The 57,671-nt window shown below is 49.5% G+C and carries 52 protein-coding genes and 5 tRNA genes (1 of these 57 running past the window's edge); 37 read left to right on the top strand and 20 right to left on the bottom strand.

What is annotated here, in order from left to right:
• Window positions 1-550 carry the 5' portion of a pseudouridine synthase gene (locus K384_RS06790; RefSeq protein WP_038030698.1) on the bottom strand. It extends 107 nt beyond the left edge of the window, so only the first 550 of its 657 coding nucleotides appear in the window; its start codon is at window positions 548-550; the stop codon falls past the left edge of the window.
• A complete protein-coding gene (locus K384_RS06785; protein WP_051633218.1) occupies window positions 540-1,046 on the bottom strand; it encodes a DUF2452 domain-containing protein in 507 nt (168 codons plus the stop codon). The genes K384_RS06790 and K384_RS06785 overlap by 11 nt, the downstream gene beginning before the upstream one ends.
• A 171-nt stretch (window positions 1,047-1,217) precedes the next feature.
• Between K384_RS06785 and K384_RS06780 the strand changes: the two genes are divergently transcribed.
• A complete protein-coding gene (locus K384_RS06780; protein ID WP_038030697.1) occupies window positions 1,218-3,473 on the top strand; it encodes a tetratricopeptide repeat protein in 2,256 nt (751 codons plus the stop codon).
• 84 nt (window positions 3,474-3,557) lie between these two features.
• Here the strand turns inward: K384_RS06780 and mnmA are convergent, their stop codons facing one another.
• The 3 genes from mnmA to K384_RS06765 form a co-directional block, all read right to left on the bottom strand.
• On the bottom strand, window positions 3,558-4,733 hold the full coding sequence (gene mnmA / locus K384_RS06775; protein WP_038030696.1) for a tRNA 2-thiouridine(34) synthase MnmA: 1,176 nt from the start codon (window positions 4,731-4,733) through the stop codon (window positions 3,558-3,560).
• A 158-nt stretch (window positions 4,734-4,891) separates the two neighbouring features.
• Window positions 4,892-7,396 (bottom strand): ATP-dependent Clp protease ATP-binding subunit, encoded by a 2,505-nt coding sequence (locus K384_RS06770; RefSeq protein WP_038030695.1) that lies wholly within the window; start codon window positions 7,394-7,396, stop codon window positions 4,892-4,894.
• A 61-nt stretch (window positions 7,397-7,457) separates the two neighbouring features.
• Entirely contained in the window at window positions 7,458-8,108 is a 651-nt protein-coding gene (locus tag K384_RS06765) for a WbqC family protein (RefSeq protein WP_038030693.1), read from the bottom strand.
• A gap of 149 nt (window positions 8,109-8,257) precedes the next feature.
• Between K384_RS06765 and K384_RS06760 the strand changes: the two genes are divergently transcribed.
• The 4 genes from K384_RS06760 (at window position 8,258) to K384_RS06745 (ending at window position 11,942) form a co-directional block, all read left to right on the top strand.
• Window positions 8,258-9,379, top strand: a complete 1,122-nt coding sequence (locus K384_RS06760; protein WP_038030691.1) for a hypothetical protein — start codon at window positions 8,258-8,260, stop codon at window positions 9,377-9,379.
• A 109-nt stretch (window positions 9,380-9,488) separates the two neighbouring features.
• Window positions 9,489-10,607 carry an imelysin family protein gene (locus K384_RS06755; RefSeq protein WP_038030690.1) on the top strand — a complete coding sequence of 373 codons (1,119 nt, stop codon included), beginning with the start codon at window positions 9,489-9,491 and terminating at the stop codon, window positions 10,605-10,607.
• A gap of 144 nt (window positions 10,608-10,751) precedes the next feature.
• A complete protein-coding gene (locus K384_RS06750; protein ID WP_038030688.1) occupies window positions 10,752-11,354 on the top strand; it encodes a cytochrome c oxidase subunit 3 in 603 nt (200 codons plus the stop codon).
• A gap of 102 nt (window positions 11,355-11,456) precedes the next feature.
• Window positions 11,457-11,942, top strand: coding sequence for a Dps family protein (locus K384_RS06745; RefSeq protein WP_038030686.1), 486 nt, complete (start codon window positions 11,457-11,459; stop codon window positions 11,940-11,942).
• Window positions 11,943-12,067: 125 nt separating this feature from the next.
• Here the strand turns inward: K384_RS06745 and K384_RS06740 are convergent.
• Window positions 12,068-12,141, bottom strand: a tRNA-Ile gene (locus K384_RS06740).
• A 216-nt stretch (window positions 12,142-12,357) separates the two neighbouring features.
• Here K384_RS06740 and K384_RS06735 point away from each other — a divergent pair.
• From K384_RS06735 to lpxK, 3 genes are read left to right on the top strand one after another with little or no spacing between them, the layout of a single operon-like run.
• A complete protein-coding gene (locus K384_RS06735) occupies window positions 12,358-13,002 on the top strand; it encodes an HAD family hydrolase (RefSeq protein WP_071837462.1) in 645 nt (214 codons plus the stop codon).
• Complete coding sequence (locus tag K384_RS06730) at window positions 12,983-14,173, top strand: site-2 protease family protein (protein WP_038030683.1); 1,191 nt, start codon at window positions 12,983-12,985, stop codon at window positions 14,171-14,173. The genes K384_RS06735 and K384_RS06730 overlap by 20 nt, the downstream gene beginning before the upstream one ends.
• 1 nt (window position 14,174) lies before the next feature.
• Window positions 14,175-15,233, top strand: coding sequence for a tetraacyldisaccharide 4'-kinase (gene lpxK / locus K384_RS06725; protein WP_051633203.1), 1,059 nt, complete (start codon window positions 14,175-14,177; stop codon window positions 15,231-15,233).
• Here the strand turns inward: lpxK and K384_RS06720 are convergent.
• The gene (locus K384_RS06720) at window positions 15,216-15,545 is read right to left on the bottom strand and encodes a helix-turn-helix domain-containing protein (protein ID WP_051633202.1); all 330 of its coding nucleotides are present in this window, start codon (window positions 15,543-15,545) and stop codon (window positions 15,216-15,218) included. The genes lpxK and K384_RS06720 overlap by 18 nt on opposite strands.
• A 233-nt stretch (window positions 15,546-15,778) precedes the next feature.
• Here K384_RS06720 and K384_RS13340 point away from each other — a divergent pair, with 233 nt between their 5' ends.
• The gene (locus tag K384_RS13340) at window positions 15,779-16,819 is read left to right on the top strand and encodes a sensor histidine kinase (protein ID WP_051633201.1); all 1,041 of its coding nucleotides are present in this window, start codon (window positions 15,779-15,781) and stop codon (window positions 16,817-16,819) included.
• A gap of 82 nt (window positions 16,820-16,901) precedes the next feature.
• Here K384_RS13340 and K384_RS06710 read toward each other — a convergent pair whose 3' ends face one another.
• A complete protein-coding gene (locus K384_RS06710) occupies window positions 16,902-18,167 on the bottom strand; it encodes a S8 family peptidase (protein WP_038030681.1) in 1,266 nt (421 codons plus the stop codon).
• A gap of 153 nt (window positions 18,168-18,320) precedes the next feature.
• Entirely contained in the window at window positions 18,321-19,541 is a 1,221-nt protein-coding gene (locus tag K384_RS06705) for a BaiN/RdsA family NAD(P)/FAD-dependent oxidoreductase (protein WP_038030680.1), read from the bottom strand.
• Between the two features lie 106 nt (window positions 19,542-19,647).
• Here K384_RS06705 and K384_RS06700 point away from each other — a divergent pair, with 106 nt between their 5' ends.
• The 4 genes from K384_RS06700 to purL all read left to right on the top strand — a co-directional run bounded on the left by K384_RS06700 (window position 19,648) and on the right by purL (window position 24,552).
• On the top strand, window positions 19,648-20,682 hold the full coding sequence (locus tag K384_RS06700; RefSeq protein WP_038030678.1) for a lysylphosphatidylglycerol synthase transmembrane domain-containing protein: 1,035 nt from the start codon (window positions 19,648-19,650) through the stop codon (window positions 20,680-20,682).
• Between the two features lie 24 nt (window positions 20,683-20,706).
• On the top strand, window positions 20,707-21,243 hold the full coding sequence (locus tag K384_RS06695; protein WP_038030676.1) for an O-acetyl-ADP-ribose deacetylase: 537 nt from the start codon (window positions 20,707-20,709) through the stop codon (window positions 21,241-21,243).
• A gap of 85 nt (window positions 21,244-21,328) precedes the next feature.
• Complete coding sequence (ctlX, locus tag K384_RS06690; RefSeq protein ID WP_038030675.1) at window positions 21,329-22,243, top strand: citrulline utilization hydrolase CtlX; 915 nt, start codon at window positions 21,329-21,331, stop codon at window positions 22,241-22,243.
• A gap of 83 nt (window positions 22,244-22,326) precedes the next feature.
• Window positions 22,327-24,552: a phosphoribosylformylglycinamidine synthase subunit PurL gene (purL, locus tag K384_RS06685; protein WP_051633200.1), complete on the top strand. Its 2,226-nt coding sequence runs from the start codon at window positions 22,327-22,329 to the stop codon at window positions 24,550-24,552.
• A 239-nt stretch (window positions 24,553-24,791) separates the two neighbouring features.
• Here purL and K384_RS06680 read toward each other — a convergent pair.
• Window positions 24,792-24,865, bottom strand: a tRNA-Cys gene (locus K384_RS06680).
• 195 nt (window positions 24,866-25,060) lie between these two features.
• On the opposite strand from K384_RS06680, the gene K384_RS06675 reads away from it, so the two are divergent.
• From K384_RS06675 to K384_RS06665, 3 genes are all read left to right on the top strand, one after another.
• Window positions 25,061-25,134, top strand: a tRNA-Asp gene (locus tag K384_RS06675).
• Between the two features lie 269 nt (window positions 25,135-25,403).
• Window positions 25,404-25,479 (top strand) — tRNA-Gly (locus K384_RS06670).
• Between the two features lie 66 nt (window positions 25,480-25,545).
• Window positions 25,546-25,618 (top strand) — tRNA-Gly (locus K384_RS06665).
• A 79-nt stretch (window positions 25,619-25,697) separates the two neighbouring features.
• Here the strand turns inward: K384_RS06665 and K384_RS06660 are convergent.
• Window positions 25,698-28,217, bottom strand: a complete 2,520-nt coding sequence (locus K384_RS06660) for a bifunctional UDP-N-acetylmuramoyl-tripeptide:D-alanyl-D-alanine ligase/alanine racemase (RefSeq protein ID WP_157630085.1) — start codon at window positions 28,215-28,217, stop codon at window positions 25,698-25,700.
• Between the two features lie 346 nt (window positions 28,218-28,563).
• On the opposite strand from K384_RS06660, the gene K384_RS06655 reads away from it, so the two are divergent.
• The 3 genes from K384_RS06655 to priA are packed head-to-tail and all read left to right on the top strand — an operon-like array spanning window position 28,564 to window position 33,236.
• Window positions 28,564-29,769 (top strand): hypothetical protein, encoded by a 1,206-nt coding sequence (locus K384_RS06655; RefSeq protein WP_038030671.1) that lies wholly within the window; start codon window positions 28,564-28,566, stop codon window positions 29,767-29,769.
• Between the two features lie 11 nt (window positions 29,770-29,780).
• Window positions 29,781-30,707: a PfkB family carbohydrate kinase gene (locus tag K384_RS06650; RefSeq protein ID WP_038030669.1), complete on the top strand. Its 927-nt coding sequence runs from the start codon at window positions 29,781-29,783 to the stop codon at window positions 30,705-30,707.
• A 24-nt stretch (window positions 30,708-30,731) separates the two neighbouring features.
• Window positions 30,732-33,236, top strand: a complete 2,505-nt coding sequence (priA, locus tag K384_RS06645; protein ID WP_038030668.1) for a replication restart helicase PriA — start codon at window positions 30,732-30,734, stop codon at window positions 33,234-33,236.
• 6 nt (window positions 33,237-33,242) lie between these two features.
• Here the strand turns inward: priA and K384_RS06640 are convergent, their stop codons facing one another.
• The 6 genes from K384_RS06640 to K384_RS06615 all read right to left on the bottom strand — a co-directional run bounded on the left by K384_RS06640 (window position 33,243) and on the right by K384_RS06615 (window position 38,676).
• Window positions 33,243-34,424 (bottom strand): formimidoylglutamase, encoded by a 1,182-nt coding sequence (locus K384_RS06640; protein WP_051633199.1) that lies wholly within the window; start codon window positions 34,422-34,424, stop codon window positions 33,243-33,245.
• 96 nt (window positions 34,425-34,520) lie between these two features.
• Window positions 34,521-35,834 carry an NADH:ubiquinone reductase (Na(+)-transporting) subunit F gene (nqrF, locus tag K384_RS06635; protein WP_038030666.1) on the bottom strand — a complete coding sequence of 438 codons (1,314 nt, stop codon included), beginning with the start codon at window positions 35,832-35,834 and terminating at the stop codon, window positions 34,521-34,523.
• A 96-nt stretch (window positions 35,835-35,930) separates the two neighbouring features.
• Window positions 35,931-36,845 carry a WD40 repeat domain-containing protein gene (locus tag K384_RS06630; protein ID WP_038030665.1) on the bottom strand — a complete coding sequence of 305 codons (915 nt, stop codon included), beginning with the start codon at window positions 36,843-36,845 and terminating at the stop codon, window positions 35,931-35,933.
• Between the two features lie 18 nt (window positions 36,846-36,863).
• The gene (locus K384_RS06625) at window positions 36,864-37,385 is read right to left on the bottom strand and encodes a hypothetical protein (RefSeq protein ID WP_051633198.1); all 522 of its coding nucleotides are present in this window, start codon (window positions 37,383-37,385) and stop codon (window positions 36,864-36,866) included.
• A 56-nt stretch (window positions 37,386-37,441) separates the two neighbouring features.
• A complete protein-coding gene (locus K384_RS06620; RefSeq protein ID WP_051633197.1) occupies window positions 37,442-37,981 on the bottom strand; it encodes a YceI family protein in 540 nt (179 codons plus the stop codon).
• Window positions 37,982-37,986: 5 nt separating this feature from the next.
• The gene (locus tag K384_RS06615; RefSeq protein ID WP_038030664.1) at window positions 37,987-38,676 is read right to left on the bottom strand and encodes a hypothetical protein; all 690 of its coding nucleotides are present in this window, start codon (window positions 38,674-38,676) and stop codon (window positions 37,987-37,989) included.
• Between the two features lie 112 nt (window positions 38,677-38,788).
• On the opposite strand from K384_RS06615, the gene purN reads away from it, so the two are divergent.
• The 15 genes from purN (at window position 38,789) to K384_RS06540 (ending at window position 52,796) form a co-directional block, all read left to right on the top strand.
• Window positions 38,789-39,385, top strand: a complete 597-nt coding sequence (gene purN, locus K384_RS06610) for a phosphoribosylglycinamide formyltransferase (RefSeq protein WP_038030662.1) — start codon at window positions 38,789-38,791, stop codon at window positions 39,383-39,385.
• Between the two features lie 48 nt (window positions 39,386-39,433).
• Entirely contained in the window at window positions 39,434-40,972 is a 1,539-nt protein-coding gene (gene purH / locus K384_RS06605) for a bifunctional phosphoribosylaminoimidazolecarboxamide formyltransferase/IMP cyclohydrolase (protein WP_038030660.1), read from the top strand.
• Between the two features lie 163 nt (window positions 40,973-41,135).
• Entirely contained in the window at window positions 41,136-42,164 is a 1,029-nt protein-coding gene (locus K384_RS06600) for a rod shape-determining protein (protein ID WP_038030839.1), read from the top strand.
• A 46-nt stretch (window positions 42,165-42,210) separates the two neighbouring features.
• On the top strand, window positions 42,211-43,047 hold the full coding sequence (gene mreC / locus K384_RS06595) for a rod shape-determining protein MreC (RefSeq protein WP_038030658.1): 837 nt from the start codon (window positions 42,211-42,213) through the stop codon (window positions 43,045-43,047).
• A 6-nt stretch (window positions 43,048-43,053) separates the two neighbouring features.
• Window positions 43,054-43,572, top strand: coding sequence for a hypothetical protein (locus K384_RS06590; RefSeq protein ID WP_038030655.1), 519 nt, complete (start codon window positions 43,054-43,056; stop codon window positions 43,570-43,572).
• Between the two features lie 3 nt (window positions 43,573-43,575).
• Window positions 43,576-45,396: a penicillin-binding transpeptidase domain-containing protein gene (locus tag K384_RS06585; protein ID WP_051633196.1), complete on the top strand. Its 1,821-nt coding sequence runs from the start codon at window positions 43,576-43,578 to the stop codon at window positions 45,394-45,396.
• A 2-nt stretch (window positions 45,397-45,398) separates the two neighbouring features.
• A complete protein-coding gene (gene rodA / locus K384_RS06580; protein ID WP_038030654.1) occupies window positions 45,399-46,691 on the top strand; it encodes a rod shape-determining protein RodA in 1,293 nt (430 codons plus the stop codon).
• Window positions 46,688-47,767 carry an endonuclease/exonuclease/phosphatase family protein gene (locus K384_RS06575; protein ID WP_051633195.1) on the top strand — a complete coding sequence of 360 codons (1,080 nt, stop codon included), beginning with the start codon at window positions 46,688-46,690 and terminating at the stop codon, window positions 47,765-47,767. Before rodA ends, K384_RS06575 begins: the two co-directional genes overlap by 4 nt.
• Window positions 47,764-48,489, top strand: coding sequence for a protein phosphatase 2C domain-containing protein (locus tag K384_RS06570; RefSeq protein WP_038030652.1), 726 nt, complete (start codon window positions 47,764-47,766; stop codon window positions 48,487-48,489). The genes K384_RS06575 and K384_RS06570 overlap by 4 nt, the downstream gene beginning before the upstream one ends.
• 35 nt (window positions 48,490-48,524) lie before the next feature.
• Entirely contained in the window at window positions 48,525-49,598 is a 1,074-nt protein-coding gene (locus K384_RS06565; protein ID WP_038030650.1) for an aminotransferase class V-fold PLP-dependent enzyme, read from the top strand.
• Window positions 49,599-49,635: 37 nt separating this feature from the next.
• Window positions 49,636-50,229, top strand: a complete 594-nt coding sequence (locus tag K384_RS06560) for a MarC family protein (RefSeq protein ID WP_038030648.1) — start codon at window positions 49,636-49,638, stop codon at window positions 50,227-50,229.
• Window positions 50,230-50,249: 20 nt separating this feature from the next.
• Window positions 50,250-50,717, top strand: coding sequence for a ribonuclease HI (gene rnhA, locus K384_RS06555; RefSeq protein ID WP_038030833.1), 468 nt, complete (start codon window positions 50,250-50,252; stop codon window positions 50,715-50,717).
• 21 nt (window positions 50,718-50,738) lie between these two features.
• Window positions 50,739-51,806, top strand: coding sequence for a hemolysin family protein (locus K384_RS06550; RefSeq protein ID WP_038030645.1), 1,068 nt, complete (start codon window positions 50,739-50,741; stop codon window positions 51,804-51,806).
• A 14-nt stretch (window positions 51,807-51,820) separates the two neighbouring features.
• Window positions 51,821-52,348, top strand: a complete 528-nt coding sequence (locus K384_RS06545) for a hypothetical protein (RefSeq protein ID WP_038030643.1) — start codon at window positions 51,821-51,823, stop codon at window positions 52,346-52,348.
• Window positions 52,320-52,796: a GNAT family N-acetyltransferase gene (locus tag K384_RS06540; RefSeq protein WP_157630083.1), complete on the top strand. Its 477-nt coding sequence runs from the start codon at window positions 52,320-52,322 to the stop codon at window positions 52,794-52,796. The genes K384_RS06545 and K384_RS06540 overlap by 29 nt, the downstream gene beginning before the upstream one ends.
• 492 nt (window positions 52,797-53,288) lie before the next feature.
• Here the strand turns inward: K384_RS06540 and kbl are convergent, their stop codons facing one another.
• Both kbl and K384_RS06530 read right to left on the bottom strand, forming a co-directional pair.
• Window positions 53,289-54,488, bottom strand: coding sequence for a glycine C-acetyltransferase (gene kbl, locus K384_RS06535; RefSeq protein WP_038030641.1), 1,200 nt, complete (start codon window positions 54,486-54,488; stop codon window positions 53,289-53,291).
• Window positions 54,489-54,502: 14 nt separating this feature from the next.
• Complete coding sequence (locus tag K384_RS06530) at window positions 54,503-54,715, bottom strand: hypothetical protein (RefSeq protein ID WP_038030639.1); 213 nt, start codon at window positions 54,713-54,715, stop codon at window positions 54,503-54,505.
• Between the two features lie 78 nt (window positions 54,716-54,793).
• Between K384_RS06530 and K384_RS06525 the strand changes: the two genes are divergently transcribed.
• Together K384_RS06525 and K384_RS06520 are read left to right on the top strand one after the other, a co-directional pair.
• Window positions 54,794-55,765, top strand: a complete 972-nt coding sequence (locus K384_RS06525) for an NAD-dependent epimerase/dehydratase family protein (RefSeq protein WP_038030638.1) — start codon at window positions 54,794-54,796, stop codon at window positions 55,763-55,765.
• 135 nt (window positions 55,766-55,900) lie between these two features.
• The gene (locus K384_RS06520; RefSeq protein WP_169737624.1) at window positions 55,901-56,509 is read left to right on the top strand and encodes a DUF2179 domain-containing protein; all 609 of its coding nucleotides are present in this window, start codon (window positions 55,901-55,903) and stop codon (window positions 56,507-56,509) included.
• 177 nt (window positions 56,510-56,686) lie between these two features.
• Here the strand turns inward: K384_RS06520 and K384_RS06515 are convergent, their stop codons facing one another.
• Window positions 56,687-57,340, bottom strand: coding sequence for an MBL fold metallo-hydrolase (locus tag K384_RS06515; RefSeq protein ID WP_038030636.1), 654 nt, complete (start codon window positions 57,338-57,340; stop codon window positions 56,687-56,689).
• Here K384_RS06515 and K384_RS13735 point away from each other — a divergent pair.
• Window positions 57,322-57,519 (top strand): hypothetical protein, encoded by a 198-nt coding sequence (locus K384_RS13735; protein WP_157630082.1) that lies wholly within the window; start codon window positions 57,322-57,324, stop codon window positions 57,517-57,519. The two genes, K384_RS06515 and K384_RS13735, sit on opposite strands and share 19 nt — an antisense overlap.
• The last annotated feature ends 152 nt before the right edge of the window (window positions 57,520-57,671 follow it).

Genomic DNA, 57,671 nt, shown 5'->3' with positions numbered 1-57,671 from the left:
TCATTTGCAGACAGGACAAAGACAAGCTGCCGACGGCTGCCCGCACCAAGCGAAGCGTAGGGAAGCCCACGGCGGCGGTCATACGGCGCACTTGCCGGTTTTTGCCTTCATGCAAGCCAATAGACAACCACGAAGTAGGCACCGACTTGCGAAAGCGTATGGGGGGCACACGTTCGGGCAAGTCCGGTGCTTCGATGCGCGCCACACGGGCAGGCAGCGTTTGATAAGGCTTGCCTTTCAAGCGAATGCTTACCCCCTGTTTTAACTGCTCAATAGCTTCGTCCGTTACGATGCCTTCCACCTGTACCCAATACGTTTTCTCTACCTTGAAGCGGGGCGAGAGCAAACGGCTCTTCAAAAAGTTGTCGTTGGTAAGCAACAGCAGTCCTTCGCTGTCTTTATCCAGGCGTCCGACCGGGTAAACATCCGGCGGAAAGTCATACAGGCATGCCAGGGTGAGATCTCCCTCCTGCTCGGCTGTGAATTGGCTAAGTACCCCGTATGGCTTGTACACCACAAAATAATAGAACTGCCCCCGGCTATTCTTCATCCGCTTCAATGTCTTTTATTACCTCTTCGAAGTCATCGGTTGCCTTCAGGACTTCCCAAGTGTGATCTGAAAGCAAGCGTGCCGTGGCGCAGTAGGCTTCGTAAGGGATGCTTTTGCCCCACTCTTCCGGCGCAATCAAGGATAAAACATATTGCTCACCGCTGCGACGGTACAGATGATATTCCTTGCCTACGATGGGCTCGAAGCCCATTTCTGCAGTATAAATCAATTCCGATATACGTTTGCGCACTTGCAAGGCTTTGGCTTGGCGCAACAGCACTTCTACCTGCTCATAGATTTGCTGCATCTGCCGTTCGGTTTGGTCATACATAGCCGCCAAGGCACGCCCTTTCAGCTTGCCTTTGTCTTCGGGCTTGATGACCACCCCACCCCGTGTATGGGCATAAGGCAAGGTACCCGGTCTGTCTGTGATATGGTCGGGATTGATGGGATTGACAAACTCCTCCCCTTCTGTTTTTTTCTTTTGCTTTGCCATGAAAGCCACTCCTTTATTCAACATTCAAAACAGCTGTAAAGATACAATGGTTTAGCTACAAACAGAGAAAAGTACGGGCATTTGCCTGCTGCAAGCTTGTAAAAACCACCACCCAAGTTTAACTTTAGTTAAGTTGCCGCTGATAATCAAAGCATTAAAACTCTTTACGCCATGAAAAAAAGCCTGCTGTATATGTGGCTGCTCGTGATTTGCAGCCCCCAAGTCTTTGCCCAAAAGGCATATGAGGAATTTATCGACAAAGCATATGCCCATGCAACAGAAGAGCGCTACGATTCTGCCGTTTTTTACATGGAGCAGGCACTGCCCCTGCTCAAACAAGATACCGATGCCTCGCCGGAGGTGCTCATTGAAGCCTACCACAAACTCGGGGAATTTTACTACCTGCTAAAAGAGTACGAAAAAGCCATTGAGGTCTTAGAGGAAGGCTTGCAAGCATGCCATCAACACCTCGGGGAGTACACAATCGATTGCGCCGTACTGAGTGAAAATACCGGCTATTTGTATTGCAACCTTTTGTTGTATGAGTCGGCATTGCCCCCATTGCTGCACAGCCTTGACTCGTATGCACGGCTCTATGGCAAAAGCAATTATGAGTACCTGAGCACAAGCCTCTATACCATACAAGGCGCGCTGAAGTCCGGCAATTTCGACTTGGCGAAGACTCTGGTGCAAGAAGCAGATTCTCTACTGCAAGGCATTACCATGGAGTCATGGAATAGCGAGCCCGAAGTGCTCTATAAACTGCAAATTAACCAACAGATAGCGCAGGCCATATTGTATGAAGCAGAAGGGCAGTATGAGCGGGCACAGGAAATATATCCTAAATTGGCAAGCCGGGTGTATAATTTGTATCAATCCCCCTATGAATATGCTTTGTCTATTAAAACAGACTATACCCTTGCCAGGGACCGGACGGGGCGCTACATAGCCTCGCCGGCGGTGGCGCCTGCCAATCTTGTCTCTTGGCATTTAATGGCTGCGCTGATACAACAAGATTTCCCCGCCAATCCCCCCGTCGCCCTGGGCGAGGTGTACTTAAACCTGAGTGAGTGGTATGCCAGTGAAGATATCAACAACGCAACACAAGCCGCCTTGTACGAAGAAAAAGCAGTTGTTGTTTTTCGCGCCAACCCACCCAGTCACTCTTACGCTTACTTTCTTGCCCGCAAAGGCTCCAATTACCGGAAACAAGGGAACTATGAACTTGCACTAAAATACACGCAACAAGCTTTAAAGGTATCCGAAGCAAGCATGCCCTTGGACCGCCCCAACCCAAAAGAAATCCAAAAAGCCGAAATGAAAGTGCTGGAAACGGGGATTCCATTGATGGGCAAAAACGCCAGATACTTTCTTCGGAAAAAAGAAAACTTCAGCTCCTACGAGGGCTTCTATTATAAAACGCACCTCGACATACTCATGGAACTTTACCATACCGGCATAGAAGCGGGAAATAATGATATAGCCCTGCACAGCATAAAAGAAGCGACTCGTTTCACTGCAAAATATTATGGCAAACAACATCCCAAATACGCCGACTGCTTATATGAGCAAAGTGTCTTGCTTTACTTCCTTCTGAATCAGCAGAAGAAAAAAGCCATCCGGCTTGCCAAACAAGCACTCAAGGTCTATGAAAGAGCCTACAACCTCAGCCCGGAGGCACCAAGGTTTGTTTCCGATAATGACTACTTGAACGTATTGAGACAGCTTGCCATTTACATGCATAATGAAGAGCGGCAACAGGCAATGATAGAATACCGGAAACGTATTTTGGACTTTTATGAGCAACACCAAGAGCAAAGCGGCTGGAACAACAATATAGCAATACCGGAAAGCTACTTGGAATTGGCAAAGGTTTACCTCGAAAACGGCGAGCTGCCAGCCGCCAAAGAGTACGCCCTGAATGTCATAGAATACCTCAATAAACACCCTTTAAAAGGTGAAGACACCCCCACCCCGGACTATTACTATGTCACCCCATACCTTCTGTTGGGCAACATACACACTCAAGAGCAGGACTATGAAGCAAGCTTCCGGTGCTATCAAAAGGCAATTACACTTTTAGACTCGCTCAACACTCCGGAATCGAAATATGTGGAAGTGCTGTTGAAAGCAGGCGAAAATTTTCTGGCATGGGGCAAGCTTGACGAAGCCGGACGCTGTTATGCTTCCGCCTATCAAATCATTGAAGAAGAAATAGGAACCGGCAGCTACGACTATGCGAACTACTGTTATCATATGGGCTTATGGCACCAAGCAAAGGGCGAATACCGCAAATCAGAAGAGTTTTTGCAAAAGGCAAAAAAGCTCACAAAGCAGTTAAATGTCAAAGATATTCATGAGTTGCAACGAAAAATAGAAGAAGCGATGGGCACCAACCGGCGCCTGTCGAGCGCCTCTCAAAACTAAAAGCAAAGAGGGATTTGCTGCCGCTTCCTCACTCATTCAGGAGGAGCGGCAGCATCCTAAAAACAAAGTTCATTCAGGCAGGTTTTACGCATGGATGACTCCGGAACCCAGCAGCTCATTGCCTTCATACCATGCCACAAACTGCCCGGGCGTGATACCACGCACCGGTTTTTCGAAAGTAACATACAAGCCCTCTTCGCGCATGTGCAGCTGTGCGGGCATCAAAGGCTGGCGATAGCGAATGCGCGCCATATAGCTTCGCGACTCGCCCGGCTGCATGCGCAAGTCTTCACGCAGCCAATGCACCTCATCGGCGCGTACAAATAAGCCTTTGCGGTGCAAACCCGGATGGTCGTCGCCTTGCCCTACATATACGATGTTCTTTTCCGTATCAACAGAGAGTACAAACAAAGGCTTTTCCTTTCCGCCTATACCCAAACCCTTGCGCTGCCCTACGGTGAAGTAGTGGGCGCCTATGTGCTCACCTACAGGCTCGCCCATCTCTTCTGAGAAGACATAAGGGGCACAAAGGACATCAAGCGCAGTTGCTTGTCCGTTGGTGGCAAACGCAGGGGCACCGGCCGGAATTTCTATCACCTTACCTTTTTTAGGTTGAAGTTTTTGCTGAAGGAACTCCGGCAGTTTTATTTTTCCGACAAAGCACAAGCCCTGCGAGTCTTTTTTCTTGGCAGTTACGAACCCTTCCCGTTCGGCAATGGCGCGCACTTCTTTCTTTTGCAGATGCCCAATGGGAAACAAAGCCTTACTTAGCTGTTCCTGATCGAGCTGACACAAGAAGTAGCTTTGGTCCTTGTTGGGATCGGCCCCCGCCAGCAGGCGATAGATGGTTTTTCCGTCTTTTTCGATGCTATCTTTTTGACAATAGTGCCCTGTTGCCACAAAATCGGCGCCCAGCCGCATGGCGGCTTGAAGAAAAACATCGAACTTGATTTCCCGGTTACACAACACATCGGGATTGGGCGTGCGCCCCCGCTCATACTCGGCAAACATATAATCCACGATGCGCTTTTTATACTCGGCACTCAGGTCTATCACATGGAAAGGAATGCCCAAAGCTTCGGCAACCAACAAAGCGTCGTTGCTGTCTTCTACCCAAGGGCACTCGTCGTGCAGGGTTACGCTCTCGTCATGCCAGTTGCGCATGAACATACCAATGACTTCATGCCCTTCTTGCGCAAGCAAGTAAGCCGCCACACTGGAATCTACACCGCCCGACATGCCCACTACGATTCTTGCCATAGTTCTTTCTGATGATGGTTTATGGTGGTTCTACAATGCAAAAATACCATTTTAAAACGTCCTGTATAAAATAACTGTTCCCGTTGCTTAGCCGGGCAGAAAAAAAAAATAGGGCTGCCTCTTGGAAGCAGCCCTATGGTTCATACTTAATCAATACCTTATGAATCGGCTTTTTCTTGTTTGCGGATAGAGAGCTCCAATTCGTCTCCTTCTCCTTTATAGTCTGCCACTAAGGTATCGCCTTCTTCTATTTCGCCTTTCAGTATTTCCTCAGCAATAGGATCTTCCAGGTATTTCTGAATGGCTCGTTTCAACGGGCGTGCCCCATATTGCGGGTCGTAGCCTTTTTCGCTGAGGAAGTCTTTGGCAGCTTCGGTAAGCTCTATGTGGTATCCCAGCTCTTCGATACGCTTGAAGACATCCTTCAATACAATATCGATGATTTGATGGATGTGCTCTCTTTCCAAAGAGTTGAACACAATCACATCATCCAGGCGGTTCAAGAACTCAGGCGAGAAGGCTTTCTTCAAGGCACTTTGAATGGTGGACTTCATGATTTCGTCCATGCTTTCGGCTTTTGCCTTGGTAGTAAAGCCAATGCCTGTACCGAAATCTTTCAGGTCACGCACCCCAATGTTGGAAGTCATGATGATGATGGTGTTTTTGAAATCCACACGGCGTCCCAAGCCGTCGGTGAGCACCCCGTCATCGAGTACTTGCAACAAGATGTTAAATACATCGGGGTGTGCTTTTTCGATTTCATCGAGCAGCACTACCGAATAGGGCTTGCGGCGTACCTGTTCGGTCAACTGACCACCTTCTTCATAGCCCACATAGCCGGGAGGCGCACCAATCAAACGGCTTACCGAGAATTTCTCCATGTATTCGCTCATGTCGATGCGGATGAGCGCATCTTCACGGTCGAAGAGATATTCGGCCAAAGCCTTGGCTAATTCGGTTTTACCTACCCCGGTAGGACCCAAGAAGATGAACGAACCGATAGGACGTTTGGGGTCTTTCAAGCCTACACGCGTACGGCGGATGGCACGCACCAGCTTGTCTATAGCCGCATCTTGCCCTACGACTCGTTTTTTCAATTCATCAGCCATATGCAACAACTTCTGGCTTTCGGCTTGTGCCACACGGGTCACCGGGATGCCCGTCATCATCGCTACCACCTCGGCCACATGCTCTTCGGTTACGGTGTAGCGCTTGCGCTTGGCTTCTTCTTCCCAAGCAATCTTGGCTTTTTCAAGCTGCTGAATCAGCTTTTTCTCTTTGTCGCGCAGTTGAGCCGCCTCTTCATATTTTTGGCTTTTCACCACGCGGTTTTTCTCTTCTTTTACCTTTTCTATCTCTTCTTCCAACTTCAAAATGTGCTCGGGCACGTGAATGTTGGTGATATGCACCCGTGCACCTACCTCATCGAGCACGTCAATGGCTTTGTCGGGCAGGAAGCGGTCGGTAATGTAGCGATCCGACAACTTCACACATGCCTCTATTGCCTCGGGCGTATAAATCACGTTGTGATGCTCTTCGTAGTGCTCTTTGATATTGTTCAATATCTGCAAGGTCTCTTCCGGCGTGGGCGGGTCAACCATTACCACTTGGAAACGACGCGCCAAGGCACCGTCTTTTTCAATGTATTGGCGGTATTCATCCAAGGTAGTTGCGCCGATGCATTGGATGTCGCCCCGTGCCAGCGCGGGCTTGAACATGTTCGAAGCGTCGAGCGAACCTGAGGCACCACCGGCACCAACAATGGTATGCAATTCGTCGATGAACAAAATCACATCGGGCGATTTTTCCAGTTCGTTCATGACGGCTTTCATGCGCTCTTCGAACTGGCCACGGTATTTGGTGCCTGCCACCAGCGAAGCCAGGTCCAGTGTTACGATACGCTTATTGAAAAGCACACGCGACACTTTGCGCTGCACGATGCGCAAAGCCAAGCCTTCGGCAATGGCTGTCTTACCTACCCCGGGCTCACCAATAAGCAAGGGGTTGTTCTTTTTGCGGCGGCTGAGTATTTGTGCCACACGCTCTATTTCCTTTTCCCGCCCAATGATGGGGTCCAGCTTGCCTTGCTCGGCCATTTTGGTCAGGTCGCGCCCAAAGTTATCCAATACGGGGGTTTTGGATTTTTCCCCGCCTTTGGACTCGCGCCCTCCGCCAAACATGCGGCCTTCTTCTTCAGGATCATCCGATTCCAAGGATGCCTTGGGTTGATTTTGGTATTCAAGCATTTCTCTTACTATCTCATAAGTGACGTTGAACTGATGCAGCACCTGGCTTGCCAAAGTGTCTTCATCGCGCAAAATAGACAACAGCAGATGCTCGGTGCCTATAATGTTGGTTTTAAAAATTTTGGCTTCGAGATAAGTGATTTTCAACACCTTCTCCGAAGCACGGGTAAAGGGAATATTGGCAATATTCTTCACGTTGTTTACTGCGGTACCACGGGTAGCCCGTTCGATGGTAGCACGCAGCTCGTCCAACGGAACACCCAGTTTTTTCAATATGCTAATGGCTACGCCTTCGCCTTCACGAATCAAACCCAGCAACAGGTGTTCCGTGCCTATATAGTCGTGCCCCAAGCGCAATGCTTCTTCGCGGCTTAGGGAAATGACCTCTTTTACTCGATTTGAAAATTTTGCTTCCATGTGCTTGTCCTCCGGAACAATTTAATGTTGTAATATACGTTTTCACGTCCAATTTATCAAATTAAAAAGCTACTCTTTCGCTGAGCGGTAGCTGCACCCCTTGCCGCAGGTACAACCTGGCGGCGGGTCCCATACAAAAGAGTACATCTAAGATACTTAAATTTGGTACAAATTTAGCACCAAAGTTTTGCGTATAAGGCTCACAAGTGATGTTTAAATGCTGTTTTTTCTTGGGATGAAACACATTTCTCATATCAACGAGTTCTAAATCAGCAACTTGCTGCCCATCATAATAGGCTGTGCTGTATGTAAAACGATTGGGCAGCTGTAAAAGTTTGAGACAAGTTGTCAGAATTTCCTGCTGCAGCTGCAGCAAAGTTGTCATGGGTTTCTCCAAAATTGTCAGTATTTCGGGGGCAAAGTATTCAAAGAAAGGGGCTTTTCTATAGGCTGCCTCTATGGCACGTATATGGTCTTTTTGCCATGCGTGGCGGTTGTCTATTTCTATAGTATGCAAAGGGCGCTTCCACGGTTTACACACCGGCACCGACAAGCTCCACACACCTTTATCGGTCAGTATCTCACAGCGGTTACGGTAAGATTGTTTTTCATAATGAGCATGAATATCCAGCACCACCTCTTCTGCCTGCATGTACAACACCCAAAACGCAACGGACGGAAAATAATGCGGTTCAATAAGGACTCTTTTCATAAAGGCACAATCATCTGATTTACAAAGGCAAATTTCTTCTTTTTGACGCTACCTTGCAAATTTAGCTTCAAGTTATTTGTATTTATTCTAAATAAACATTTACTTTGTGGCGTTATCTAAAACAAGTCTAAATTAAAACAACAATATCTATGAGAAAGGTTCTCCTTGCCGCAAGCATCACAGTTTTGGGATTGAGCGCATGTAATAAAAAGGACGATGAGAAGGCGCCTTTGAACGTGCCCTCTACTTATGAGTCTGCCAATTACGACGCCAATGTGGCTGCCGAAAAAGCCATCTTGGAAGACTTGGATGCCCTGAAAGCAGCCATCAAAGCTGCTTCGGAAAGCAATCCATTAGATGAAGCAAGCTTAAAAGCTATTTATGAAGGAAGTGATTTACAGGCGGCTACCTCTGCTTACTACAACACACAAGTGCTCAACTACTTGAAAGAAGTGGCAGATGCCAGTACAGGGGGCGCCTACGACATGAAAACAGAAGGCAAAGCTCAGAATGGCAAAGGCGGTTTCTTCGGTGGACGTCTGTTTGAAGAAGGTGGTTTGGAATTGATAGAACTGATTGAAAAAGGTCTGTTTGAAGCAGCGCTTTTCAACCATGCTTACAGTATCACCCAAAAAACCGAACTGACTGCTGCCGATATTGACCGTCTGGTAGCCATTTTTGGCGCCCATCCTTCTTTCCCCAATAGCAGTGACGGAAGCAAACACGAGCACCCTGACAGCTATGCTGCCAAGTACGCTGCCAAGCGTGACAAAAACGACGGCAATGGTTTCTATACCAACATTAAAAATGCTTTGTTAACTGCCCAAGCGGCTGTAAAAGCAGGCAAAGCGTATGATGCGGAGTTGCGTGCAGCCCTGAAAGTTTATTTGACCAACTGGGAAAAATCTTGTGCAGCCACTGTCATCAACTACCTGTACAGCGCGCAAAGCAAGCTGACTGCCACCAATCCTTCGGACAGTGACTTGGCAAGTGCCCTTCACTCTTATGCCGAAGCAGTTGGTTTCTTGCACGGATGGCGCCAATTGCCTCAAGATGCACGCACCATTACCGATGCGCAAATTGATGAAATATTGAACATATTGAAAGCACCTGCACAGGGCGAAGCTTCGGCTTACCTCTTTGTAACCGACACCTTTAACCAGGTAGGCAAGCTGACCGAAGCCATCAACAAAGTAAAAGAAGTATATGGCTTCACCGATGCAGACTTGGAAGACTTCAAAAAAGACTGGGTGGCAGAGCAAGGCAGATAGTTTTCTCCGCTCTTTTTCACCGCTTGCCAAAGGCGTGCTTTATAGCATGCCTTTGGTGCATTTTGATTTTACATATCTTTGCCTTAAAGACGAATAAAACGACCTGCTCATGAAAAAGTTTCCCCAACAAATAAGCCTCGCAATCATAGTGCTTGCCTACTTGCTTGGACTTACTGCCTGCAATTCGAAAAAAGAGAACAGTCCGCAGAATTTTGACCGGCGGGGCTTGCTGGAAAATGTGGCCAACAATTTGATAAGCCCTGCTTTTGACAGCCTGCATAGCGAAGCCAAAGCGTTGCAAGCCGCTACACAAAACTTTGTGAATGCGCCCTCGCTTGGCACACTCGAAGCCTTGCAAACGCAATGGATACAAACCTACACCACGTGGCAGTCTGCCAACATGTATAACTTCGAATTTCTGATTGAGCCCAATACACTCGATAAAAGTTTATTCGAAGAAATAGGCGCATTTCCGGTAGATAGTGCACTGATTGAGCAATACATCAGTCAAGGGGATTACAGCTTTGCCAACTTCAACCGGGATACACGTGGCTTTTTGGCAATGGACTACCTGCTCTTTCGCACCGACGGCAACCAACAAGCCATTGTTGATGCTTTTACCAATGACAACAAGCGTGGCTTGTACTTAAAAGCAGTAGCAGACCACCTGCTGGCTAAGATAGAGCAGAGCCGTAACCGATGGCTCGAAGCCAAAGCCTCGTTCATTGCCAACGACGGCACGGATGCCGGCAGTTCCCTTACTCTCCTGTTCAATCAATTCAACCTGGGCTATGAACGCATCAAAAACTTCAAACTGGGCATTCCATTGGGAAAAAGAGCCCCACTAACCTCACCCGCACCTATGTACGTAGAGGCATACTACAGCGGCATATCGCTGGATATGATTCGTGCCAACATGAAAGCCATAGAGAATATTTGGCGGGGCGTAGGCGCCGACGGGCAAGACGGCTTGGGCTTTCAGGACTACCTGCTGGCTGTACCGGGCGGCAAAGAGTTGTCGGACAATACCGAAGCGCAACTGTCAATTATTTATCAAAAGCTGGATGCACTGGACAAGCAAACAAGACTCTCCACACTCATCAACACACAGTATCAAGCTGTAGAAGCGCTCCACAACGAAATGCTCAAGCATACGCGCTATTTCAAAAGTGACATGAGTTCCTTGTTGGGGCTGTATATCACCTACGACAGTGGCGACGGTGATTAAAATGCCTTTTCAGTATTTTCATTTCTTTAAAGGGCAGCCTTCCTCCGGCTTGCCCTTTTCTTTTTAGTTTATTTCGAACCCAATGGCTATTTTTTTGTTCTCTAAAAAGAGAAAGCAAAAAAACGCACAAAAGTGCCGGATTCAATGGAAAACAAACGCTCTTTTGTAGAAAAAATAAGCCAAAGGCGCGAACCACTCAGTTTCATGCTATGGTTGGGACTCATTGGCATTTCCATCATGTTCGTATTTCTTAGCGCCATTTTTTTGAAATACCGCCTTGCCCTGCCGACGCTTCCTTTTGAAGTACCACGCCTGTTGGGCATAAGCACCTTTGTTATTCTTTGCAGCAGCCTTACACTGCAACAGGCATACAAGGCCTTTTTACAAGATGCTTATTTTGCCTATCGCTATCTGCTGGGCACCACCTTTTTGCTGGCAATGGCTTTTGGCGTCTGTCAATGGATCGGCTGGGAAAGTCTTTACCAACAAAACCTTGAACTCATGCGCAGCACGCCCCTGCATAGCCTGTTCTTTGTGATGGTGTTGCTGCATTTGGCACATGTGGGCATAGGTGGCTTGGTCTTGCTTTATTTTTTTGGCATTTCACTGCTTAAACTCAACTACGTGGACGCCTTTATTTACGCCATGAATCCTCCCAACCGCCTTTTTCTGCGCTTATTGGTGGTCTATTGGCATTTTATAGGGGGAATTTGGCTTTACCTTTACATCTTTTTTCAGTTTATGTAAAAAGGTAAAGCAATAAGGAACTTTTCTTATTAAGAAATTTTTACTATATTTGCCATATAAGCAAACAGTTTACATGTTTCACCCTAAAAATCAATTATCACTATGGAAAAAGTATTGGAAAACAATATCGGACTGGCAAACGAAGCAACTACGGCTGTTATTGAAAAACTGAACACACTACTTGCCACTTATCAAGTTTATTACCAAAACCTGCGTGGCTTTCATTGGAACATAGAAGGCGAAAACTTCTTCACTTTACATGCCAAGTTTGAAGAGCTTTACACCGGCGCACAGGCGATGATTGATACCATTGCCGAGCGCATTTTGACATTGGGCGGCACTCCGCTCCACACTTTTGCCGATTATATGGAACATGCCACCATTCAAGCGGCTAAAAATGTGCGCAGTGACAAAGAGTCTGTATCTACGCTCATTGAAAACATACAGGCTTTGGTAGCTCTTGAACGGGAAACACTTAAAGCAGCTGAAGAAGCCGAAGACGAAGGGACCATCGACATGTTGGCCGGCGACATCAAAGCCAAAGAAAAAGACTTGTGGATGCTGCGTGCTTTCCTCAAACGGCAGTAAGCATTTACTTATTCCTTTCGGCTTATGCAGAAGAGAAGCTCACCGGCAGCTTCTCTTTTTTTTCATTCTACAAGGTGCTAAATGGACAAAAAAACAAAAGCCACCCCATGAAAGGTGGCTTTTTGTGGACCCTGCTGGGCTCGAACCAGCGACCCCCTGATTATGAGTCAGGTGCTCTAACCAGCTGAGCTAAGGGTCCGCATCGCACTTCGTTGCGCGATTTCGATTGCAATTTTACGCATTCCTGTCTGAACTTGCAACAATAGCAGCAAAAAAATAATACCATATGCATTTAAAAATCGGTATATCAAGCGTTTAAAGCGCGAAAAAATAGATAAAAGCCGGCACAGCTATATATTAGCAAATACAAGCATTGTTTTAGATATTTGCAAGACACAAATAAAAGAAAACGGACGTGCAACTACCTTCGTATTTACTTTTTGACTTGGGCGGGGTGATTATCAATATTGATTTTGAACGCAGCATGCAAGCTTTCTACCCCCTCTTGCTGCCCGAATACCAACCACAGCTGCAATCGTGGAATGATTTGGCGCAACGCCCTTTCTTTCATGATTACGAATGTGGCCAAATAGATACGCCTACTTTTTATTCGCATCTAAAACAGTATATGCGTCCGGGGGTTTCTATTGAAGAAATAGAAAATGCCTGGATGGCTCTGCTGCTCGACATCCCTGCCGGGCGTGTACGGTTGTTGCAAAGATTGCGCACCGCCGGCTACCGCCTGATGCTGTTGAGCAACACCAATCCTGCGCATATCGAACGTATAGAAGCGATGTTCAACCGGCTTCATGCCACTTCCTTTTACAAGCTGTTCGACGACTTGTTTTTCTCCTATGAAATAGGCTACACCAAGCCGGATAGCCGGGCATTTCAATATGTGCTCGATAAAAGCAAGGCGCAAGCAAATGATATCCTTTTTATTGATGACAGCGCAGCCAATACAGAAGCGGCAGCCCAAGTGGGCATGCATACTTATCTTGTACCACAAAACCAATTGGATATAGCCAAGTTTTCAGCCTATGAAATACAGAAATCGTAAGACAAAAGGAAGCATACATTTGCTTTTGTTTGTACTGACATTTATTACTACCACCATTGCCGGCGCTGAATGGATACATGGCAAGCCGCTCATCGACTGGAGCAAAGGCAGTCTGGCCGAATGGGTCAATAGCCGCACCATTGGCAGCGGCTTGCATTATTCGCTTCCTCTGTTGCTGGCGCTTAGCTTTCATGAGTTCGGGCATTATTTCACCGCTCGGTATTATCATATCCGGGTTACACTCCCTTACTATCTCCCTTTTTGGTTTTTCGACTTCAGCAGCAGTATTGGCACCATGGGTGCTTTTATCCGGATAAAAGAGCGCATGCGAAGCCGCAAGCAGTTCTTCGATGTGGGCATTGCCGGTCCATTGGCCGGTTTTGTCGTGGGCTTGGGCATTTTGTACTATGGCTACACGCACCTCCCCCCCCGCTCTTATGTGCTGGAAATACACCCGGAATATAAGACTATGCCGGGATACCAAGTGTATGGTGACGACTACAGCAAGTATGCCTACCAAGCTGACAGCAGCGGAACGCCCAAGTTGCTGGTGAGCTTACAGAAGCCTTTGTTGTTCATGTTGGCAGAGCACTATTGGGTAGAAGACAATAGCCGCATTCCGGACCCACGAGAAATGATGCATTATCCTTACCTTCTGGCTGCCTACATCGTCATGCTCTTCACGGCACTTAATTTGGTACCCATCGGCCAACTCGACGGCGGCCATATCCTGTATGGGCTGCTAGGACCCAAAGTATTCAACCGCATAGCGCTCATTCTGTTTTATGGCTTTTTGTATTATGCAGGTCTGGGGCTGGTCAGCCCTTATACTCCCTTTCCTCGTTTATTTATTCACTTGGGCTTGTATGTTTATTTCCTGTATTTATGCTTCTACTCAGCTGCGCCCTTGCCAAGTCACAGGCTCACACTGGCCCTGTCGATAGTATTTCTGCAATTTGCTACTCTTTGGCTTTTTCCACAAGCCCAAGGCTATAACGGATGGTTGATTTTCATTTTTATTTTAGGACGCTTTTTGGGGATATACCACCCCACGGCACGCGTAGAAGCCCCCATAGGCACAGGAAGGCAGCTGCTGGGCTGGCTTAGCCTGCTGATTCTGGTATTGTGTTTTTTGCCCGCCCCTTTCCAAATAGAAGTAATTGGTTCATAAGATGACACACCCGCTTGTTTATTGGTTACGCCGCACCGTTGGCTGGTTATTTGTGCCTTTGTATGGCCTCGCAGTATGGCTACGCCATCAATTATATGACCGGCATTTATTGAAAAGCGAAAAAGCACCGGTTCCTACTTTATGTATTGGCAACCTTACGGTGGGTGGCACAGGGAAAACGCCTCATACAGAGTACTTTATAGAAACATTCAGCCGGCAGTACCGGGTAGGGGTGGTAAGCCGGGGATATAAGCGCCAAAGCCGGGGGATAGTAGTAGCCCATGCCGCCACCACGGCCGAAGAGATAGGTGACGAGCCTTATCAAATATGGATGAAATATCAAAAAAAAATAAGCGGATTGAGTGTGGGCAGCCGGCGGGTGCAAGCCATCCGGGCACTGCTCCGGGCACATCCGGAAACCGGGCTCGTCATACTTGACGATGCCTTTCAACATCGCGCCCTTAAAGCCGATGTGTATGTACTTTTGTGTGATTATTATCGTCCCTTTTACAAAGATTATTTGCTTCCGGCAGGCAATCTGCGCGATTTACGCAGTCAAGCCGAAAGGGCTCACCTCGTGGTTGTCAGCAAGTGTCCGGCTCACCTTTCAGTGCAAGAACAAACATACATAAAACAGCAGATAAGGCGCTATGCCCCCGGTAAGCCGGTGTTTTTTTCTACCTATGCTTATGGTCCGGCAAGGGCTATCTGGCAAACAGACCTTCCGTGTGGTCCCCCGGTAGTCCTTCTCTCAGGCATTGCCACGCCCGGGCTTTTCGAAAAAGCAGCAATAGATTGTGGCTTTTTGGTAAAAGAGCATATCGCCTTCCCCGACCATCATCATTACGATGAAGCGGCACTCCGGAAAGTGCTTCACAGCTTAAAAAAGCATGGGGCGACCTCGTTGCTTACCACAGAAAAAGATTTTGCCAAAATCAAGAATCTACCTTTATGGAAACAAGAACTGCAGGGCACCGGCTGCTATTACCTCCCGCTCGAAATACGCTGGCTTGGCGCCTCCCCTGTTGAGCCGGTGCGGCAGCTACTTCAATTGACGTAGCTGTTCTTCCAAATGACGTTTTTCTTGCTCCAGTTTTTCAATCTGCCGGCGATATACTCCTATTTGCTGCTGAATTTCGTCAGACACAAAAGGCGAGTCTTGCTCCCCTGTCAGATCGCAATCAACCAAGTGTGCCCAATACACCCCAAACAGTTCGCCTAAGCGCATCAAAATGCCCAAGTTGGGCTCAGTGACACCTTTTTCATAATTGCCGATGATGCTTTTCTTTTTTCCGATTCGGTTGGCGAGCTCTTCTTGTGTCCAACCTTTTCTTTTTCTCAAAAAGCGAATGTTTTTGCCTAAATAAAACATACGATTTCCCATTTTAATAGTGATGTTACTCCCAAAAATTGCCGAATAGTTTTAAAAGATTGTTTTTTTACTTATTTTCCAATAAATTTGGATACCAGTTATTACCTTTGAGAATAAAACAAATCATTACCAACACTGCATATCTTAGGGTTTATTTAGTATGCAAATGTAAAAAAATATTTGTCAATTAAAAATAGTGCTGAAAGCGCACCATTACGAAACTTATTCACCTTATGCAAAAACGTCTTGATAACATACCTCCCAAACGTTACGAAGTAGATCCCGGCTATGCCTTATGGGTACGCGCACTGCTGGAAAGCGGTGACCAAAAAGATATTGCAGACAGGCTTGGCCTACAGTACGTTTACGTAAAGCAGGTGCTTGGGGGAAACAGAAACAAGCCTATTCGTAGCACCAATGCCATCCGCATTATAGAGGAGGCAGAGAATTTGATTTTACAGAGGCTGGATCTTATATTGAAAGAAAAAAGAGAAATCATAGAGCGCATATTGACGCGCCGTTCTCTGCAACTGAGTTATGCTATGAATGGAGCTGCCAAACACCCCAAAACTGCCGAGGAAAAGCTCGACAACATTTATACGTTGCTTCGAGCCATCAATCACGACATGAAGTCGCCGCTCAATTCATTTGCGGCATTCATTCAACTGGTGGAGCATCTCGACGAAATCAAAGCTTTGGTTCCCCCAAGCATGCTGCATGAAATGCAGCACAACATACAGTACCTGGTAGAGCTGTGGAATGCACTCAATGACTGGCTCACCAAAATGGTGAAGGAAGAGAGTATAGAAAGCGTTTTTTCACTCCACGAGGCCATTACACACAGCATTCAGCTATTAAGCGCAATGGCTGAGCACAAAAATATTCAAATAGAATACCGGGCAAGCCCGGAAGACATAGAACTGCGCTCCGATATACACATTACTAAATTTGTCATCAGAAACTTGCTGCATAACGCCATCAAGTTCACACCGGAAGGTGGGAAGGTATATGTGCAAAGCGGTTTGGCAGCGCCCGGCAAGGCGGCAGTTAGTGTTAAGGATGAAGGCGGCGGCATTTCAGAAGAAGTGCTTCCTACGCTTTTTGATTTAAGTATCAAGAAAAGTACTTATGGTACCAAAAACGAAAAAGGCACGGGGATTGGCCTGGCACTTTGTAAAAAAATGCTCAATGAAATAGGTGGCGATATTGAACTGGTTGAAAGCTCGCCGAAAGGCAGTGTATTCACAGCTTTTTTCCCGCTAAATCATGGATAGTATGAAAGACAGTACTTACATGCAAAATAAAGAACGGGGCGCCCTATGGGTGCCCCGTTTCTGTTCTGAAATAATCTTTTTATTAACGGCGTCCAATAGGATCGGCTTTGCCGTCAGGGTCATTCTTCACGTAGCCGTCGATATACACTTTCCCGTTGTTCACCAACATGATGCCGGCAATATGAGGCGTAGCCATAGAAGTTCCGCTTAAGGTAGCGTATCCACCACCTTTGTAAGTCGAATAGATAGATACGCCGGGCGCACATACATCAATAGGCGGATTGGCATAGTTCGAGAAGCTGGCATAACGATCCTGGCTGTCCATTGCCGATACGGTCAATACCTTACCGCCATTCGAGGAGTTGTAATAGTTCACGCGGGCAGGTGAATAGTAGTTAGAGTTAGCGGCATCGTTGCCGGCTGCCACTGCCACATACACCCCTTTGGAAGCCAAGTTTTTCACAGCATTGTCAATGGAGGTAGAAGCACCACCGCCCAAGCTCATGTTCACTACATCGCCTTGCAATACTACCCCGGCAGTATAGTCCACACCGTTGATGATGGTTGCATTAGAGCTTTGTCCACTGGCACCAAATACACGCACCGACACCACGGTAGCACCGGCAGCCACCCCTACTACACCATAAGAGTTGTTTTTGGCGGCGATGGTACCTGCCACGTGGGTGCCGTGTCCGTTGGCATCATCGGCAGAGCCACCTACAAAAGAGCGGCTGTATTGAGTGTTCACGTTCAAGTCGGGGTGGTCCAAATCAATGCCCGAGTCAATGACGAAAGCCCAACGAGACAGCCCGGTAGATTCTACCGCACCACCTACACGGGTGATTCCCCAAGGTGTGCTTTGTGCCGCATTGGTGCTTTCTTTCACCTCTACGGGCTCCAAGAAAACCGGACGGTCAGGCTCTACGATAGCCACGCGGCTGTCTTGGCGCAAGATGCGCAACTCCTCGGCAGAAAGCTGGTCGGCAAAGCCCAAGAACACATGCCCATACACGTTGTCGAGGGTCGATTTGTCGCGTTGAATGCCCACCTCTGCCAGTAAGCGGCTTACTTCTTCACGCGCCAACTCTTCTACGCGGCGAGCATACTCCAGCTTGCCTTCACGACGGGCAGGCGCTGCCGGAATGCGGCTGCGGAAAGAGGCAGCTGCCTCGTCTTTAAAGACTACAATGTAGCGCCCTTCGTAGGCATCGCCACTCTCCACTACTTGTTGAACATCGGGGGTGGCAGCAGGCGTCATGGTTTCCTCCTGCTGTTTGCAGCCTGTCAAGCAAGAAGCTGCCAAAAATGCAGCCAAGCCGGCCGCGGTGAAAATGTTACGCTTGTTCATAAGAACGTAATTTTTGGTTAAACTTTTAATAAGCATGATGTACCGTAGTACGCTGCAATCTTATAAAAAGTTTCGTTATCAAGCAATATTTTTTTACAAAAATTTTACAAAACCACAAAAACACACAATATATTATAACCTTTATACAAAAAATTAAAGTAAAAAGTCTTTAACCCCTTGTGCAGCCGTGTAGGCGGTCGTCCATGCCGCTTGAAAGTTAAAACCACCGGTGATGCCATCTATGTCGAGTACTTCGCCGGCAAAAAACAGCCCCGGCAGCTTCTTACTCATCATGCTCTTGGCAGATACTTCGCGCAAATCCACTCCTCCACAAGTCACAAACTCTTCTTTAAAAGTCGTTTTTCCAACTATTTCGTACTCATCGGCACAAAGCACATGCAGCAAGGCATTTAACTGCCTGCCCGACAACTCTTTCCATGTAACATCTTGTGATAACTTTGCCCTTTGACACAAATACTCCCAAAGGCGTTTGGGCAGTTGCACCGGTGTGTTTTTCAGTTTTTTCCCGGGAAAAGATGTAATTAGCTCCTGCAACCGGGCTTCGGTAGCAGGATGTGAGGCACCGGTCCAATTGATTCGCACTTTCGTTCGATAATTGACCTCATGCAACAGCCGTGCTCCCCACGCAGACAAGCGCAATACGGCGGGACCACTCACCCCCCAGTGCGTAATCAAGAGCGGTCCTGTTTCCGTCATCTTCCACCGGGGCAGGCTTACCATGGCTACCGGCACACTAATGCCCTGCAGCGCCCTCAAGGACTCATCTCCTATGTTGAAAGAAAACAAAGACGGAACCGGCGGTACAATGGACAAGCCAAGTGTTTCGAGCCATGCATAATGCTTGGGCTTGTTGCCGCCCCCCGTAGTCACTACCACCGCTGCCGCCTGCAGCACTTCCCCGGAAGCAAGCGCAACCGCCCACTGTCCGTCGTTTTGCGGCTTGAGCGTCACCACTTCGGCACGCGTGCGTATCTGCGCGCCTGCTTTTTGTGCCGCCTGCATCAGGCATTGCACAATGGTTTCAGAGCTATCGGAAACAGGGAAAACCCGCCCGTCGGCTTCTGTTTTGAGCACCACTCCACGATGCGAAAACCAATCATAGGCTTCCCGTGCGCCAAATTCGTAGAACAGCTTGCGCAAAAAACGCCCACCCCGGGGATAGTGCCGGTACAGCTGCTCTATGTCATAGCAGGCAGGCAGCACATTGCAGCGCCCGCCTCCCGAAATACGCACCTTACTTAACAGTTTGGGGCTTTTTTCAAGAATGGTCACGGGCAAGCCGGCCTCTGCAATATGGATAGCCGCAAAGAAACCGGCGGCGCCTCCCCCGACAACAAGCACTTGTTTGTCCATCTGTTTTTAAAGGCAAACTTAAGCATTTGTTAAGAGAGACATTGCCCGGCGGCTGCTTTCTGTGAAACTTCGTACCTTTGCAGCCGAGCTGTCAAGCCTTTGCTTTATGAATATTCAGGAAAAAGATATTCTGCACAAACTAAGTCCCAAGCGCACCTTCATTCCTTTATTGATTGGTTTACTTGCAGCAGTGGCTATTTTTTACTGGACGTATGAGCCTTCGCAGTGGCAATATTTTCGCGAGGCTTCCTTGCCGGCCCTGTTGGGCGCCATCATGGTGTTGCTCATACGCGATGGCGGTTACACTGCCCGCATTCGTTATTTGTCTCAGAAAGAACTTAGTTGGCAAGGAAGCCTTTACAGCATCTTGCTTTGGGAATTTGCTTCAGCGGTCACGCCCTCGGTAGTGGGCGGAACAGCCGTTGCCATTTTTATACTCAACCGCGAAGGCATTCGCTTCGGCAAAGCCCTTGCCTATGTATTGCTTACAGCAGTGCTCGACAATGCCTTTTTTATTCTTGCGGCTCCGCTTTCTATCTGGTTTTCCAAGGGTGAAGTGTTTGTAGGCAGCTTCAACGAAACCATGCGCTGGACTTTTCTGCTAAGCTATGCGCTCATAGCCCTATACACTTTCTTCATGGCATTCGGGCTATTGGCGCGTCCACGTTTGGTGAAGTGGCTGCTCATGAAAGCTACCACCTTCCGGTGGTTCAAGCGCTGGCGCAAGGCAGCCTATCAAACAGGCAATGACATTATCCTTGCTTCACGGGAAATCAAAGGAAAACCCTGGCGTTACTGGCTACAAGCAGCCGGCTTCACCCTGTTCATCTGGATTGCCCGCTATGCCACTCTCAACTTTTTAATGGAAACGTTCATTGACTTGTCGTTTCAAGACCATTTGCTTGTTTTCGGCAGACAGGTTGTGCTCTGGATCAGTATGCTCATATCACCCACGCCCGGCAGCACCGGCACTGCCGAGTATTTCTTCACAGAACTATACTCCGAATTTTTGGGCAGCTTCAGTGGCACGGTAGGCATCCTCTGGCGCCTGCTTACCTACTATCCTTATCTGCTCATAGGCATCTTTATTTTGCCCATGTGGTTGCGGCGCACCCAACAGAAACTAAAAACGCACAAGTAGTTTTTTTAAAAAAACGGTAAAGCTATGAAGTTGAAAGACAGAATGGAAGTGATACAAGGCGATATTACACGCCTGAAAGTAGATGCCATTGTCAATGCAGCCAACCCTTCTTTGATGGGCGGTGGTGGCGTGGATGGGGCCATTCACCGCGCCGGCGGTCCTCAAATTTTGGAGGAGTGCAAAGAAATTATAAAAAAGATCGGACGGCTCGACACAGGGAAGGCGGTCATTACCACCGGCGGCAACCTGCCTGCCTCATATGTCATTCACACGGTAGGTCCGGTATGGCACGGAGGCACCCAAGGCGAGGCACAACTGTTGGCGCAAGCCTACACCAACAGCTTGCAGCTGGCTTCCGAACACCACTTGCGCACCGTGGCTTTTCCCAATATCAGTACAGGTGTTTACGGTTACCCCAAGCGCGAAGCTGCACAGGTGGCACTTCAGGCAGTCACAGACTACCTAAGACAGCATACACTACCTGAAAAGGTTATATTCTGCTGCTTCGACGATGAAAATTACCGTCTCTATCAGGAAGCCGTGCAGGCATTAGAAGAGTAAAAAAGAAAGAGGAAATCAGCGGGCGGGGTTGAATCATTGTCAAAAAAAAGCTTATTTAAAGGTTGATAAAAAATGGAAAACACCTATGCAAGCAACCTCTTATGTGATGATGATTCGCCCTGCCCGATTCGGTCCCAACCCACAAACCATCGAGCAGGAAGTGCTTGACATGGATGCCCTGAACTTAGATGCCATCCATGAGCAAGCATTGAAAGAATTCGACGGCCTGGTGCAACTGCTTCGTGAACATGATATCAACGTACTTGTATTTGAAGACGTAAAAGAAGACCCTTCGCCCGACGCCTTATTTCCAAGCGACTGGGTGTCGTTCCACAGCAATGGCAGCGCGGTGCTTTACCCGCTGGAAGCCCCCAACCGGCGCAAAGAGCGTCGAAAAGACATTCTGGAGCATCTCAAGAAGCAATTTATTTTGCGAAATATTATAGACCTCACCCATCACGAAGCCAAAGGGCGCTTCCTTGAGGGCACCGGCAGCATGGCGCTCGACCGCACCCAAAAAGTAGCGTATGCCTGCCTTTCACCTTGTACCCACCCGCAGGTATTGAGCAACTTCGGCAGCCTGCTACAATACCGCACGGTCACGTTCCAAGCGGTAGATGCCCACAAAAAACCGATACGGCACACCGACGCCATCATGAGCATCGGCACCAAATACGTCATTTTTTGCATGGATGCCGTCACTTTGGACTTCGACCGGGAAGTATTGCGCCAAGAATTCAAGAAATCTCAAAAAGAAGTAATAGAGGTGAGTCATGAGCAAGTAGGCAGCTATTGCTGCAATGTGCTGGAGGTTATGAGCAACACCGGCATTTACTACCTGGTCATGTCGTCCCGGGCATATAAAACCTTGACCGACGAACAAAAACACCGCTTGGAGCGCTACGCCAAGATTTTGCACACACCGCTTGACACCATAGAGCAGTATGGCAAAGGCAGCGTCCGTTCCATGCTCACAGAGATTCACCTGCCAACGCTCTAAAGCAATGGTAAGTTTTTAGGGAAAAATGCTGTTTGGTCAAAAGGCTTTCCCTATTTTTGCCAAAACAAAATCAGAAAGACACCATGGCCACCCAAACCGAAGATAAGTTACTCAACATAGCCCTTCAATTAGGTTTGCTCGAGGAAGAGTATCACCGCATTGTAGAGATATTAGGACGCAAGCCCAACTTCACGGAACTGAGCTGCTATGCTGCCATGTGGTCGGAGCACTGCTCCTACAAGAACTCTATTGTGTGGCTGAAGAAACTTCCCAAAGACTCGCCCCGCATGCTGGCAAAAGCCGGTGAGGAAAATGCCGGCTTGGTAGATATTGGCGGCGGCTGGGCGGTCAGCTTCAAAATAGAATCGCACAACCACCCCTCTGCCATTGAGCCTTACCAAGGCGCTGCCACCGGTGTGGGCGGCATCAACCGTGATGTGTTCTCTATGGGGGCACGCCCCATAGCACAGCTCAACTCATTACGTTTTGGCGATATCAGCACCCCCAAAACCCAACGTCTGTTGCGTGGTGTGGTCAAGGGCATTGGCGACTACGGCAACGCTTTCGGCATACCTACGGTAGGAGGCGAAATCTTTTTCGACAAATGCTATCAAACCAATCCGTTGGTCAATGCCTTCTCGGCCGGCGTCGTGCGTACCGACCGTGTAGCCAAAGCCATTGCCAAGGGCAAAGGCAACCCCGTTTACATTTTTGGCTCTGCCACAGGGCGTGACGGCATTCATGGGGCTTCTTTTGCCTCCAAAGAAATTACCAAAGACTCGGAAAAGGACCTGCCTGCTGTGCAGGTAGGCGACCCTTTCATGGAAAAACTATTACTGGAAGCCACGCTGGAAGCCATTGCCACCGGTCATGTGATAGGGGTGCAAGATATGGGGGCGGCCGGCGTGATTTGCTCCACGGCCGAAATGAGTGCCCGCGGCGAGAGTGGCATGGATATTCACTTGGACAAAGTACCCACCCGGCAAGAAGGCATGCAGCCCTTCGAAATCCTGATTTCCGAATCGCAAGAGCGTATGCTCATGGTGGTAAAAAAGGGCAAAGAGAAAGAAATAGAAAAAATATTTGACAAGTGGGACGTGGCCTATGCCAAAATAGGCGAAGTAACCGACAGCAAAGAGCTGCGCTTCTTCATGAAAGGCGATGTGGTCGCTAAAATGCCCGCTGAAAGTCTGGTGTTGGGTGGCGGCGCCCCGGTTTATTATCGCGAATACAAAGAGCCCGCTTATTTTCAAGAGTACAAGAAGTTTCACATATCGCAAGTCAAAGAGCCGCGTAACCTGAAAAAAGTAGCGCGTTTCTTACTGCAGCAACCCAATATTGCCTCGAAGCGCTGGGTATATGAGCAGTACGATTCGATGGTAGGCACTGCCAACCAATCGACCAATGCTCCTTCGGATGCAGCGGTAGTGGCTGTCAAAGAAACCGACAAGTCTATTGTCATTACGGTCGATTGCAACAGCCGCTATGTGCATGCCGACCCCGAGCAAGGCACAGCCATTGCCGTAGCCGAAGCCGCACGCAATATTGTTTGTTCAGGCGGCGAGCCCATTGCCATTACCAACTGCCTCAACTTTGGCAACCCTTATAACCCGGAAGTGTACTGGCAGTTTGTGCATGCTATCTTGGGCATGAAAAAAGCCTGTGAGCGCTTTGAAACCCCCGTCACGGGTGGCAACGTCAGCTTCTATAACCAATCGGAAGAGGGACCTGTATTCCCCACACCGACCATCGGCATGCTGGGGCTGCTTGAAAACCGCGCGTGGCAAATGACCTTAGACTTCAAAAAAGCCGGTGACTTGATTTATCTCATAGGCTCGCCCAAAAACTGTATTTCCTCTTCGGAATACCTCTATGCTTATCATGGCGTAGAGGCCTCGCCTGCCCCCTTCTTCCATTTAGATGAAGAGTGGGAAGTGCAGCAGGTAATCAAACAATTGATTCGCGCCGGCTTGCTGCGCTCTGCCCATGATGTTTCGGACGGTGGCTTGTTCGTTACCTTGGCTGAGTCGGCTATGCCACGAGGCTTGGGCTTCCGCATTCGCACCGACAAGCGCTTCCGCCGCGATGCTTATCTCTTTGGCGAAAGCCAAAGCCGCGTGGTAGTTAGCGTGAAGCCAACTCATCAAAAGAAATTTGAAAAATTCATGGAGGGCAAAGGAGTTGAATACAGACTTATAGGTGAGGTAATCAAGGAGCACTTCATCGTGGATAAAGACAAGTGGATGGAAGTGCACGAAGCGCAAGAATTATACGAAGGAGCGCTGCCCCGGTACATGGAGCAGGGCTAAGTACACAACTCCTATACTTTTCACACGGCAGCGGGCAATTATGCCCGCTTTTTTCATTTCTATTTGCCTGAGTTTTCTGAAAAACCTTCAGGGTGGTTGTGCCCTGCACTGCAAACTAAGCGAAAGCCATGCAAAGCAAAAGGCAAAACAAAGTATGCAATGGCAAGAAAAAAATAGTGCATCCATGCCTGTAAGACACGAATGCACGAAATAGACTAAAGACACCTAACAAGTATCTCTGGAGGTAGCGGGCGGATTCGAACCGCCGTACGGGGTTTTGCAGACCCCTGCCTAACCGCTCGGCCACGCCACCATTGCTTGCCTTTGCGACTGCAAACATAGCGAGTGGAAATAAAAAATCAAAACTTTTTTCTCACTTTTTTGTAACCACCAATGGTAGTATTCTATGTTTCAAATCATTACACATTTACCCCGATAAAAAAACAATTCAAGGCTTGCACAGTATGAAAAGGCTTTCTATATTTGCATCGTCAATCAACGACAAGCCGGAGCGGTAGTTCAGTTGGTTAGAACGCCGGCCTGTCACGCCGGAGGCCGCGGGTTCGAGTCCCGTCCGTTCCGCTCAAAAGGGAAGCTTCGCGAAGCTTCCCTTTTATTTTTTCATCCTTCTTGCCTTGCATTGCCCCATTTGAACGCTTAGCTTAATAAGCCGCCATATCTCTACCAACCCTTCCTCCCTCAACCTTCAAAAAAAGCAATCATTTTTTTAACACAAAACCACTTGACTAACAAGCAGTAATAACTAAGCGGTAAAAAATTTTTTAAAAAATATTTGCACGATTCATAAAGCTTGTGCTATATTTGCATCGTCAATCAAGGACAAAAGGCAAGCGCGAGTAGCTCAGTTGGTAGAGCGCAACCTTGCCAAGGTTGAGGTCGCGGGTTCGAATCCCGTCTCGCGCTCCAAGTAAAAATAACCTGCTTAGTATCTTTACTAAGTGGGTTTTTTTGATTAAGTTGCGCTTAGTTCAAGCGCGAGTAGCTCAGTTGGTAGAGCATCAGCTTCCCAAGCTGAGGGCCGCGGGTTCGAATCCCGTCTCGCGCTCTTGTATCCATCACCAAGCCTGCATGCAAACAAGCAGGCTTGGTTTTTTATTGTGCCTCAAAACGAAGCGTGCCCTTATTCAGGCATCTGTGTAGAAGATTCTTTTGACACGGCTTCCTATGCCCGTCAACACTTCGTAAGGGATGGTTTCCAAGCGTCTGCTCAGCTCATTCAGTTGGCTTAGGTTTTCGAAAACCACCACCCTGTCCCCTTCTTTGGCTTCCGGAATATCACTTATATCAATCATGCACATATCCATACATATGTTGCCTACAACCGGAGCGGCTTTTCCATGCACATACACTACCCCCTTGCCATTGGACAATGCCCTGCGGAAGCCATCGGCATAGCCGATATTGATGGTAGCAATGCGCATGGCTTTTCGGGCTACAAAACGACGCCCATACCCCACGCTCTCGCCCGGCTGAATGTGCTTGACCTGTGCAATATTGGTACTTAAGCGAGCAGCCAACTCTAACTCTTCCTGCAATGTGCCGGAAGGGTCTATGCCATACAAAGCAATTCCCAAGCGCACCATGTCGTACTGCGCCTCCGGGAAGCGGGCTATGCCCGCCGAATTCAAGATATGACGAAGGAAGGGGTAGTTCAGCGCTTGTTGAAAATAGCTGCAGGCCTCTTCGAAGAGTTGCAACTGACGGCGGGTAAAGGCATCTTGTCCGGCTTCGTCGGCAGCTGCCAGATGACTGAAAACCGAACACACCTTCAATACTTGTTGCCCTGCCAAGTACTGAGCCAGTGCCTTCCATTCGTCTTGTTCAAATCCCAAACGCCGCATGCCGGTATCTATTTTAATATGCACCGGATAGTTGTTTTCGCCCCGGGCTTCTATGAGGCGCTGAAAGCTCTCCAATACGTGGTAATTGTACAATTCAGGTTCCAGGCGGTATTCTACCAAAGCCTCAAAGGCACCGGGTTCAGGATTCATGACCATGATAGGCAAGGTGATGCCCTGCTGCCGCAAACGGATGCCTTCATCGGTGTAAGCCACAGCCAGATAATCGGCACGCAAAAAAGAAAGCATACGGGCTACTTCTTCTATGCCACTGCCATAAGCAAAGGCTTTGACCATCACCATCAAGCGTGTGGCAGGGTGCAGGCGGCGGCGCACACAATGATAGTTGTGCATGAGCTTGTCGAGATTCACTTCCAACACGGTGCGGTGCAGGTGTTGTTCTAACCGTTGCACCACCTGTTCAAAAGCAAATTTCCGTGCCCCCTTTATCAGGATATGACTGTGGTGCAGCTGTTCCAACAAGTCGCTGTTCAACAAAGCCTGTGTAGAAGGCAAACAGTGCACCTCCGGCAGGCTCGAGAAAAAGGAAGTGTGCAAACACATGCCCTCACCCACCCCAATAAAAGTGTGTACGCCGGCACTTTCGAGCATCTCTGCAATCCGGTGGTAGAGCACGGCATGGGGCAAGCCCGTTTCCAGCATATCGGAAAGAATCACCACTTTGCGGCGCTCTTGTGCCTGCTGTTGCAAGACCGACAAAGCCACATGCAAGCTTTCGATGTCATTGCTGTAGGAGTCGTCTATCAGGATGTTGTGGCGTATGCCTTGTTTCATTTCCATACGCATGGAAAGGGGGCGCAGGCGCTGCACCCGCGCTTCAATAACCTGCGGACTATATCCCATGTAAAGCATAAAGGCAACAGCCGAAAGAGCATTTTCTATGGAAGCCTCGTCTATAAAAGGAAGGAACAAGCGAAAGCCGTAGTCTTGATAGCAAACAGACAACAGCACCCCTTGGCTCCGCTCTTCCAATAGCTTGTAGCGCACATTTGCAGTAGCTTGTGTTCCCCACGACAGCCGGTACACCTCTTGCGGCAGGCTTTCCCATGCTTTGGGGTACAGCTCTTCCAGCTTTTTGGGGTAGATAAGGCAACGGGCATGAGTAAATAACTTCAACTTTTCCCGCAATTTCGCCAGCCGGTTGGGAAAGCCACGGTCATGAGCCGCCCCCAGGTTGGTTAAAATGCCAATTGTAGGACGAATGACAGCCGCAAGGCGCTCCATTTCGCCACTTTGCGAAATGCCGGCTTCAAACAAAGCCAGCTGATGATAGGGCTGCATTTGCCAAACAGACAAAGGCACGCCTATTTGCGAGTTAAAACTTTTAGGGCTGCGCACAATGGAGTACTCTTGTGCCAACAAAGCAAACAACCACTCTTTTACTATGGTCTTGCCGTTGCTGCCCGTAATGCCTACGACCGGAATGGCAAAGCGGCTACGGTGCGCCGCTGCCAGCGCTTGCAGAGCAGCCACGGTATCACGCACCTGCCACACATTCACATCGGCATAGTCATACGTCCACTCTTTTTGCACAACAAAATGGCGCACGCCTTTCGCATAGGCTTCCGGGATGAAACGGTGCCCGTCATAATGTTTACCGGGAATGGCAAAAAAAACTGTATTGGCTGCTTTTTGAATGCTACGGGTATCGGTAAGCAGCTGTTGGACAGCCGCGCCGGGCAAGCCAAGCTTGGCCGGTGATACCAAAAGCGGTTCAAATACTTTGTGCACCTCGGCGGAGGTCCACTCTATCATCGCGTGGTTTTTACCGGTAAGTGTATTCACAGACTATGCAAGTTATGGTGTAGATGCTTTATTGGAACAAGAAGTTAGGGAATATCTGCCCGTAGAACAAAGGTATTATATTTTTACGGCAGGCATTTGTTTGTGTCATTATCTATTGCCTTTGTTAGCAGCAGCTCACAGGCGTCGTACAAACCACAAGCAATTTATTGCCAATATTTTCAATAAATTTCATATTCTTTCACGAAAAAAAACAAAACGCTGCTTTTACCCCCACCCCATCAATCAACACATATCAGGCGCTCTTGCAGTTTTTGTTGTTATTTACTTAGTTTATGCAAGAGTTATTTCGTATATTATCGAAGCAAAATTAAATAAGTATTTTTTTATGACAATTTTAGAGGTAAAGCCTCAAGACAAGCGGCTGGTCAAATTATTTTTAGACGCGCACAAGCTCATCAATCAACAAGACCCCAACTGGATTTGTCCTTTGGACAAAGACATAGAAGCAGTATTCGACCCCAAGCAAAACCCGGCACATAGCCACGGAGAGTGCACACGCTGGGTGCTTTTAGATGACACGGGCAAGCCCATAGGGCGGGTCGCTGCTTTTGTCAATGAACACACCAAATGGCTAAGCAACAAACAAGCCACGGGCGGTTTAGGCTTTTTTGACTGCATTGACAACCAAGAGGCTGCCAATTGTCTGTTCGACACCTGCCGCCGGTGGCTCGAAGCCCGGGGCATACAGGCCATGGATGGGCCTATTAACTTCGGCGAACGGGACCGCTGGTGGGGACTTTTGGTAGAAGGCTTTCATCCGCCCAATTATCAGCAAAACTATAATCCCCCCTACTACCGACGATTGTTTGAAGCTTACGGCTTTCAGAATTATTTTGAACAGTACACCTATGGCCGCCCGGTAGGCAGCGTAAACGACGCCTTGCATGCGCGTGCCAACCGCATTTTTTCCAACGAAGCCTACCGCTTCGAAAAGCTCAACAAAAAGAAACTCGACAGTTATGTACACGCGTTTACGCAAGTGTATAATCAATCGTTTGCCGTAATTGAAGACGTGCCCCCCCTTAGCGAGGCAGAAACCTACACCCTGATGCGCAGCATCATGCCCATCATAGACGAGCGCCTGGTGTGGTTTGCTTTTTACCGGGATACCCCCATTGGCATGATGGTGATGCTGCCCGAAGTGAATGAGCTGTTCAAGCACTTACATGGCAAGTTCAACTTCTGGGCAAAACTCAAGTTTATGTATTACAAAATGAATATGCGCCGCTATTGTAAGCGCATGACCGGCCTGGTATTCGGCATAGTGCCCCGCTTTCAAGGACGGGGCATCGATGCGGCACTCATCTCCTGCATTGAATCGGAAGCCTTAAAACCAACTTTTCCTTATGAGTGGGTAGAATTGAACTGGATTGGCGATTTCAACCCACCCATGCGTCGTATTGTGGAAGACATGGACTTCAAGGTGCATAAAAAACACATCACCTATCGTAAAATTTTTGACCCCAATATTCCATTCGAACGCCATCCAATTCGTACTTTTGAACGTCGAAATTCCTCAAACAAAAAATAAAAAGCGAAATTATGTCTTTATTAGTTGTTGGTTCTGTTGCTTTCGATGCCATAGAAACCCCTTTTGGCAAGACCGATAAAATCATCGGTGGGGCAGCTACTTATATCTCTCTTTCGGCTTCTTTCTTTCATCGTCCCATCAAGTTGGTATCGGTGGTAGGCGGCGATTTTCCCAAAGACAAAATAGCCATGCTTCAGCAGCGCGGCGTAGCAACCGAAGGCTTGCAAGTCAAAGAAAATGAAAAGTCGTTTTTCTGGGCAGGGCGCTACCATATCGACATGAACTCGCGCGACACACTCACCACCGAGCTGAATGTGCTGGCTGACTTTCAGCCTGTTGTGCCTGACAGTTATCAAGACTGCGAGTATGTGATGCTGGGCAACCTGTCGCCGGTGGTTCAGCGGCAAGTCATAGAGCAGTTGAAAAAGCGCCCCAAGCTGATTGTTATGGACACCATGAATTTCTGGATGGAAACCGCCTGGGAGGAATTGCAAAAAACGCTTAAGCTGGTGGACGTGCTGTCTATCAACGATGAAGAAGCCCGCCAAATGACTCAAGAATACTCATTGGTGAAGGCAGCGAAAAAAATCCTCTCCATGGGTCCTCATACGCTTATTATCAAAAAAGGCGAACATGGCGCCTTACTCTTCCGCGAAAACCAAGTATTCTTTGCACCGGCACTTCCACTCGAAGAAGTGTTTGACCCCACGGGTGCCGGCGATACTTTTGCCGGCGGTTTCATCGGCTATCTGGCCGAAAGTGATGATATTTCTTTCGATAACATGAAGCGGGCAGTTATCTATGGTTCTGCCATGGCTTCTTTGTGTGTAGAGAAATTTGGCACCGAACGCCTCGAGCAACTCACGCCACAAGAAGTACAGGAACGTGTACAGGAGTTTGTAGATTTGGTGCAGTTCGAAATAGAGTTGGAAAACTAAAAAACCAAAAGCACGGAAGAGGCTATGGGCAACCACACACAAGCTTTGTATGCAGATGTCATTATTCCTCTGCCTCTTCCGCAGCTTTATACCTACCAAGTACCCGAAGAGCAGCGGGCGCGCTTGCAGGCAGGCTGCCGGGTGGTTGTGTCTTTCGGCAAGCAAAAAACGCTTACGGCCATTGTACACCATCTGCACCACAAAGCACCGGAACACTATACGCCCAAGCCTATCTTGGAAGTACTGGACGACACCCCCACTGTCAATGAGCTGCAGCTGTCTCTTTTTTCTTGGATGGCAGATTATTACATGTGCACCCCGGGCGAGGTCATACAAGCCGCCCTTCCTTCTGCCCTTAAAATCAGCACGCAGTCTTTTATCAGTCTTGTGCCGGGCGTTCGCCCTGAATCGCATTCGCTCAGCGAAGAAGAGCACCGTATTGTAAAGCTTGTTCAAGAGCACGGCACCCTGCGGTATGAAGAGCTAAGCCGCAAAGTACGCAACGGCCGGCTCTATTCACTCTTAAAAGAGCTGCAAGACAAAGGACTGATAGATATTTTCGAAAAAGCCAAAGAACGCTATACGCCCAAACGGCAACGCAAAGTGCGGCTGGCCGAGCGCTGGCTGAACGACAAAGAAGCGCTCAACGATTTGCTGGTTTCTTTAGAAAAGAAAGCCCCACAGCAGTGGTACGCCTTGCTCAAATACATCGAGACCTCCGGTATTTTACGGGACTGGACACGCAACCAAGCCGGTGTAGAAAAACAGGCGCTGCATGCCAACGATGCCCGCATCAAGCCGGCAGCCATTCAGGCGCTGGTAAAAAAAGGGATATTTGAAGAGTTTGAAGTAGAAGTTTCCCGCTTTGCTGCCATAGACCCTCACAAGCTACAGCCCCTCCCTGCCCTAAGCCCGGCTCAACAAGAAGCCTTCCGGCAAATCATGCATGCTTTTTTTGAAGAAAAGAAAGACATTGCCCTCTTACATGGCGTTACCGGCAGTGGCAAAACAGAAATTTATATTCATTTCATTCAACAGGCACTGGACAGTGGCTCACAGGTCTTGTATTTGCTGCCGGAAATAGCTTTGACCACGCAAATCGTGCAGCGCCTGCGCAAGATCTTTGGCGACAAGATGGGCGTTTATCATTCGCGCTTCTCCGACAATGAGCGCGTGGAAGTATGGCGGGGGGTGCAGTCGGGGCGTTTTAGCTTTGTGGTGGGTGTGCGCTCGGCCGTTTTCCTGCCCTTCGACAACCTGTCGCTCATCATCGTTGACGAAGAGCACGAAGCCTCCTACAAGCAACACGAGCCCGCACCGCGCTATCATGCCCGCGACGTAGCCATGATGCTGGGCAAGCTGCATTACGCCAAGGTGCTTTTGGGGTCGGCCACCCCTGCCTTAGAGACTTTTTACCATGCTCAACAAGGGCGCTATGGTTATGTGTCTTTGCAACAACGCTACGGAAATGCCCGCCTGCCCCGCGTCATCATCAGCGATTTACGCGCCGCACAAAAGAAAAACCGATTGCGGTATTCCTTCGCCCCCGAATTGTATGAAGCCATTTACCGGCGGCTCGAACGGCAGGAGCAAGTCATCTTATTTCAAAACCGGAGGGGCTATGCCCCCTATTTGTGCTGTGAAGATTGCGGTTGGATTCCCAAATGCCGCTTCTGCAATGTAAGCCTTACCTACCATATGCATGAGCGTCTGTTGCGCTGCCATTATTGCGGGCACCAACAAGGAGTAAAAGGCACCTGCCGGGCTTGTGGCTCCAGCCGGGTGAAGAATGTGGGCATCGGCACTGAAAAGATAGAAGACGAGCTCAAACTGCTGTTTCCCGAAGCCCGGGTGGCGCGCATGGACTTAGACACCACACGGGGCAAAGACGCCTACCAAAAACTGATTGACCGTTTTGAAGCCCACGACATCGATATACTGGTAGGCACGCAAATGCTTACTAAAGGGCTGGACTTTGAAAAAGTAACACTTGTGGGCATCGTAGATGCCGACCAGCTGCTTTACTTTCCTGATTTCCGGGCTCATGAGCGCGCCTATCAATTGCTTACACAAGTGAGTGGACGCGCCGGCAGGAAAGAAGCAGCCGGTGAGGTAATTATTCAAAGCCGCCACCCCGAGCACCCCGTGCTGCTGGACGTGCAGCAACAAGCCTATGAGCAGTTGGTAAACAGAGAGCTGCAAGAAAGGCGTACCTACAACTACCCTCCTTTTGTGCGCCTTATCGGGCTGCAAGTAAAACATACCAAAGAAGAGCTCGCCCATGCGGCCGCTCATGACTTGGTAGAACTGCTGCAGAAAAAACTGGGCAAAGCCCGTGTATTGGGGCCCGACGTCCCATTGGTCGATAAAGTCAGAAACTACTACCTGCGCAACATATTGGTAAAGATAGAACGGCAGGGTATCAACCTTTCTGCCGTCAAGAAGTATATAGCCTACTGCATACAGCAGCTGACACTTCAAAAAGACTACCGGCGGGTGGTGGTAGTAGTTGATGTGGACCCTGCTTAAAAGTGACTATAGCAATTTTGCCGAAGCCTGAATCCAACGCTCGGGCACTTCGCCTTCCAAAGCGCGCAAATAATCTTTATAAGAGCAAGGCAAATAGTGTGGCTCGGTAAATATATCATTCCGGCTATAGGGCACTTCCACCCACCACATATCTGTGGTTTGCTGTTTGTAGAAGTGCAGCTCATAGGCATGCTTGCCCTTGCCAATAGGCACACGATAGTGCAAAAAGTCATCGTTTTGGAAGTCCACAGGGCGCCGGCGATAGAAGCCGTCAATAAAATACCAAGTCATGGTTGCCAACAAAAAGGCTGTTTGTCCCGAGGGGTCTTTTTGCGGATTGAACTCATAGAAGCCCACCGAACGGTTGAGCGGGCTTAAGCCGGCAAACCAAGCCAAGTGGCAAGCTTCTTCACCGCTAAGACCGAACAGATGCCCCGCTCCGTGCCCCGGCGCTGCCAGAGTACTCATGGCTTTCAAGTCGAAGGCTACCAGATGGGCAGCACGAATAAATGGTTCTACTTCCAGCCAGTCGTTACGCATTTGTCCGAGGCTCAATAACGAAAAGTTCAGTTTTTCCAGTGCTTCCAGTGTTTTGGCGCCATTCAAATAGGCCTGATGCCCCAATTGTACAAAATCGAAAATGTAATTGGGTTGATGCATCAACACCTTATAAAGGTGCTGTTTGCAGGGTGCTTCTTTTTCTTCGCCCAAATCTACCACGGCATCTATGTTGGCAAGGGTAATCATTTGCTCGACCCTTTCGAAAGCACGGAACTGACCATACAGCAAATCGTGGGTGCCGCCCACTATCAACGGCAGTGTATTCATGCGCAGCAGCTGCTCGCAGACCATCTGCAGGTGGGTATAGGTGTCATCGAGTGTGTCGCCGGGAATCAAATTACCCAAATCCACTATGCGGTAGTCGCTACGATGGGCTTTCAAGCGATAAAAGTACTTACGCCATGTGTCTACTGCCTGTTGTATGCCTTCACTGCCGGCGCAGCCGCCTCTGTACTCTCCCACGCCTATAATCGCTATGTCGCTTTGTTCTACTTGGTGGTGGTCCGGGTGCTCCCGTCCATGAATATGTAACTTATGAAAAAGGTCGTCGAATTCATAGGTGTGCTGCAGCAGTGCCCCGGGCACGGGCGTGCACCACAAAGAAGGTTCGAAGTTGATAGGTTGCATAACGGACTTGGTTGGTTTTCCTTTCTGAATATATAAAAAACATCCCTTGTACCCAAGGCACAAGGGATGCAACAAGAGGCAACAGCTTGTATTTTATCAGCTTCCGAAGTCGTCGTAGCGTACGTTCTCTTCGGGCACACCCAAGTCACGCAACATGTTGGTAACGGCTGCCAGCATGGGGGGCGGACCGCAGAGGTAGTATTCCACTTCGTCCGGCTCAGGGTGGTCTTTCAAGTATTGCTCATACAACACCTGATGGATGAAGCCCACAAAACCTTCGCCTTCCGGGTCATCTATGTTTTTCTTCACCTTCCAGTTGTCTTCGGGCAGCGGTTCGGAAAGCGCCACATAGAAGCGGAAGTTGGGAAACTCTTTTTCTATCTTACGGAAGTGGTCAATATAGAAGAGCTCGCGACGCGAACGCCCACCATACCAGTAAGATACTTTGCGTTTGGTGCGCTCGGTATGGAACAAGTGGAAGATATGCGAGCGCAAGGGCGCCATACCGGCACCACCACCGATGTAAATCATTTCGCGGTCAGTGGGGTTGATGAAGAACTCACCATAAGGACCGGATACGGTTACCTTATCGCCGGGTTTGCGCGAGAAGATGTAAGAAGAGCATACACCGGGGTTCACATCCATGAAAGCCCCTTTCTTTCTATCCCATGGTGGGGTGGCAATACGCACGTTCAGCATGATGATGTTACCTTCTGCCGGGTGGTTGGCCATGGAATAAGCACGGAATTGCGGCTCTTTGTTGACCATCTTGAGCGACCACATGTTGTATTTGTCCCACTCGGGGCGGAACTTATCGGGCCCGGCAGGGTCGTCCGGATGCGGACGAATATCAATATCTTTGAAATCTACCACAATCGGGGGCACGTCTATCTGCACATAGCCGCCGGGTTTAAAGTCGAGGGTTTCACCTTCGGGCAGCTTCACCACAAATTCTTTAATGAAGGTAGCCACGTTGTAGTTCGACACCACTTCGCACTCCCACTTCTTGATACCGAAAATTTCTTCGGGAATGCGTATTTCCATGTCTTGGCGCACTTTCACCTGACAAGCCAGGCGGTAGTGCTCTTCGCGCTGTTTGCGGTTGATATGAGGCTCTTCGGTGGGCAGCAGCTCCCCGCCTCCACTCAATACTTGGCACTTACACATGGCACACGTTCCCCCGCCGCCACAGGCAGAAGGCAAGAAGATTTTTTTCTCCGAAGTGGCCAGGGCGGTCAGCAACGACTGTCCGGGCGATACTTCCAAGGGATGCTCTTTGTCCCCGTTGATGATGATTTTCACTTTTCCTTGAGGCACCAGTTTGGACTGGGCAAACAGCAGCAAAAATACCAGTAGCAAAATAACCACTGTAAATGCTGCAACGGAAGCGACAATAACAGCTATAGACATTATTGTTTCTTTTTAGGATGGTTTCAATACTGCGCAAATATATCAATAAATCGGATAGCTAATCAAGTGTAGATGCTTTTTGTTTGAAAACATTCCTCATTCGTGGCTTTCTATCTTCCATGCTTTCACGGTTCTGTCGTCGCCGGCAGAAAGAATCAAGTTTTTGTATTTCATCCAAATCAGGGTATTCACCGAGGAATTGTGCCCTTGATAACGTTGCCTGTCGATGACTTTCAAGAGGCGCAGGGTGTCGCCGTCCCACCACTTAATGGTTTTGTCCATGCTGCCGGTTACAAAATCGCCCCCTTGATGATGGAAAGCCAAAGTATTCAGTGTGTAATAATGAGCCGGTATTTCCTGTTTTAAAGCAAAATCTGCGGTTGCATCCCATACTTTCAAACGGGCATCACGCCCACCGCTGAGCAGATAAGTGCCGGCAGGATGAAAGCGCAGGGTAAAGATAGAAGCGCTGTGGGCTTCAAAGCGTTGTTTTAGCTGTAAGCTTGCTTTATCGAGTAAAAACACCACGCCTTCGCTGCCCCCTACGGCAACGACTGACTGTTGGGGGTGCACGGCGATGCTGCGCAGACGGTCTTGTGAGAGTTGTATTTTTTCAACGCAACGGAAGGTTTCACTGTTCACCACAAAAAGCACGCCTTCCTCGCCTGCCACCAACAGATGGTGTTCATCGAGCGGTTGTATATCGAAAAAACGTTTTTTGCTTAACGCCAGTGATGCAATTTCCTTTTTTTGTGCCAGGTCAATCCAGTGCAAGCCTTCATGATTTTCGGCTACCACCAGTTGGCGGGCTTGTGGATGTACATACATGGCAAAGACGGGGTTTTGCACACGTGCCAGCATCACTGCCCGCTCATGATCATGCACATTCCACTGTGCCACGATGCCATCGCCGCCGGCAGAAAAAAAGACGCCACCGGCCTCTTCTGCCAGCGCATAAATACTGCTTTTGTGCCCTTCAAAGGTGTTCAACAAACGTACATCTAAACGCATAGCTGTTTTTCCGGCAATTTACGAATATTGCCGGGACTTGAGAGTGGAAGGCGCCAAGCCAAAATGTGCAGGCAGGCTGACTTCGGGGCAGTAGTGCAGAATAGCCACCCTTATCAAAGCCGCATGGTGAATGACATGCTCCAGATTGTAAACAAGCTCCCGGAATAGTGTGCTTGGCACCGTTATTTTCTCCACATCCGGCAGCACCAGCGCTTTCAGCTGCAAGGGCTTGTCTTCCGTGATGCCCATCAGATGGGTGCGTATGTTTTCGATGGCTGCCAAAGCCATCTGCCGGTCCTCTTCTATATGCTTTTGTCTTTCGCGCAAGTCGTAGTCTATATTTCCTTCAGGGACTTGTTTTATCAGACATTCAAAAAACTCAATCATATGACGCACATGCATGCCCACGCTGTTGCCTTCCAATAGTGGAAGTGACTGCCCGTAAAACCCGGAAGGCAGTTGTTTCAACACCGCCGACAATTCCTGCAGTGTTTCGGCAATCAACAAAGGCAAATGCTGCGGTAAAGGCGATTTTACCATAAATCAAAACATTCGTTTCAGTGAACAAAACTTTATTTCTTCATTAAATTAAGCATTTAATTTTTTAATCTTGAAACATCGACCCGGATAAATACTTTTACCATGTCGCTTAATATCCAGCTTTTATCGCCTACGCCAAAGTCCCGGCGGTTGATTTCCAGGTAACCGTCGAAGGTCTTTCCGTCAAATTTAAAAGGCACGGTTACCTGACGCGTCACGTCTTTGATGGTCAGGTAGAAATAGCCGATGTAGTTGCCACTCTTGGCACGCTTGAAATCGTAGGACTTCATATAGATGCGCGGAAAACGCGTCGCATCGAAGTAGTCGGCAGAAAGCAAATGCTTGTCTCTGGTCCGGTTGTCGGTATTGATGGTGGCCACGCCCACACTCGCTTCTATTTTTCCCTTCAGTGTGGCGGGGTCGAAAGCGATGGATGCCTCCAAATCGTTCAGCGTGCCGTCCACATAAAAACCGGCGTTTTTTATCTTGAAGTGTATGCTGTAGTCTTCTACCTTCCAACCCGGCTGTGCCCATGCCCAAGCAGGCAGGCACAACAACAGGCAGTACAGTCCATATTTTTTGAATAGTGGTTTCATAGTTTTTAGTTTTTAGACAGCCGCTTGATGACAGCCACACTTACCATGGAAGCCTTGTAACGGAAACGGTCGTTGTCATTGCGGAGTGGGGCTTCGGTGGTGTATTCCACAAACAGATATTGATAAGCAGCCCTCAGACGCCACTGCCCGGCAATATCATAAGTTACGTAAAAGTTTGAATTCAAGGTGCCTATATCCCTGTCGCCCACCAATAAAATATTGAATGCCGTAGGGCTTGCACTGACAGGCACCGTTTGGTTACTTCCTTGTGCGCGGTAAGCAGCATTGCGCCGGCCGCCCACGCTAAACCCGCCAAGGTCTATATTGAAGCCTACGCGCCATTTCTCAAGCGGGCGGGCTTCTATGAGCACAAAAGCATTGAGTGCACCCACCGAAGCGCTTTCGATATACAAGGAGTCAATATTGGCGGCGTCCTGACGCAGGGAGGCATCCGCTGTTTCAAAGTAGCGTTCTTTCCCTGAAAAGAAAGTGGCACGCAAACCATAGCCTGCCTCCAGCCAAGAGGTGCCAAACAATGGATGCATTTTGAAAATTGCCGCATCGGCGCTCCATTGCTGCGCCCCTGCCGCAAGGGAAACACTCCCCCACAGTTGCTTGTTCAAGTACTGTCCGTAGCTGCCATGTGTCCACAGCAAAGCCAAAACCATCAAGATAAGTATCCGTGTGTGTTTCATCGTTTTTTTGGTTCAATATCACGCAAAATATATTGACGGAAAGTCATGGAGCTGACATTTTTTTGATACTTTTGCAAAACAAAATTCTACAGACTCAAAAGCCCCATTCATCATGACGCATCGAATAGCTGTTTTTGCATCGGGCAGTGGAAGCAATGCCGAGCAGTTGATTCGCCATTTCAAAGAGCAAGCCGCCGACGTAGGCGAAGTAGCGCTCATCGTTTGCAACAAACCGGATGCTTATGTGCTGGAACGTGCCAAAAAGTGGAACGTTCCTTTTTTGCTTATTGACCGTGAGTTGCTTTATGAGCGAACCGACGAGCTGATCGCCATGCTCAAACAACACGAAATAGACTTTATTGTATTGGCAGGCTTTTTATGGCTCATTCCGCCGGCACTCATCGAACCCTATCCGCAGCGCATCGTAAATATACACCCTGCCCTGCTGCCGCGCTATGGCGGCAAGGGCATGTATGGCATGCATGTGCACCGTGCAGTCATAGCCAACCGTGAGAAAGAGTCGGGCATTACCATTCACTATGTAAACGAGCACTACGACGAAGGGCAGCACATCTTTCAAGCACGCCTGCCCATTGCCGAAGGCACCACCCCGGAGCAGCTGGCCGAGCAAATTCATGCTTTGGAGCACCGGCACTACCCCCAAGTAGTAGAAGCGTTGTTGCGCCGCCTTCCTGCTGCTCATGCTTAGTATCGTACGTATTTCTAACTCTCAACGAAAAAAGATAGATTGAACGCCATGGAACTCAAAAAGAAAGTTCAAACCGCCCTTATTTCCGTTTATCACAAAGAAGGCTTGGAAGACCTGCTGCGGCTGTTGCACCGGCAAGGCGTGCAGCTTTATTCCACCGGTGGCACCTGCGCTTACATCGAATCGCTGGGCTTGCCTGTGCAGAAGGTAGAAGACCTTACGGGCTATCCTTCTATTTTGGGGGGGCGCGTCAAAACTCTGCATCCCAAGGTGTTTGGTGGTATTTTGGCCCGCACCCATCTGGAAGCAGACCGCCAAGACCTGAACAAGCATGACATTCCCACCTTCGATATGGTGGTGGTGGACTTGTATCCCTTTGAAGCAACGGTTGCCTCCGGGGCAAGTGAAGCCGATATCATTGAAAAAATAGACATCGGCGGCATTTCGCTGATTCGGGCAGCTGCCAAAAACTTTCGCGACGTGGTCATCGTGCCCTCACAAGCACAATACGAGACCGTGTATCGCCTATTGCTTGAACAAGAGGGGCACACCACCCTGGAGCAGCGCAAACAACTGGCTACCATAGCCTTCGACATCAGCTCGCACTACGACACCGCCATTTTCCATTACTTCAACCGTTCTACACAAAACAGCGACAGCCTAAAGATAAGCATACGCGAAAGCAAGGCATTGCGCTATGGCGAAAACCCTCATCAAAAAGGCTTCTTCCACGGCAAGCTGCAAGACATGCTCGAGCAGCTGCATGGCAAAGAGCTCAGCTACAACAACTTGATTGACATAGACGCTGCCGTCCAGCTGGCTGCCGATTTTGCCCAAGACCCGCGCCCTTTCTTTGCCATCTTGAAACACAACAATGCCTGCGGCGCTGCTTACGGGCGCTCGGTTGCCGAAGCCTATGAGCGCGCCCTGGCCGGCGACCCTGTGTCGGCATTCGGTGGTGTGCTTATCTGCACCCACCCTATCGACTTAGCGGCAGCCGAAAAAATCAACGAGCTGTTTGTAGAGGTGCTCATAGCGCCGGCTTTCGAAGAAGAGGCGCTGCAACTGCTTAAAAGCAAGAAAAACCGCATTTTGCTCCGTCAAAAGCATCAAGAGCTGCCACAATGGCAAGTGCGCACCGTACTGAACGGCATCATACGCCAAGAGCGCGACGCACAAGTAGAAACCGCCGCTGACTTGAAAACAGTCACCCGGCTCCAACCCTCCGAGGCTGAAATCAAAGACCTGCTTTTCGCCAATAAGCTGGTAAAACACACCAAATCCAACGCCATAGTGCTTGCAAAAAACGAGCAGCTGTTGGCAAGCGGCGTAGGGCAAACCTCACGGGTAGATGCCCTCAAGCAAGCCATCGCCAAAGCCAACCACTTTGGCTTCGACTTGCAGGGGGCAGTGATGGCTTCGGATGCCTTCTTCCCCTTCCCCGACTGCGTGGAGATAGCCTGGCAGGCAGGCATCCGTGCCGTTATTCAGCCCGGCGGTTCTGTCCGCGATCAAGAATCCATTGATTTCTGTGATGCCCACAACATGAGCATGGTCTTTACGGGATACCGGCATTTCAAACACTAAAAAGCGGCCGCGAGGCGCTTTTTTTCGCCAAAGTGAGAGTGCCCTCTGCGGCACTCTTATTTTTTTACTAAATTTAGCCCTACTTTTTTGGCACTTTCTCGTAAAAGTGCTATTACCATTGCTTTTTTTTATATCTTTGACGCCTAAAATCACGCATTTAACTATGGGATTAAGAGACCTGTTTATTGCCGATATCGCCATTGACCTGGGCACCGCCAACACCCTGATTATTTACAAAGACAAAATTGTTGTAGATGAGCCTTCTATCATTGCCATCGACCGCCCTACCAATAAAGTGCTGGCTGTAGGACGCACAGCCATGCAGATGCACGAAAAGGCACACAGCAACATCAAGACCATACGCCCCCTAAAAGACGGCGTGATTGCCGACTTTACGGCTGCCGAGCTGATGATTCGCGGCATGATTAAGATGATAGACACGGGGCGGCGTTTGTTTCAGCCTTCTTATCGCATGGTGGTTTGCATTCCCTCCGGTGTAACGGAAGTAGAAAAGCGTGCAGTAAAGGACTCCTGCGAGCATGCCGGTGCCAAAGAGGTTTATATGATTCATGAGCCCATTGCCGCCGCCATTGGCATTGGCATTGACATAGAGCAGCCCGAAGGCTCCATGATTGTGGATATAGGCGGCGGAACCACCGAAATTGCAGTCATTGCCTTGTCCGGCATTGTGTGCGAGCAGTCCATACGTACGGCAGGCGACGTATTCACCCGCGACATTCTGGACTACATGCGCCGCCAACACAACCTGCTCATTGGTGAGCGCACCGCCGAGCAAATCAAAATAGAGGTAGGTTCGGCCTTGGCTGAACTGGACAACCCACCCGATGACTATGAAGTGCGTGGGCGTGACCTGATGACCGGCATTCCGAAAGTCATCAAAGTGAGTTATTCGGAAATTGCTTTCTGCCTGGATAAATCCATTATCAAAATCGAAGATGCCGTGCTGAAGGCGCTGGAAATGTCGCCGCCGGAGTTGTCTTCCGATATTTATAAAAACGGTATTCATTTGACCGGTGGCGGGGCGCTGTTGCGTGGCCTTGATAAGCGCCTGCACATGAAAACCAAGCTGCCGATTCATGTGGCAGAAGACCCCTTACGTGCCGTGGTGCGCGGCACCGGCATTGCGCTTAAGAATCTTGAGCACTACCGTCCTGTATTGATGACCTCTTAAATAACAGCGGGGGGCCCTCTGCCCCTCATCAAGCTCTTGTGTTGCTATGCAAGCATTGTTTGCTTTTTTGTATCGTATTCGTGTCTTTTTATTGTTCATACTTTTAGAAGCGATAGCTATTGTCTGGATGAGTCAAGGCAATAGCTATCATTCTTATGTATTGAGACAGTGGGCGCGTGAATTCAGCGGCTTTGTGCAAACACAGGTCGCCGGTGTGTATGCCTACTTTCATTTACGGGAAGACCACCAAGTACTTCTGCAGGAGAACAGCCGGCTGCGTCAAGACTTATGGCATGCCTATGCCCAACTCAACCACCTAAAAGCCCTCCGTCACACCCCTGCCGATAGTTTGTTGCGCGATCGTTACGAGCTGGTCGATGCCCAAGTAGTAGGCAATCAAACCCATTTAAGCAACAACTATTTTCTTATAAACAAGGGCAGCCAAGCCGGCATTGCACCGGGCATGGGCGTTATCGGCCCGCAGGGCGTGGCAGGGAAAGTGGTAAAATGCAGCCCTCATTATTCGGTGGTACTTTCCCTCTTGAGTACCAACTTTGGTGTTTCTGCCTATCTGCCTCGTTTGGGGCATGAAAGCTATGTGCGCTGGGATGGTAAAAATGCACGCTATGCCGCTCTCAAAGACGTGCCCAAGCCGGTGAAGGTGGTCCGGGGCGACAGCGTGTTCACGTCCAACTTTAGCCGCCTTTTTCCGGAAGGTCTCTTGATAGGCATCGTCACGGAAGTGAAGGACATTCCGGGCAGCACCTACCGCGATGTGATAGTGAAGCTAAGCACCGATTTCCGGCAGTTGCGCTATGTGTATGTACTCAAAGAAACAGACAAAGAAGAAATAGACAGCCTCACCGAAGGTATCAACTTTTAGGCATTTATGGGAAACAATACCATCAAAGATATACTGCTGTTTACAGGCTTCCTTTTTTTTCAATGGTTCATAGGCAGCCGCCTGCTGTTGTTCGAACAGGCCGCCTGTTTTGCTTATGCCGGCTATTGGATATTGTTGGGGCACCGCCGCCCAATCGATACCCTATTGACCGGTTTTTTGATGGGTGTACTCATGGACTGGCACTATGAAACCAATGGCATTCACACAGCAGCCACCACCCTGCTGGCATTTATTCAACCGCAGGCGCTCCGGCTGCTGGCATCGAGTAGCGGTAATGAAACGGAAAGTATCGAACGCCTGAGTCCGCAACTTACCGGCACGCTCCCACTCTTGGCATATGCTCTTCTGCTGCTGTTTATCCATCATCTGGTGTTGTTTATGCTGGAAGGGGCAGGCAGTGAGTTGTCGTGGTGGTTCATTCTGTTGCGTGCTGCGGCAAGCACTTTCTTTACCGCAACGGTTGTTTACTTATTCGGGCGCATGGCTGCTTCTAAAACAGGCTGACATATGCAATTAGAGGGACGGAAATATTTGTTTTATACGCTTTTTGTTTTGACAGGCTTGGTGTTTGCCGTGCGGCTTTTTTTTCTGCAACTGGTCGATGATTCTTACAAAGAAGCGGCCAACCGCAATGTGGTGGAACGTTTGATTGAACAGCCCCACCGGGGACTCATCTACGACCGCAACGGCAAGCTGATTGTGTACAACGAGCCGGTCTATGACCTCATGCTGATTCCTTATGACTTCAAGGGGGTGGATACCGCCTCTTTTTGCCGGCTTACCGGCTTATCGAAGGCGGAGTTGATCAAGCGTATTCGCAAAATACCCAACCCACGCAAAGGGGGCGTAATCATTCCTCAGCTGAGCCGCCGGGAATATGCACGCCTGCAAGAGCTTTTATCCGAATACAAAGGAATATATGTGCAGGCGCGCTCGGTGCGTGTGTACCCTCATCAAAGCCTTGCCAATGCGTTGGGGTATATTGCCGAAATCAGCCCGCGGGAGCTGGAAAAAGACACCGCCGGTTACTATCAACAAGGGGACTACGTGGGCAAAAGCGGCATAGAGGCTTTTTATGAGCCGTACTTACGAGGCGAGAAAGGCATACGCTATGTAGTAAAAAACAACTTCAACCAAATTGTCGGCTCTTATAAAGAAGGGGCATTGGACAAGGCCCCTCGTGCCGGCAGCGAGCTGGTAGCTTCCATAGACTTGGATTTGCAAGCCTATGGCGAGTTGCTTATGAGCAACAAAACGGGCGCCATTGTGGCTATTGAACCGGCCACGGGCGAAGTGCTGGCTTTGATTTCAGCCCCTTCTTACGACCCTAATCTGCTCAGTGGTCCCAAGCTGTCGACCCACTTCGCCGAGCTGCTGCGCGACCCGCGCAAACCCCTCTACAACCGGGCCATACAGTCACGCTATCCGCCGGGCTCCACTTTTAAAACCGTGCAGGCACTCATAGGGCTTCAAACCGGTGCCTTGCACCTTTACGATTACCTGCCTTGCAACCAAAGCTTGGTGGGCTGCCACGGGCACCCCTCGCCCACCAATGTAGTGAGCTCTATTCGCCACTCCTGCAACCCCTTTTACTACTTGGCTTTCCGCCGCGTGATACTTCAAGGCGGCGATGACTTTGAAACCATTGTTAAAAACTACAATCAATGGCGGCAATACGTGGAACGCTTCGGCTTTGGCAGGCGTCTGGGCATAGACATTGCCAACGAAGGCAAAGGCTACATCCCTGATATAGGCTACTTCAACCGCATGTATGGCGAAGGGCGCTGGGGCTTCTCCAACATTTATTCTTTGAGTATAGGGCAAGGCGAAATAGGCGTTACCCCGCTCCAAATGGCCAACTTGGCCGCCATTATTGCCAACCGGGGCTACTACTACCCGCCGCATCTAATAAAAGAAGTGCGCGAGCTGGGCGGCCCCTTGCCTGCCTACAGGCAAAAACAAACCGTTCCCGTCGATACGTCTTACTTTACCCCCATTATCGAGGGCATGGAAATGGCATTCAAAGCAGGGACCGTATCATGGCAGGCGCACTTGCCCCCGGACAAGCAGCACATAGTCATTTGCGGCAAGACAGGCACCGTGCAAAACCCCCACGGCGAAGACCACGCCACCTTCATAGCCTTTGCCCCCAAGGAAAAGCCCCAAATAGCCATTGCAGTGTATGTAGAAAATGCAGGTTTCGGTGGCGTATGGGCGGCAACCATCGCCAGCTTGATGATAGAAAAATATCTGACCGGCGAAGTAAGCCGTAAAGAGCTGGAAAAAACAACGATTCAAAAAACCTTTTCACCCAAAAAGCATCCATAACCGTGAGAAACCAAACGCTGCGATATATTGACTGGCTCACCGTATTTTTATATGCGGCCTTGGTACTCATAGGCTTGTTGAGTATCTACTCGGCGGTATATGCCCCACAGGACCCCAAACCTATTTACTCACTCACGCATGCAGCCGGCAAGCAGCTGCTATGGATTGGGGGCACTTTGCTCATTATCACGGTTATTTTCTTTATGGATTATCGTTTGTTCGAGTCTTTGGGCTACATAGCCTATGGCGTGGGGGTGCTGCTGCTGGCACTGGTATTGGTCTTTGGTGTCAAAATTGGCGGGGCAAGGGCATGGTTCGACTTCGGGGGCATTCGCCTGCAGCCGGCTGAGTTTGCGAAAGTGTTCACCTCCTTGGCTTTAGCCAAATATCTGAGCAACAAAGAGGTGAGGCTTAACCGCTGGCGCGACCTGTTGATTGCCTTCGGCATCATAGGATTGCCGGCGCTGCTCATCTTGTTACAGCCGGATGCCGGCTCCACACTCGTCTTTGCTGCCTTTGTGTTGGTTATGTTTCGCGAGGGGCTTTCGCCGCTCTTTCTCATTATTCCCGCTTTGTTTGGGCTCACTTTTGTATTGGCACTGGTCATACAGCCCATCAGTTACCTTTTGTTTGCTTTTTTGGTTTTAGCCGCACTACTCATCGCCCTGTTGAGCTACCTCAACAAAGGCTTTTCTTTTAAGCTGCTTTTGGTGGTTGGCATTCCCACGCTCATTCTTATGGGCTTTGCCGCCAGTGTTGACACCATCTTTCAGTCAGATAAGATATTGAAGCCGCACCAAAAAGAACGTATTTTGGTATTGATTGACGAAAACATTGACAAAGAGGCGCGGCGCTCACGTTACAACCTGCAGCAGTCGAAAATAGCCATTGGCTCCGGGGGTTTTGCCGGCAAAGGCTACCTGCAAGGTACCCAAACCAAGTTCAACTTCGTGCCGGAACAACAAACCGACTTCATATTTTGTACCATTGGCGAAGAGTTTGGATGGCTGGGCAGCATGACCCTCATCACCCTTTTTGTGGCACTCATGTCGCGCATCGTGTACATAGCCGAACGCCAAAAGCTGCGTTTTGCCCGCATCTATGGCTATTGTGTGGCTTCTATTCTGTTTATGCACTTTACCCTCAACCTCGCCATGACCATGGGCTTATTCCCGGTAGTAGGCATTCCCCTGCCATTTATTTCTTATGGTGGCTCTTCCTTGTGGGCTTTTAGTACGTTATTGTTTATCTTGCTTAAATTAGACGCTCATAGAAATCAAATCTTCTGGACATGAAACGACGCATACAAGCATCGCTCTGTTTTATTTTCACTCATTGGCTTTTGTCATTCTTCTTTTTTGCAAATACAAGCATTGCCCAACAACTGCCTTTTGGCAAAGGAAAAGCAGCTGCGGGGAAGCAGTACGTACTGGCTTTTTACAATGTAGAGAACCTGTTTGACATTTATAACGACCCCGCCACCCAAGACGATGACTTCACTCCCGGCGGACGCTTGCAGTGGACAAAAGAGCGTTATCAAACCAAACTGAAAAATATATCGACCATTATTTCCCGTATAGAAAGCTATGCTCCCGACATACTGGGGCTTTGTGAGATAGAAAACAAACAGGTGCTCGAAGACCTGGTAAACACCGACTACCTGCGGTTCAAAGACTATGGCATCGCCCATTATGACTCGCCCGATGAGCGGGGCATCGACGTGGCACTCTTATACAAGCGCTATGCTTTCAAGCCCTTGGTCACCAAGGCTTATCCGGTCAATATAGCCGGCGACAAGACACGCGACATACTGCTGGTTTCCGGCATATTGGGCGGAAAAGACACTCTGCATGTTTTGGTGTGTCATTTTCCATCCCGCAGTGGTGGTTTGGAAGCAAGTGCCCCCAAACGCATGGAAGCCGCCCGCACCGTGCGCTTAATCATAGAGGCGATTCGTGCCGGTGACCCCGATGCCAACATAGTAGTGATGGGCGACTTCAACGATGAGCCCACCGACGCCAGCATATGGGACGGACTGAAGGCACGCCCCCACTCTTTCGACCTGGCAAGCGATGAGCTCTACAACGCCATGGGCGTGCTCGATTACCTGCAAGAAGGCAGCTATTGCTACCGGGGCAACTGGCAAATGCTCGACCAAATCATATTGTCGCCCCCCTTGGTGAACCCGGGCAACCGTCTGCATTACAAGATAGGCAGCGCCCGCATCTTCAACCCTGATTATATGCGTGAAAAAACCGGGGAATATCAGGGCTACCCGCTACGCACCTATGCTGGCGATAAGTATTTGGGCGGATACAGCGACCATTTCCCCGTGTACATTATTCTTGAACAAGTGCAAACGACTCCATGAAAATATACAAGTTCATACAGAAAGGCAGTGAACACCCCAACTATTGCGAAGACTTTTTGTTGGACCTCCCCCTGGGGCGCTCCTTTTATTTTGGCGCCGTCATCGACGGCTGCTCTTCGGGCTATGACAGCCAGTTCAGTGCTGCCCTTTATGGCAAACTGCTGCGAAAGGTGGTAAAAACCATCCCCTTCGGCCAGGCAGAGCACCGGCAAACAGAGCAGTACGTGCGCGAAGTGATGACACAGTTTGTAAAGGAACTGAAGTCGATACAAAAACGGCTTCAACTGGAAATAAACGAACTGCTGGCCACTTTTGTATTGATGTTTTACAGCGAAGAGCTCCACGAAGCTTTTTTGCTGGTTTCCGGCAATGGCGTGCTGTGTATAGATGGCGAAATCACTGAAATAGAAGCGCAGTCAGAGATGGACTATCTGGCTTATCACTTGTCCCGCTTCTCCTTTGACAAGTGGTATGACCGCCACACCTACCGCTTCAAGATAGACAAACCGCAAGACATTACCATTTCTACCAATGGCATAGAAACCATTTCATCGCCCCAACTGGGCTTCGAAAGCGATGCCTTCGACATCATTCACTATTTGTTCATAGACAACACCTATGATTACATGCCTACCATGCTTCAGCGTAAATTTGCCCAACTGGCCGATGAATATCACTGTGTTCCTACGGACGATATTACCATCATTCGTGCAAAATTTTAGATTAAGCCCCCAAAAACATTGAAACAGCACTCCCTATGACGCCCCCCATTACTTTCAACCCGGGACCCGCACAGGTCTATGATTTTCTGCACGAGGCACTACAAGATGCCTACAGGCAGGGCATTTTGAGCTTGCCTCACCGCAGCAAAGACTTCGAAGCCATAGTGGTTCGTTGCCGGCAACTGATGCAACAAAAGCTTGACCTGCCGTCCGGCTACCGTCTGTTGTTTCTGTCGTCGGCTACAGAAGCGTGGGAAGTCATCGCGCAGTCGCTCATACGAGCACACAGCACCCACCTGTTCAGCGGCGCTTTTGGCGAGCGCTGTTTTACCTACACCCGGCATCTGCACCCCCAAGCAACGGGCTTGTCTTTCGGCATTGACCAAGACCCGGGCACCCTGCTGGATGCCATCCCTGCCGAAAGCGAACTGATTGCGCTGACCCACAACGAAACATCGAACACAACCGCCCTGCCCACATCTTTTTTGGAAAAGGTGCGCCGCACTTTCCCCGAAGCGCTCATTTCGGTCGATGCCACCTCTTCGATGGGGGGCGTGTTGCTCCCCTGGCAGCAGGCAGACATATGGTATGCCTCGGTGCAAAAATGCTTTGGCCTGCCCGCCGGCCTGGGCGTAATGTGTTTGTCGCCCCAAGCGGTCGAGCGCGTGCGGCAAATTGGCGAGCGGGGGCGCTATAACAGCCTCTCCTACCTGCTTGAGAAAATGGAAAACAACCAAACCACCTACACCCCCAATGTGCTGAATATATACTTGCTGATGCGTGTGCTCGAGTACATTCCGCATATTGTGGAAATTGACCTGCGGCTGCGCCAACGGGCTAAAGAGTGGTACCGCTTTTTGGAAGAGCACCCCCAATGGCAACCGCTGGTGCAACGGGCAGACAACCGTTCGGTAAGTGTGTTGGGCGTACAGGGCTCGCCGCAGCAAATACAAGCCTTCAAACAACATGCACTTGCACAGGGCATACACATAGGCAACGGCTACGGACCATGGAAAGCCGGCAGCTTCCGTATTGCCAATTTTCCGGCTATTCCCGACGCCCATTTTCAGCAGCTATCAGAAGTTTTTTCTACCTTTCAAACAGCTTAAACCAACCTTTTATCCTCAAAACACGAATACAACAGCTATGGAACACATTCACTGGAAAGATGTAGTCACCGTCTCTTTGGTTCTGTTCTCCGTCATTGACATCTTAGGTTCAATTCCCATCATCATTGACCTGCGCAAAAAAGCCGGCGAGCTGCATGCTGCCAAAGCCACTCTCGTAGCCGGCTTGATTATGGTCGTATTCCTCTATTACGGCGACATTTTGCTGCACTTCCTGGGCGTGGACATTCAGTCGTTCTCCATTGCCGGTTCCATCATCATCTTTTTAATAGGCATGGAGATGGTGCTGGGGGCGCATTTCTTCAAGGACACCGGCGATGCCAAAACGTCGGCTATAGTGCCTTTGGCTTTTCCGCTGATTGCCGGGGCCGGCACCATGACCACCCTCATCTCCTTACGTGCCGAATATGAACGGGTAGTCATTCTCATAGGTATTGTTGTGAATCTTGCGTTGGTATATATCGTGCTGAAAGCCTCGGGATGGCTCGAAAAGCGCCTGGGCGTAGCCGGTGCCAACATTCTCCGGAAAGTATTTGGTATATTGCTCTTAGCCATTGCCATCAAAATATTCAAAAGCAACATACATTACTTTATTCCCGCACAAGCCTCTTAAAACACATGTCACCACAAGGAATCATAGAAATTTACACCGACGGGGCGTCTTTGGGCAACCCGGGACCCGGGGGCTACGGCATCGTGATGCGCTATAAGCAGCACGAGAAGGAGCTGGCCAAGGGCTTCCGTCTTACCACCAACAACCGCATGGAACTGCTGGCTGTCATCGATGCCCTCAAGCAAATCAAAGGCAGCGGCTGGCAAGTGGTTGTTTACTCTGACTCGCAATATGTAGTCAATGCCATAGAAAAAGGGTGGTTAAAGAAATGGCAACAGCGCGGGTTCAAAAACACCGCCAATGCCGACCTGTGGAAGCAGCTGCTGCCCCTTTTGCAAAAGCACCGGGTGCGCTTTGTGTGGGTCAAAGGGCATGCAGGCCACCCCGAAAACGAGCGCTGCGACCACCTGGCCGTGGAGGCTGCCCGCAACAGCAGCCTCCATATAGACCAAGCCTATGAAGACAGCCTCAATAACCAAAATGCTTAAAAACGGATACCAATATACACTATGGAACTGTTGATATTTTACGCCTTATTCACCTTGCTCACTTCATTCCTTTGCTCTTTGCTGGAAGCTTCTCTTTTGAGCGTTCCCGAATCATTCGTAGAAATGAAGCTGCAAGAAGGCAAAGCCTATGCCCGTCATCTGAAAGCCATGAAAACGGACATAGACCGCCCCTTGGCTGCCATTCTTTCGCTCAACACCATTGCCAACACCATTGGGGCATCCGGTGTGGGCGTGCAAGCCAATGTGCTCTTTCCCGAGGTGTCGCCCCTTATTTTTTCGGGCGGCCTCACCATCGCCATCCTCGTGTTTTCGGAAATCATACCCAAAACCATCGGCGCCAGCTATGCACAGCACATAGCCGCTTTTGCCGTGGGAGCCATCCGTGTCATTACCTTGCTCATGTCGCCGCTGGTCTGGATGAGCGGTTTCATTACCCGCCTGCTCAAACGCAACAAGCAACAAAGTGTATTTAGCCGGGCAGAGTTTTTTGCCATGACGCAGGTGGGCGCCAAAGAAGGCATTTTCCGTAAGGAAGAGTTTCAAATCATCAAAAACCTGCTGCATCTCAACAGCATTCGCGTGTCCGACATCATGACCCCACGCACGGTGATGGTGGCTGCCGACGAAAGCACTTCCATTCAAGACTTTTACGACAAACACCCCAAGCTGCGCTTCTCGCGCATTCCCGTCTTTCATGAAAACATAGACAACATCACCGGTTATGTATTGAAAACCGAAATGCTCGAACACCTCATCCGGCAAAAAGGCAATGAACCTTTGGCTTCGCTGAAAAGGGAGATCATTTTCATCCATGATACGCTAACCTTACCCGAGGTATTTAACAAATTTATGCAAGAGCGGGAACACATCGCCATCGTAGTGGACGAGTACGGCGGTGTGGCCGGCCTTGTTACCATGGAGGATTGCGTGGAGACCCTCCTGGGCACCGAAATCATGGACGAGCTGGACAACATAGAAGACCTTCAGCAGTGGGCACGCAAAAGCTGGGAGCAGCGTGCCGCCCGTTTCGGTATCCGGGACACTACGCCCCCACCACCTGAAACCTAAAAAACAACTGTATCATGGACAACTCAATGAAAGAAAAAAAGAAAGCCCTGCGCAAGAAGCTCGAAGACGCCATGTTGGAAGTGCTTGCCCAAGAAAACGACTACATAGCCGGGCAGTTGAAAGAAGAAGTAAAAGCCGCTGCCAAACGGCTGGCCAAGCGCTATGCCAAAGAGCATGAAAAACTTACGGCGCTGCAAGAAGAAGCCATACGCGAAGCCAAAGAGAAGCTGTATGAACAGGCCCGGCAAAAAGTAAAAGAAGATACGGAGGCACAGGAAATCAATATGGAAATCACCTTCGACCTGGAAGAGCTGATAGCCAAAAAGCTGCCTCACTTAAAAGACTTTATAGAAGAAGCCTTCCGCCGGCCCGGGCACAAACAAACAAGACCTACCCACCCGGTAGAAGAGCTGCGTCAGCTGCAGGAAGAACTGCAAAATACCCTGCAAGAAGTTCTTATAGGCATTTTTCAAACCGCCAAAAAACCACAGACGAATGACTCCAAACCAACCGATGAGAAGGGAGACCCCACCGGCGATTAAATGCCGCATTCAAACGGCTTTGCCCGAGCATTTGGACCTGCTCGTTGCCTTTCAGCAGGCAATGGCAAAGGAAAGCGAAGGCATGGAGCTTTTGCAAAAAACACTGTATGAAGGCATCAAAGCCGTTTTGGAGAACCCTGCCAAAGGCAAATACTACATTGCCCTGCACGGCGACGAGGTCGTGGGCTGCATGATGCACACCTATGAATGGAGCGACTGGCGCAATGCCTACGTTATATGGATTCAATCGGTGTATGTAAAGCCCGAATACCGCCGGCGCGGGGTGTTCCGCCAGTTCTATGCCTTCACCCAAAAGCAAGTGGCCGAAAGTAGCCAGTTCTGCGGCATACGCCTCTATGTAGAACAAAACAACGAAGCAGCCATAGCCACCTACCGTTCGTTGGGCATGGACGACGGGCACTACCGCCTGTTCGAGTGGATGCCCTGAAACCGTCTATAAGCAGACTATGGGCGTTGCCCTTTGGGTACACATAAATGGCAATGCTGTCATCCCGAACGAAGTGCAAGCGTATATTGTCATTTCGAACGGAACAAAGTGAAGTGAGAAATCTAATCAAATCAAGCTGCAAAAAGCCAAGAGATTTCTCGCTATCGCTCGAAATGACAAAAAAGGGGATGCTCGAAATAATAAAAGGGACGCCCGAAGTGGCAAAAGGACGCTCAATAACAAAGCATAAAAAGCGGCTACACAAACACAGTTTGTCATGTCGCTGTTCACGCAGCTTGTCATCTCGAACGAGCGAAGCGAGTGAGAGATCTCCATTAAACCAAATTACAAAAACCAAAAGAGATTTCTCGCTTACGCTCAAAATGACAAAAAAAGCTCGAAATGGCAAAGAGCAATACACTCAAAAGAGAAAAAAATAAAAGGAAGAGCCGGGAAAGCTCTTCCTTTTGTTGTTATGCTTAAAAACAAAACTTAAACGGAAGCTTTCAATACGCCCAGCTCCTGCCCTACCTCCACGAAGGCACGGATGGCTTTGTCGAGGTGCTCTTGCTCGTGGGCTGCCGACAGCTGCACGCGGATGCGCGCCTGCCCTTTGGGCACTACCGGATAGAAGAAACCAATCACATAGATGCCCTTATCCAAAAGGCGGTCGGCAAACTTTTGTGCCAAGACGGCATCATAAAGCATGATGGGCACGATGGGGTGCTCGCCCGGCTTGATGTCGAAGCCGGCTTCGGTCATCTTCTCACGGAAATACTTGGTATTGCGCTCCAGTTTGTCGCGCAGCTCGGTAGTCTCGCTCAGCAGGTCAAAGACTGCAATGGAAGCCCCCACGATAGCCGGCGCCAAAGCATTGGAGAAGAGGTAAGGACGCGAGCGCTGGCGCAGCATCTCGATGATTTCTTTGCGTCCGGAGGTAAAGCCGCCGGAAGCACCGCCCAGTGCTTTGCCCAAGGTGCCGGTGATGATGTCGATGCGCCCCATTACGTTGCGGTACTCGTGGGTGCCGCGTCCGGTCTTGCCCATGAAGCCGGTGGCATGGCACTCGTCTATCATCACCAGGGCATCGTATTTTTCTGCCAAGTCACATATTTTATCCAATTGGGCGATGGTGCCGTCCATAGAGAAAACCCCGTCGGTGACGATGATACGAAAACGGGCGCTTTGGGCTTCCTGCAGCTTGGCTTCCAAGTCCGCCATGTCGTTGTGTTTGTAGCGGAAGCGCTGCGCCTTGCACAAACGCACGCCATCGATGATGGAAGCGTGGTTCAACTCGTCGGAAATGATGGCATCTTCGGGACCAAAGAGCGGCTCGAACACCCCGCCGTTGGCATCGAAGGCGGCGGCATAAAGTATGGTGTCTTCGGTGCCCAAGAAAGTCGATATCTTTTCTTCCAGCTCTTTGTGGATGTCTTGGGTGCCACAGATAAAACGCACCGACGACATGCCGAAGCCGTGGGTGTCGATAGCCCGCTTGGCGGCTTCTATCACCTTGGGATGCGACGAGAGCCCCAAGTAGTTGTTGGCACAGAAGTTCAATACTTTGCGCCCGTCTTTCAGGGTGATTTCGGCGCCTTGGGGCGAACTGATGATGCGCTCTTCTTTGAAGAGACCGGCTTCACGAATCGATTGCAGTTCTTTTTGCAGGTGTTCTTGTATTTTTCCGTACATGTTTTATCGTAGGTTTATGTTGAAGATACAGAAGCAGAAAGCGGGAAGCGGCGGCGCAAACGGTTGAACAGAAATTTCTTTTGGGCATCGAAGCTCTGCGGGCTCATCTCCTGCCACAGCGCCTGCCACTCGTTCCACAGCTCCGGCATGTGCTTGCGCAAAGCTGCCACGTTTATTTTCTTCTTTTGCAGAAATTCTTCTAAACTCAGCGGCTGCGTCTCTGCCATGAAATTACTCAATTTTTACTTTATAAAATGCTAACTTTGCACAAACTTAAAGAAATTGTTTAAGACAACCTATCTCCTATGGCACAAGATAATATATTGGTGATTGGCGCAGCCGGGCAATTGGGCACCGAGCTGGTGGCCGGCTTGCAGGACATCTACGGCGAAGCCCACGTGGTGGCTTCCGACGTGCGCGACCCCGACGAAAGACGCAAGCAGCTGTTCCCTCTTTTCGAAAAACTGGACGTACTCAACCCCAAAGCCCTTGCCGAGGTGATTCAAAAACACAAAATCACGCAGGTTTATCATTTGGCAGCCATGTTGTCGGCAACGGGCGAAAAGCACCCCAAGCACGCCTGGCAGCTGAACATGCAGGGGCTGCTCAATGTGCTGGATGCCGCCATAGAGTTCAACATTGCCAAAGTATATTGGCCCAGCTCCATTGCGGTATTTGGTCCTACGACCCCACGCCAAAACACTCCCCAACACTGCTCTATGGAACCCACCACCGTTTACGGCATCAGCAAGCAGGCAGGCGAAAACTGGTGCCAGTATTATTTCAACCGCTGGGGTGTGGATGTGCGCAGCCTGCGCTATCCGGGGCTTATCGGCTATAAGTCGATGCCCGGCGGCGGCACCACCGACTACGCCGTAGAGATTTATCACAAGGCGCTCTTCCAAAAGCATTTTGTTTGTTTCTTGAAAGAAGACACCTACCTGCCCATGATGTATATGGAAGATGCCGTGCGTGCCACCCTGGAGCTGATGCATGCCGATGCCGGCAAAATCAAAGTGCGCACCAGCTATAACCTGCATGGCATGAGCTTCTGCCCACGCGAAATAGCGGCTTCCATTCAAAAACACATTCCCGATTTCACCATAGAATATCAACCCGACTTCCGGCAGGCAATCGCCGACTCTTGGCCTCAAAGCATCGACGACAGCGCCGCACGCCAAGACTGGGGCTGGCAGCCTGCATATGACCTGGACCGCATGACCGAAGTGATGCTTGCCAACATAAAAGCAGGCATGGAGAAAGGCGAGATTGTTTGACAGCCAAGCCGCCTGCTTCCTTGTATGCAAACAAAGAAGCGCTGCCGTGCCCGGGCATGGCAGCTTTTTGCTGTTAAAAAAATTGTTATCACCCCACAAAAGCCCTTTCTTTGCAGTATAAACAAGCGGACTGCCATGGAATCTTTCTTTATCGAACACTTCGGCATCAGCCCCGAACAGTTTCGTTGGTTTGTGTTGCCTGCCATGATTTTCCTGGCAAGGGTAAGCGACGTATCCATTGCCACCGTGCGCATCATGTTTGTCATGAACGGCAAGCGCAAGACGGCTACCTTTCTGGGTTTCTTCGAATCGCTCATATGGCTGTTGGCTATCGGGCAAATATTTCAATACATAGACAACCCCATTTCTTATGTGGCTTATGCCGGCGGCTATGCTACGGGCACCTTCGTGGGCATGCTCATCGAAGGCAAGCTGGCGGTGGGCAAGCTCATCGTGCGTGCCATCTTGCCGGAGTTGAGCCCCGAACTGTTGGCTGCGCTCAGCAGCGAAGGCTTCGGCTATACGCTGGTGGACGCGCGCGGCAGCCGCGGCAATGTGAAAATTCTTTTCTCGGTAGTAGAACGCAAACGCCTGCCCCGTTTCATCGAGCGCCTGTGTCATTACCACCCCAAGGCGTTCTACACCGTAGAGCAGGTACGTGCCGCACAGGAAGGCATCTTTCCCACCACGGCAAGCCACAGCCCGGTGGTCAGCATCTTGCGTGGGCTCACCAAACGGAAATAGTTTTATGAGTGTTTCTTTTTCTTCACCACAGAGAGACACAGAGGGGCGCAGAGTGTAATTCTTTCCTCTGTGCTACTCCGTGACCTCCGTGGTGAGTGTTTCCTTTTTACCACAGAGGATAACTTTTTCCTGTTTGTTGGGGGGCGTTATTTTCTATGATTAAACATTAATGGCGCCTCAATCATACGCTCCATTCAAAAACGGATTATGGCGCTTTTCGAAGCCTATGGTCGTCGGCTCGCCGTGCCCGGTATATACCCCCGTATCATCGGGCAGCACAAACAACTTTTCACGGATAGAACGCAAAAGCGTGAGATGGTCGCCGCCCGGCAGGTCGGTGCGCCCAATGCTCATGCGGAAGAGCACATCGCCGTTGATGCAATAGCCCTCGGCGGCATTGTAAAAGACCACATGACCGGGCGAGTGCCCCGGCGTAAAGAACACTTCAAAGACGGCACTACCCACTGTCAGCCGCGTGCCCTCTTCCAGATGGTGGTCTATGCTGCCCGGGTCAAAAGGCGGAATGCCAAAATAGCTGCACACCATCGCCATGTTGTCCAGGTTGAACTGCTCTTTGGCATGTGCCCACAAGCCCACGCCGAAGGTGTCCGTTGCCCAGCGGTTGCCAAATACGTGGTCCAAATGGCAATGGGTATTCCACACAGCCGTTACCTGCAGCCGCTGTTTCCGTATGTATTCGAGCAACGCCTGCCGTTCGCTTGCCTCCCAACAACCCGGGTCCACAATCACCGCTTCGCGGCTTTGCTCGTCATAAATAACATAGGTGTTTTCTGAAAAAGGATTAAAAGTAAATGTCTGAACGCGTGTCATATCGTTTGTATTCCGTTGGCATTGGCACAAAACTACACATTTTCGAAGCATCGGGGAACAGCCGGCGCCTGCGTGCACCTTTGGCAGTGCATGCTTTGTTTGTGTGGTGCGCACCGGACGCAGCCCAAAAAACAGCCGGACGCAACACAGCAACGCATCCGCTTTGCTTTGCCACATAACTCTGCTGTTTTCCTTTTGTTCACCGCAGAGAGCACGGCGATAATGCTTCTGTGCTTTTCGAAGCAGAGCATAATTTGTCATCTCGAACGAGCGAAGCGAGTGAGAGAGCTCTTCACGCCAAACCACAAGAAGGCAAAAGAGATTTCTCGCT

The organism is Thermonema rossianum DSM 10300 (assembly GCF_000426825.1).
In the GTDB taxonomy this organism is placed as follows: domain Bacteria; phylum Bacteroidota; class Bacteroidia; order Cytophagales; family Thermonemataceae; genus Thermonema; species Thermonema rossianum.
Note: the sequence above shows the minus strand (reverse complement) of the source record. Positions and strands in the feature narration are given on the sequence as shown.

Bases quoted from the DNA above. Each gene is read 5' to 3' on its own strand.
- K384_RS06785 (WP_051633218.1), bottom strand. From the start codon at position 1,046: ATGGCAAAGCAAAAGAAAAAAACAGAAGGGGAGGAGTTTGTCAATCCC.
- K384_RS06780 (WP_038030697.1), top strand. From the start codon at position 1,218: ATGAAAAAAAGCCTGCTGTATATGTGGCTGCTCGTGATTTGCAGCCCC.
- mnmA (WP_038030696.1), bottom strand. From the start codon at position 4,733: ATGGCAAGAATCGTAGTGGGCATGTCGGGCGGTGTAGATTCCAGTGTG.
- K384_RS06770 (WP_038030695.1), bottom strand. From the start codon at position 7,396: ATGGAAGCAAAATTTTCAAATCGAGTAAAAGAGGTCATTTCCCTAAGC.
- K384_RS06765 (WP_038030693.1), bottom strand. From the start codon at position 8,108: ATGAAAAGAGTCCTTATTGAACCGCATTATTTTCCGTCCGTTGCGTTT.
- K384_RS06760 (WP_038030691.1), top strand. From the start codon at position 8,258: ATGAGAAAGGTTCTCCTTGCCGCAAGCATCACAGTTTTGGGATTGAGC.
- K384_RS06755 (WP_038030690.1), top strand. From the start codon at position 9,489: ATGAAAAAGTTTCCCCAACAAATAAGCCTCGCAATCATAGTGCTTGCC.
- K384_RS06750 (WP_038030688.1), top strand. From the start codon at position 10,752: ATGGAAAACAAACGCTCTTTTGTAGAAAAAATAAGCCAAAGGCGCGAA.
- K384_RS06745 (WP_038030686.1), top strand. From the start codon at position 11,457: ATGGAAAAAGTATTGGAAAACAATATCGGACTGGCAAACGAAGCAACT.
- K384_RS06730 (WP_038030683.1), top strand. From the start codon at position 12,983: ATGAAATACAGAAATCGTAAGACAAAAGGAAGCATACATTTGCTTTTG.
- lpxK (WP_051633203.1), top strand. From the start codon at position 14,175: ATGACACACCCGCTTGTTTATTGGTTACGCCGCACCGTTGGCTGGTTA.
- K384_RS06720 (WP_051633202.1), bottom strand. From the start codon at position 15,545: ATGTTTTATTTAGGCAAAAACATTCGCTTTTTGAGAAAAAGAAAAGGT.
- K384_RS13340 (WP_051633201.1), top strand. From the start codon at position 15,779: ATGCAAAAACGTCTTGATAACATACCTCCCAAACGTTACGAAGTAGAT.
- K384_RS06710 (WP_038030681.1), bottom strand. From the start codon at position 18,167: ATGAACAAGCGTAACATTTTCACCGCGGCCGGCTTGGCTGCATTTTTG.
- K384_RS06705 (WP_038030680.1), bottom strand. From the start codon at position 19,541: ATGGACAAACAAGTGCTTGTTGTCGGGGGAGGCGCCGCCGGTTTCTTT.
- K384_RS06700 (WP_038030678.1), top strand. From the start codon at position 19,648: ATGAATATTCAGGAAAAAGATATTCTGCACAAACTAAGTCCCAAGCGC.
- K384_RS06695 (WP_038030676.1), top strand. From the start codon at position 20,707: ATGAAGTTGAAAGACAGAATGGAAGTGATACAAGGCGATATTACACGC.
- ctlX (WP_038030675.1), top strand. From the start codon at position 21,329: ATGCAAGCAACCTCTTATGTGATGATGATTCGCCCTGCCCGATTCGGT.
- purL (WP_051633200.1), top strand. From the start codon at position 22,327: ATGGCCACCCAAACCGAAGATAAGTTACTCAACATAGCCCTTCAATTA.
- K384_RS06655 (WP_038030671.1), top strand. From the start codon at position 28,564: ATGACAATTTTAGAGGTAAAGCCTCAAGACAAGCGGCTGGTCAAATTA.
- K384_RS06650 (WP_038030669.1), top strand. From the start codon at position 29,781: ATGTCTTTATTAGTTGTTGGTTCTGTTGCTTTCGATGCCATAGAAACC.
- priA (WP_038030668.1), top strand. From the start codon at position 30,732: ATGGGCAACCACACACAAGCTTTGTATGCAGATGTCATTATTCCTCTG.
- K384_RS06640 (WP_051633199.1), bottom strand. From the start codon at position 34,424: ATGCAACCTATCAACTTCGAACCTTCTTTGTGGTGCACGCCCGTGCCC.
- nqrF (WP_038030666.1), bottom strand. From the start codon at position 35,834: ATGTCTATAGCTGTTATTGTCGCTTCCGTTGCAGCATTTACAGTGGTT.
- K384_RS06630 (WP_038030665.1), bottom strand. From the start codon at position 36,845: ATGCGTTTAGATGTACGTTTGTTGAACACCTTTGAAGGGCACAAAAGC.
- K384_RS06625 (WP_051633198.1), bottom strand. From the start codon at position 37,385: ATGGTAAAATCGCCTTTACCGCAGCATTTGCCTTTGTTGATTGCCGAA.
- K384_RS06620 (WP_051633197.1), bottom strand. From the start codon at position 37,981: ATGAAACCACTATTCAAAAAATATGGACTGTACTGCCTGTTGTTGTGC.
- K384_RS06615 (WP_038030664.1), bottom strand. From the start codon at position 38,676: ATGAAACACACACGGATACTTATCTTGATGGTTTTGGCTTTGCTGTGG.
- purN (WP_038030662.1), top strand. From the start codon at position 38,789: ATGACGCATCGAATAGCTGTTTTTGCATCGGGCAGTGGAAGCAATGCC.
- purH (WP_038030660.1), top strand. From the start codon at position 39,434: ATGGAACTCAAAAAGAAAGTTCAAACCGCCCTTATTTCCGTTTATCAC.
- K384_RS06600 (WP_038030839.1), top strand. From the start codon at position 41,136: ATGGGATTAAGAGACCTGTTTATTGCCGATATCGCCATTGACCTGGGC.
- mreC (WP_038030658.1), top strand. From the start codon at position 42,211: ATGCAAGCATTGTTTGCTTTTTTGTATCGTATTCGTGTCTTTTTATTG.
- K384_RS06590 (WP_038030655.1), top strand. From the start codon at position 43,054: ATGGGAAACAATACCATCAAAGATATACTGCTGTTTACAGGCTTCCTT.
- K384_RS06585 (WP_051633196.1), top strand. From the start codon at position 43,576: ATGCAATTAGAGGGACGGAAATATTTGTTTTATACGCTTTTTGTTTTG.
- K384_RS06575 (WP_051633195.1), top strand. From the start codon at position 46,688: ATGAAACGACGCATACAAGCATCGCTCTGTTTTATTTTCACTCATTGG.
- K384_RS06570 (WP_038030652.1), top strand. From the start codon at position 47,764: ATGAAAATATACAAGTTCATACAGAAAGGCAGTGAACACCCCAACTAT.
- K384_RS06565 (WP_038030650.1), top strand. From the start codon at position 48,525: ATGACGCCCCCCATTACTTTCAACCCGGGACCCGCACAGGTCTATGAT.
- K384_RS06560 (WP_038030648.1), top strand. From the start codon at position 49,636: ATGGAACACATTCACTGGAAAGATGTAGTCACCGTCTCTTTGGTTCTG.
- K384_RS06550 (WP_038030645.1), top strand. From the start codon at position 50,739: ATGGAACTGTTGATATTTTACGCCTTATTCACCTTGCTCACTTCATTC.
- K384_RS06545 (WP_038030643.1), top strand. From the start codon at position 51,821: ATGGACAACTCAATGAAAGAAAAAAAGAAAGCCCTGCGCAAGAAGCTC.
- K384_RS06540 (WP_157630083.1), top strand. From the start codon at position 52,320: ATGAGAAGGGAGACCCCACCGGCGATTAAATGCCGCATTCAAACGGCT.
- kbl (WP_038030641.1), bottom strand. From the start codon at position 54,488: ATGTACGGAAAAATACAAGAACACCTGCAAAAAGAACTGCAATCGATT.
- K384_RS06530 (WP_038030639.1), bottom strand. From the start codon at position 54,715: ATGGCAGAGACGCAGCCGCTGAGTTTAGAAGAATTTCTGCAAAAGAAG.
- K384_RS06525 (WP_038030638.1), top strand. From the start codon at position 54,794: ATGGCACAAGATAATATATTGGTGATTGGCGCAGCCGGGCAATTGGGC.
- K384_RS06520 (WP_169737624.1), top strand. From the start codon at position 55,901: ATGGAATCTTTCTTTATCGAACACTTCGGCATCAGCCCCGAACAGTTT.
- K384_RS13735 (WP_157630082.1), top strand. From the start codon at position 57,322: ATGTCTGAACGCGTGTCATATCGTTTGTATTCCGTTGGCATTGGCACA.
- K384_RS06515 (WP_038030636.1), bottom strand. From the start codon at position 57,340: ATGACACGCGTTCAGACATTTACTTTTAATCCTTTTTCAGAAAACACC.